At 59.9% G+C, this 57,061-nt stretch carries 51 protein-coding genes and 6 tRNA genes (2 of these 57 cut by a window edge); 15 read left to right on the top strand and 42 right to left on the bottom strand.

Annotated features, from left to right (window positions below; translation table 11 throughout):
• Positions 1-593: the 5' portion of a DUF2975 domain-containing protein gene (locus tag AC1DON_RS15765; RefSeq protein WP_476935761.1), read on the bottom strand. It extends 13 nt beyond the left edge of the window; the window shows 593 of its 606 coding nt (coding positions 1-593); its start codon is at positions 591-593; its stop codon lies beyond the left edge, outside the window.
• Between the two features lie 187 nt (positions 594-780).
• Here AC1DON_RS15765 and AC1DON_RS15760 point away from each other — a divergent pair, with 187 nt between their 5' ends.
• A complete protein-coding gene (locus AC1DON_RS15760; protein ID WP_476935760.1) occupies positions 781-1,455 on the top strand; it encodes a helix-turn-helix domain-containing protein in 675 nt (224 codons plus the stop codon).
• A gap of 40 nt (positions 1,456-1,495) precedes the next feature.
• Here AC1DON_RS15760 and AC1DON_RS15755 read toward each other — a convergent pair whose 3' ends face one another.
• Entirely contained in the window at positions 1,496-2,614 is a 1,119-nt protein-coding gene (locus tag AC1DON_RS15755) for an epoxide hydrolase family protein (protein ID WP_476935759.1), read from the bottom strand.
• Positions 2,615-3,020: 406 nt separating this feature from the next.
• On the opposite strand from AC1DON_RS15755, the gene AC1DON_RS15750 reads away from it, so the two are divergent.
• Both AC1DON_RS15750 and AC1DON_RS15745 read left to right on the top strand, forming a co-directional pair.
• Positions 3,021-3,662, top strand: a complete 642-nt coding sequence (locus AC1DON_RS15750) for a glutathione S-transferase family protein (protein ID WP_476935758.1) — start codon at positions 3,021-3,023, stop codon at positions 3,660-3,662.
• Positions 3,663-3,909: 247 nt separating this feature from the next.
• A complete protein-coding gene (locus tag AC1DON_RS15745; RefSeq protein ID WP_476935757.1) occupies positions 3,910-4,170 on the top strand; it encodes a hypothetical protein in 261 nt (86 codons plus the stop codon).
• A 54-nt stretch (positions 4,171-4,224) separates the two neighbouring features.
• On the opposite strand, the gene AC1DON_RS15740 is transcribed toward AC1DON_RS15745, so the two are convergent.
• Genes AC1DON_RS15740 through AC1DON_RS15720 form a run of 5 tightly spaced genes read right to left on the bottom strand, consistent with a single transcriptional unit; the run spans position 4,225 to position 8,341 of the window.
• Complete coding sequence (locus AC1DON_RS15740; protein WP_476935756.1) at positions 4,225-5,037, bottom strand: MBL fold metallo-hydrolase; 813 nt, start codon at positions 5,035-5,037, stop codon at positions 4,225-4,227.
• Positions 5,034-5,840, bottom strand: a complete 807-nt coding sequence (locus AC1DON_RS15735; RefSeq protein ID WP_476935755.1) for a TatD family hydrolase — start codon at positions 5,838-5,840, stop codon at positions 5,034-5,036. Before AC1DON_RS15735 ends, AC1DON_RS15740 begins: the two co-directional genes overlap by 4 nt.
• 18 nt (positions 5,841-5,858) lie before the next feature.
• Positions 5,859-6,857: a DNA polymerase III subunit delta' gene (locus AC1DON_RS15730; protein ID WP_476935754.1), complete on the bottom strand. Its 999-nt coding sequence runs from the start codon at positions 6,855-6,857 to the stop codon at positions 5,859-5,861.
• A 1-nt stretch (position 6,858) separates the two neighbouring features.
• Positions 6,859-7,530 (bottom strand): dTMP kinase, encoded by a 672-nt coding sequence (tmk, locus tag AC1DON_RS15725; RefSeq protein ID WP_476935753.1) that lies wholly within the window; start codon positions 7,528-7,530, stop codon positions 6,859-6,861.
• Positions 7,531-7,576: 46 nt separating this feature from the next.
• A complete protein-coding gene (locus AC1DON_RS15720) occupies positions 7,577-8,341 on the bottom strand; it encodes a septal ring lytic transglycosylase RlpA family protein (protein WP_476935752.1) in 765 nt (254 codons plus the stop codon).
• Between the two features lie 177 nt (positions 8,342-8,518).
• On the opposite strand from AC1DON_RS15720, the gene AC1DON_RS15715 reads away from it, so the two are divergent.
• The 5 genes from AC1DON_RS15715 to AC1DON_RS15695 all read left to right on the top strand — a co-directional run bounded on the left by AC1DON_RS15715 (position 8,519) and on the right by AC1DON_RS15695 (position 13,958).
• A tRNA-Ser gene (locus AC1DON_RS15715) sits at positions 8,519-8,608 on the top strand.
• A 978-nt stretch (positions 8,609-9,586) separates the two neighbouring features.
• On the top strand, positions 9,587-10,471 hold the full coding sequence (locus AC1DON_RS15710; RefSeq protein WP_476935751.1) for a class I SAM-dependent methyltransferase: 885 nt from the start codon (positions 9,587-9,589) through the stop codon (positions 10,469-10,471).
• 373 nt (positions 10,472-10,844) lie between these two features.
• Positions 10,845-12,230 carry a glycoside hydrolase 5 family protein gene (locus AC1DON_RS15705; protein ID WP_476935750.1) on the top strand — a complete coding sequence of 462 codons (1,386 nt, stop codon included), beginning with the start codon at positions 10,845-10,847 and terminating at the stop codon, positions 12,228-12,230.
• A 70-nt stretch (positions 12,231-12,300) separates the two neighbouring features.
• Positions 12,301-12,540, top strand: coding sequence for a sulfurtransferase TusA family protein (locus AC1DON_RS15700; protein ID WP_476935749.1), 240 nt, complete (start codon positions 12,301-12,303; stop codon positions 12,538-12,540).
• Between the two features lie 89 nt (positions 12,541-12,629).
• On the top strand, positions 12,630-13,958 hold the full coding sequence (locus AC1DON_RS15695; protein WP_476935748.1) for a diguanylate cyclase domain-containing protein: 1,329 nt from the start codon (positions 12,630-12,632) through the stop codon (positions 13,956-13,958).
• Here AC1DON_RS15695 and AC1DON_RS15690 read toward each other — a convergent pair.
• The 3 genes from AC1DON_RS15690 to AC1DON_RS15680 are packed head-to-tail and all read right to left on the bottom strand — an operon-like array spanning position 13,955 to position 18,214.
• Entirely contained in the window at positions 13,955-14,437 is a 483-nt protein-coding gene (locus tag AC1DON_RS15690) for a GNAT family N-acetyltransferase (protein ID WP_476935747.1), read from the bottom strand. The genes AC1DON_RS15695 and AC1DON_RS15690 overlap by 4 nt on opposite strands.
• A complete protein-coding gene (gene mfd, locus AC1DON_RS15685; RefSeq protein ID WP_476935746.1) occupies positions 14,437-17,922 on the bottom strand; it encodes a transcription-repair coupling factor in 3,486 nt (1,161 codons plus the stop codon). Before mfd ends, AC1DON_RS15690 begins: the two co-directional genes overlap by 1 nt.
• Positions 17,923-17,929: 7 nt before the next feature.
• On the bottom strand, positions 17,930-18,214 hold the full coding sequence (locus AC1DON_RS15680; RefSeq protein ID WP_476935745.1) for an FAD assembly factor SdhE: 285 nt from the start codon (positions 18,212-18,214) through the stop codon (positions 17,930-17,932).
• A 77-nt stretch (positions 18,215-18,291) separates the two neighbouring features.
• Here AC1DON_RS15680 and recG point away from each other — a divergent pair, with 77 nt between their 5' ends.
• The gene (gene recG / locus AC1DON_RS15675) at positions 18,292-20,355 is read left to right on the top strand and encodes an ATP-dependent DNA helicase RecG (protein WP_476935744.1); all 2,064 of its coding nucleotides are present in this window, start codon (positions 18,292-18,294) and stop codon (positions 20,353-20,355) included.
• Positions 20,356-20,359: 4 nt separating this feature from the next.
• Here the strand turns inward: recG and AC1DON_RS15670 are convergent, their stop codons facing one another.
• Genes AC1DON_RS15670 through AC1DON_RS15660 form a run of 3 tightly spaced genes read right to left on the bottom strand, consistent with a single transcriptional unit; the run spans position 20,360 to position 22,513 of the window.
• Positions 20,360-20,791 (bottom strand): hypothetical protein, encoded by a 432-nt coding sequence (locus tag AC1DON_RS15670; protein ID WP_476935743.1) that lies wholly within the window; start codon positions 20,789-20,791, stop codon positions 20,360-20,362.
• Positions 20,792-20,837: 46 nt separating this feature from the next.
• The gene (locus AC1DON_RS15665; protein ID WP_476935742.1) at positions 20,838-21,746 is read right to left on the bottom strand and encodes a lysophospholipid acyltransferase family protein; all 909 of its coding nucleotides are present in this window, start codon (positions 21,744-21,746) and stop codon (positions 20,838-20,840) included.
• Positions 21,746-22,513: a glycosyltransferase family 2 protein gene (locus AC1DON_RS15660; RefSeq protein WP_476935741.1), complete on the bottom strand. Its 768-nt coding sequence runs from the start codon at positions 22,511-22,513 to the stop codon at positions 21,746-21,748. Before AC1DON_RS15660 ends, AC1DON_RS15665 begins: the two co-directional genes overlap by 1 nt.
• Before the next feature lie 134 nt (positions 22,514-22,647).
• On the opposite strand from AC1DON_RS15660, the gene AC1DON_RS15655 reads away from it, so the two are divergent.
• Together AC1DON_RS15655 and AC1DON_RS15650 are read left to right on the top strand one after the other, a co-directional pair.
• The gene (locus tag AC1DON_RS15655; protein WP_476935740.1) at positions 22,648-24,063 is read left to right on the top strand and encodes a cryptochrome/photolyase family protein; all 1,416 of its coding nucleotides are present in this window, start codon (positions 22,648-22,650) and stop codon (positions 24,061-24,063) included.
• Positions 24,047-24,883: a sulfurtransferase gene (locus AC1DON_RS15650; RefSeq protein WP_476935739.1), complete on the top strand. Its 837-nt coding sequence runs from the start codon at positions 24,047-24,049 to the stop codon at positions 24,881-24,883. The genes AC1DON_RS15655 and AC1DON_RS15650 overlap by 17 nt, the downstream gene beginning before the upstream one ends.
• A gap of 17 nt (positions 24,884-24,900) precedes the next feature.
• On the opposite strand, the gene AC1DON_RS15645 is transcribed toward AC1DON_RS15650, so the two are convergent.
• The 10 genes from AC1DON_RS15645 to AC1DON_RS15600 form a co-directional block, all read right to left on the bottom strand.
• Positions 24,901-24,977: transfer RNA gene (locus AC1DON_RS15645), tRNA-Arg, on the bottom strand.
• Between the two features lie 7 nt (positions 24,978-24,984).
• A complete protein-coding gene (locus AC1DON_RS15640; RefSeq protein WP_476935738.1) occupies positions 24,985-25,290 on the bottom strand; it encodes an ETC complex I subunit in 306 nt (101 codons plus the stop codon).
• Between the two features lie 276 nt (positions 25,291-25,566).
• Positions 25,567-25,643 (bottom strand) — tRNA-Pro (locus tag AC1DON_RS15635).
• A gap of 26 nt (positions 25,644-25,669) precedes the next feature.
• A tRNA-Pro gene (locus AC1DON_RS15630) sits at positions 25,670-25,746 on the bottom strand.
• 108 nt (positions 25,747-25,854) lie between these two features.
• The gene (locus AC1DON_RS15625; RefSeq protein ID WP_476935737.1) at positions 25,855-26,367 is read right to left on the bottom strand and encodes a DUF192 domain-containing protein; all 513 of its coding nucleotides are present in this window, start codon (positions 26,365-26,367) and stop codon (positions 25,855-25,857) included.
• A 148-nt stretch (positions 26,368-26,515) separates the two neighbouring features.
• Positions 26,516-27,088 carry a cold-shock protein gene (locus AC1DON_RS15620; protein WP_476935736.1) on the bottom strand — a complete coding sequence of 191 codons (573 nt, stop codon included), beginning with the start codon at positions 27,086-27,088 and terminating at the stop codon, positions 26,516-26,518.
• A 272-nt stretch (positions 27,089-27,360) separates the two neighbouring features.
• A tRNA-Glu gene (locus AC1DON_RS15615) sits at positions 27,361-27,435 on the bottom strand.
• A gap of 89 nt (positions 27,436-27,524) precedes the next feature.
• Positions 27,525-29,363: a single-stranded-DNA-specific exonuclease RecJ gene (gene recJ, locus AC1DON_RS15610; protein WP_476935735.1), complete on the bottom strand. Its 1,839-nt coding sequence runs from the start codon at positions 29,361-29,363 to the stop codon at positions 27,525-27,527.
• A 26-nt stretch (positions 29,364-29,389) separates the two neighbouring features.
• Positions 29,390-30,370 carry a class II fructose-bisphosphatase gene (gene glpX, locus AC1DON_RS15605; RefSeq protein WP_476935734.1) on the bottom strand — a complete coding sequence of 327 codons (981 nt, stop codon included), beginning with the start codon at positions 30,368-30,370 and terminating at the stop codon, positions 29,390-29,392.
• Between the two features lie 337 nt (positions 30,371-30,707).
• Positions 30,708-31,094 carry an FtsB/FtsL family cell division protein gene (locus tag AC1DON_RS15600; protein WP_476935733.1) on the bottom strand — a complete coding sequence of 129 codons (387 nt, stop codon included), beginning with the start codon at positions 31,092-31,094 and terminating at the stop codon, positions 30,708-30,710.
• Between the two features lie 144 nt (positions 31,095-31,238).
• Here AC1DON_RS15600 and phaC point away from each other — a divergent pair, with 144 nt between their 5' ends.
• A complete protein-coding gene (gene phaC, locus AC1DON_RS15595) occupies positions 31,239-33,359 on the top strand; it encodes a class I poly(R)-hydroxyalkanoic acid synthase (protein ID WP_476935732.1) in 2,121 nt (706 codons plus the stop codon).
• Positions 33,360-33,822: 463 nt separating this feature from the next.
• Here the strand turns inward: phaC and AC1DON_RS15590 are convergent, their stop codons facing one another.
• The 19 genes from AC1DON_RS15590 to ndhC form a co-directional block, all read right to left on the bottom strand.
• A complete protein-coding gene (locus tag AC1DON_RS15590; protein WP_476935731.1) occupies positions 33,823-35,487 on the bottom strand; it encodes a ribonuclease J in 1,665 nt (554 codons plus the stop codon).
• A gap of 2 nt (positions 35,488-35,489) precedes the next feature.
• Positions 35,490-36,263 (bottom strand): type III pantothenate kinase, encoded by a 774-nt coding sequence (locus AC1DON_RS15585; protein ID WP_476935730.1) that lies wholly within the window; start codon positions 36,261-36,263, stop codon positions 35,490-35,492.
• Between the two features lie 29 nt (positions 36,264-36,292).
• Positions 36,293-37,045 carry a biotin--[acetyl-CoA-carboxylase] ligase gene (locus AC1DON_RS15580; RefSeq protein WP_476935729.1) on the bottom strand — a complete coding sequence of 251 codons (753 nt, stop codon included), beginning with the start codon at positions 37,043-37,045 and terminating at the stop codon, positions 36,293-36,295.
• A gap of 20 nt (positions 37,046-37,065) precedes the next feature.
• On the bottom strand, positions 37,066-38,493 hold the full coding sequence (nuoN, locus tag AC1DON_RS15575; protein ID WP_476935728.1) for an NADH-quinone oxidoreductase subunit NuoN: 1,428 nt from the start codon (positions 38,491-38,493) through the stop codon (positions 37,066-37,068).
• A gap of 9 nt (positions 38,494-38,502) precedes the next feature.
• Positions 38,503-40,017: an NADH-quinone oxidoreductase subunit M gene (locus AC1DON_RS15570; protein ID WP_476935727.1), complete on the bottom strand. Its 1,515-nt coding sequence runs from the start codon at positions 40,015-40,017 to the stop codon at positions 38,503-38,505.
• 18 nt (positions 40,018-40,035) lie between these two features.
• Positions 40,036-42,099, bottom strand: a complete 2,064-nt coding sequence (nuoL, locus tag AC1DON_RS15565; RefSeq protein ID WP_476935872.1) for an NADH-quinone oxidoreductase subunit L — start codon at positions 42,097-42,099, stop codon at positions 40,036-40,038.
• 62 nt (positions 42,100-42,161) lie between these two features.
• Positions 42,162-42,476, bottom strand: a complete 315-nt coding sequence (gene nuoK, locus AC1DON_RS15560; RefSeq protein WP_192620195.1) for an NADH-quinone oxidoreductase subunit NuoK — start codon at positions 42,474-42,476, stop codon at positions 42,162-42,164.
• On the bottom strand, positions 42,473-43,087 hold the full coding sequence (locus tag AC1DON_RS15555) for an NADH-quinone oxidoreductase subunit J (protein WP_476935726.1): 615 nt from the start codon (positions 43,085-43,087) through the stop codon (positions 42,473-42,475). Before AC1DON_RS15555 ends, nuoK begins: the two co-directional genes overlap by 4 nt.
• Before the next feature lie 12 nt (positions 43,088-43,099).
• Positions 43,100-43,591, bottom strand: a complete 492-nt coding sequence (gene nuoI, locus AC1DON_RS15550; protein ID WP_476935725.1) for an NADH-quinone oxidoreductase subunit NuoI — start codon at positions 43,589-43,591, stop codon at positions 43,100-43,102.
• Positions 43,588-44,646, bottom strand: a complete 1,059-nt coding sequence (nuoH, locus tag AC1DON_RS15545; protein WP_476935724.1) for an NADH-quinone oxidoreductase subunit NuoH — start codon at positions 44,644-44,646, stop codon at positions 43,588-43,590. The genes nuoI and nuoH overlap by 4 nt, the downstream gene beginning before the upstream one ends.
• A 12-nt stretch (positions 44,647-44,658) precedes the next feature.
• A complete protein-coding gene (gene nuoG, locus AC1DON_RS15540; protein WP_476935723.1) occupies positions 44,659-46,719 on the bottom strand; it encodes an NADH-quinone oxidoreductase subunit NuoG in 2,061 nt (686 codons plus the stop codon).
• Positions 46,720-46,788: 69 nt separating this feature from the next.
• Positions 46,789-47,223 (bottom strand): TM2 domain-containing protein, encoded by a 435-nt coding sequence (locus tag AC1DON_RS15535; RefSeq protein WP_476935722.1) that lies wholly within the window; start codon positions 47,221-47,223, stop codon positions 46,789-46,791.
• Between the two features lie 12 nt (positions 47,224-47,235).
• On the bottom strand, positions 47,236-48,549 hold the full coding sequence (nuoF, locus tag AC1DON_RS15530; RefSeq protein ID WP_476935721.1) for an NADH-quinone oxidoreductase subunit NuoF: 1,314 nt from the start codon (positions 48,547-48,549) through the stop codon (positions 47,236-47,238).
• The gene (gene nuoE / locus AC1DON_RS15525) at positions 48,549-49,214 is read right to left on the bottom strand and encodes an NADH-quinone oxidoreductase subunit NuoE (protein WP_476935720.1); all 666 of its coding nucleotides are present in this window, start codon (positions 49,212-49,214) and stop codon (positions 48,549-48,551) included. The genes nuoF and nuoE overlap by 1 nt, the downstream gene beginning before the upstream one ends.
• Before the next feature lie 91 nt (positions 49,215-49,305).
• Positions 49,306-49,665 carry a hypothetical protein gene (locus tag AC1DON_RS15520; protein ID WP_476935719.1) on the bottom strand — a complete coding sequence of 120 codons (360 nt, stop codon included), beginning with the start codon at positions 49,663-49,665 and terminating at the stop codon, positions 49,306-49,308.
• On the bottom strand, positions 49,662-50,876 hold the full coding sequence (locus tag AC1DON_RS15515) for an NADH-quinone oxidoreductase subunit D (RefSeq protein ID WP_476935718.1): 1,215 nt from the start codon (positions 50,874-50,876) through the stop codon (positions 49,662-49,664). The genes AC1DON_RS15520 and AC1DON_RS15515 overlap by 4 nt, the downstream gene beginning before the upstream one ends.
• 52 nt (positions 50,877-50,928) lie before the next feature.
• Positions 50,929-51,534 (bottom strand): NADH-quinone oxidoreductase subunit C, encoded by a 606-nt coding sequence (locus AC1DON_RS15510; RefSeq protein ID WP_476935717.1) that lies wholly within the window; start codon positions 51,532-51,534, stop codon positions 50,929-50,931.
• Between the two features lie 13 nt (positions 51,535-51,547).
• Positions 51,548-52,129: a NuoB/complex I 20 kDa subunit family protein gene (locus tag AC1DON_RS15505; protein ID WP_476935716.1), complete on the bottom strand. Its 582-nt coding sequence runs from the start codon at positions 52,127-52,129 to the stop codon at positions 51,548-51,550.
• Positions 52,099-52,488 (bottom strand): NADH-quinone oxidoreductase subunit A, encoded by a 390-nt coding sequence (ndhC, locus tag AC1DON_RS15500; RefSeq protein WP_192620207.1) that lies wholly within the window; start codon positions 52,486-52,488, stop codon positions 52,099-52,101. The genes AC1DON_RS15505 and ndhC overlap by 31 nt, the downstream gene beginning before the upstream one ends.
• 336 nt (positions 52,489-52,824) lie before the next feature.
• Here ndhC and AC1DON_RS15495 point away from each other — a divergent pair.
• The 3 genes from AC1DON_RS15495 to AC1DON_RS15485 all read left to right on the top strand — a co-directional run.
• Positions 52,825-52,901: transfer RNA gene (locus AC1DON_RS15495), tRNA-Asp, on the top strand.
• Between the two features lie 386 nt (positions 52,902-53,287).
• Positions 53,288-56,530 (top strand): autotransporter domain-containing protein, encoded by a 3,243-nt coding sequence (locus tag AC1DON_RS15490; protein ID WP_476935715.1) that lies wholly within the window; start codon positions 53,288-53,290, stop codon positions 56,528-56,530.
• Between the two features lie 90 nt (positions 56,531-56,620).
• Positions 56,621-57,061, top strand: the 5' end (the start) of a protein-coding gene (locus AC1DON_RS15485) for an endonuclease/exonuclease/phosphatase family protein (RefSeq protein WP_476935714.1). The gene runs 462 nt beyond the window's last position; the window shows 441 of its 903 coding nt (coding positions 1-441); it begins with the start codon at positions 56,621-56,623; the stop codon falls past the right edge of the window.

Here is a 57,061-nt window from a genome sequence, read left to right as displayed (position 1 = left end):
TCCAGATCCCAGCTCATGGAAATACCCTGCCGAAAAACGCGAGCGAGGACGAACAGCACCAGGGTCAGCAACCAGCCGCCGGGGTTGATGCCCGAACCGTGCAGAGCTTGCGCATAGGTATGGTCCTGGCCGTGCATCAGCGCTGCCGCCCACACCCAAAGCCCGCCAGTCTTCAACGCCAGAAGATTTGCCACGATACTCAGCCATCCCATTACCTCCAGACGGCGCGCATTTTCCGGCACAAAGGGATTGCCCTCGGCGACGCTGCTTACAAGCCGCCGCAGTTGCGCCAGGAAGGCAAAACCGAGGATTGCCATGGCGGCGACCGCCAACAAGTTCATCGACATGAGAAAGGGCATACTGCCGGCATCCACATACTTAATGCCGGTCATCGCGGCCGCCATTTGATCTTTTATCAGCCAGACAAGCAGGGACGTGCCCGCTGATACCACGGCCATAATAGCCAAACCGACCATGCAAAGGAGCGAAACAAAATGGGTTCCGATCAGAAGCGGGTCCCGCAGACGGGAGGCCACGGTCGAAATCGGCTGAAATAAAGCATTCGCAAACGACGCATTGTGATGAGATGACATTGTTGACTCCGTGAATTCATCCTTATCGATAAACGATAATGCGATGTCGCGATTTATTGTCAAACGATAATATCGATAAACGATAAATTTCCGGAAGCAGGCGCATTGCGACTGGTTGAAGACTGCCGCAAATGATAGTGCGTGTGGGGGCAAGGCGGCGCAACATTTTCCGACGGAGCAGGCGGTCATGGTTCAGAAGCATACGCGCCGCCAGTCACTCCATCCCTGGATCGATACGGTCTGGCAGACCATCTGTCTAAACGACGGGATATACAGGGCTACGCCGGACGGTTCCTGGGATTTGATCCGCAGTGTGGCGCCGGGCGGGAAATCCTTCGTGTTTCTGAGTGGCCAGGCAACGGAGCCGGTCGAGGTGCCGTATCTGGAAGGTGAATCCTCGGTCGTTATTTCCTTCGCCGCCCATGTCTATCTGGCGGGTGACAAGGAGGTGCGAACCGGCGCGGCTATCCGTCCGTTGGAAGTCACGGCCGAACGATTTTTACTGGATGGCATCGACTTGCCGCTGCCAACGTTTCAGAACGCCGAGAGCCTTGTCGACGCAATGATCAGGGCAGGGCTCCTCCTGTCCGATGACACAGTCGCGAAGGCCTTTACTGCAAAGCCCAGGGCTGCCTCCAGGCGTTCGGTGCAGCTGCATTTCAAGAATACCACGGGGATTACGCAAAAAGACTTTCAGCTGATCCGGAGGGCCCAGGAAGCCGTGCGGCGTCTGAAAGACGGTGAAAACGCCGCCGCGGTGGCCATCGATCTCGGCTACACCGATCAGCCGCACATGATCAAATCGATAAAGAAGATAATGGGGGCATTGCCATCAAATCTCGAAGCCGTTCACAAGATCTGACGCCGGCGATGTACGCGTCCGGCGTCAGGTCCTATTTCAGTTATCTCGCGATGAGCATGGCAAAGGTCTTGATATCATTGACGTAAAAGGTCGGGTCTTCCCAGGCCGCGAAATGGCCTGCCTTTGTCATGTCATGAAACTGCACCACGTTTCCGCCAGTCTGGCGATCCGCCCATTCGCGGGGCAGGCGCACACCGCCTGGGATCGGCGCTTCCGTTGCCACCGCGACCGGAACCCTGGTATTTTGCCCCTTGATGGTCGGTGGCTGCATGGCATTCTGGTTGTAATTACGGAAGGATGAGCCTGCCGTTTCCGTCAACCAGTAGATCATGATGTTGGTCAAAAGGGCATCACGGCCAAATCGGGCGTCTGCCTCATCGCCCAACCCCATTCCAGCCATGAAGCTCATGATCCATGCCGCCAGTCCGACCGGCGAGTCATTCATCGCGAAGGCGAGGCTTTGCGGCTTTGTGCTCTGGACGAGGTTGAACGCGCCATGGGCAAAGAACCACTGCTGAATGGCGCCCGCATAGGTTTGCTCCGGCTCGCTCAGGACACTAAAATCCGTCGTATGGTCCGGGTAGCCTACGTCGGTTACATGGTACCCGAGAAGCTTGTACGGATGACGTTGCGACAAAGACATGGAGATGACCGATCCGCCGTCGCCGCCCGCAGCGATGAAGCGGTCGTAACCCAAGATGTCACTCATAAGATTGGCGAAAATATCCGCCACCTTGTCTACGGGGAGGGCTGTCTTGCCGGAGAAGCCAAAGCCCGGGATCGACGGCACGACGACGTTAAATTCCTCCGCCAGGGCGTCCACGACCTTATGATACCGGTAAAAGCTGTCCGGCCAACCGTGGATCAAAAGAATTGCCGGTGCGTCCGTCTTCTTCGACGTTTTATGGACGAAGTGCAGGTCAATGCCTTCGATTTCGACCTTGTAGTTCGGCAGGGCGTTCAGGCTGGCCTCGGCTTTCCGCCAGTCATAATCATTGAGCCAGTAGTCGGTCAGCCGCTTCATATAATCCAGGTTTGTGCCGGTCATCCATCCTGCATCGGCAGGTTCATCCGGCCAGCGCGTATGCTGCAGACGCAGCTTGAGATCGGCGAGCTGTTCGTCGGAAATGGCGATTTTAAAGGGTGTGGGCTTGGTCATGGCGATGGGCTCCTGTGCAAGGGTGCGGCGAGACAAGGCGCTACCGAGAAGGCCGGCTGCGAAGAGGTTTTTGGCAAAATCGCGACGGTTCATTTTCGTAGCTCCGCGTGTGTTCAACGGGGCCAAATTACCGGGACAGGGGCGTCGGAGATTGTAATTTTGCGCAAATCATCAGCGGCTGATCTCGCCGTCGATCGTCATTGGTCAGTGCGTTTGGGAGCTTTGTGGTGCCAGCAGGGGCCGGGGTCGCCTACTGACTCTTCTTGGTCAGGTCCACACTGATATCGTGATGTTAATGTAACTTGTCAGCTGAGAATGCCGGCCTGAAGTCCGCTGCCGTACTGCGCCGGGGACATGCCGAGTCGATGGGATATTGATAATTGGGTGACAGATTGGAGAAGAGCCGTTGACTGTATTATATTACTCCCGCAATCCTAACCCACGGCTCGCTCTGGCCGTCGCCCGGCATTTGCAAGTACCTGTTCAGTTTGAATTTGCGGCGCCGTTTTCTGCCGAACACGCTGAAAAATTCAAGGCGCTTAATCCAACACAACGCATTCCAATTTTGGTTGAGAACGGGCATTCGCTGTGGGAGACGGACGCTATTGCATGTCGTCTGTCGATACTGGCCGAGTCGAATTTCTGGAGACTGGACGCCGATTTGCCCGACATGATCCGTTGGATCAGCTGGGGCAAGCCAAGTTTTGTCCATGGCTGCGATATGGTTCATTACGAACTGGGGACTAAGCAACGCTACCACCATGGCCCAGTCGATCCGATAGAAATCCAAAAGGGCCTTGCGCTGTTCCATAGCAGTGCGAAACAGCTCGACGCACATTTGCAGGGTAGAGACTTCCTGCTGAAAAGCGGGCTCAGCTATGCAGATTTTCGTATGGCGACATTTCTGCCCTTTAACGATGTGGCTAAACTGCCGCTGGCCGAATACCCCAATATCAGCAAATGGAATGAGCGTCTGGAGTCAATGGATGCGTGGGCCGATCCCTTTGAAGGGCTGAATACGCCATTGCTGCCACCATTGCCACAGTAGGCGGGCCGTAGGTGCTATGGCGCTGACATTTGTATTTTGCGGCTCCATATATTCATCGTATAATAAATATTATGGGAAATAAAATGACCGTTGTGGCGCATTTCCCACGGATAACCGTAATCCGGGCCATCTTATGGCTTCCTTACCGGCACAACACCGGTATCGAACTTAAGACTTATGAGCGTCGCGATACCGTCAGTCTCACAGCCGCACATACCGGCTATCGTGAGTTCAAGGAAATTGCGTCATGGCTACAACTTCCGCCGCCATCTTCAAACCGTCGACCGACAGCTTCGGCCATCTGACACTGCACGCCACCATCCTTGGTGACGGCATCATTTCGCCGGAAGATCACAAGGCGCGCATCAACGGTCTGAGCCTGTTGGCCTTTGTGCTGGTGCTGATTACGGCGATCCTGACACTGTATACGGTCGACAAGACGATGTTCGCGCACCACGATCGCGCCATTGCTCCGACCTATGCTGGCATTCCGGTCGATACTAATTGAGCCTGAATCTGGCGTCTCGCGTGTTAACCTTTGGCTGCGTTTTGTCGTTAAGACTTATAGCGTCACTTCAACGGTCAACTGGTCATAGGCCGGCTCGACATTGGCCGGCAAAACCGCTTTTAACGCATCGTAGTCGAGATCCTGATGCAGATTGGTTAGGATGGCGTGGTCGGGTTTGACCCGTGCGATCCATTCCAGGCTTTTCTCCAGGTGCGAATGGGTCGGATGCGGCGTATAGCGCAATGCATCTACGATCCAGAGCTTAAGACCTGACAATGCTTCGAAGCTTTCTTCGGGAATGTCTGAAACGTCGCTGCTGTAGGCGACATCACCCAACCGGTAGCCGACGCTGCGAATCGGGCCATGCTGCTGATCGAAGGTCCGGACCGGAATGGTCCCCCCCTCACCTGCAACGCCCCATCTTGTTCCGTGTGGCGGGATGAGGTGGTCTGTGTATACCGGTGGATAGCCTTGATTTCCGCGAAAAGCATAACGAAATCTGGACATTAAGGTATCGTGCGTCGCCTGGTCCATATAGCCGTCTATCGGCGTTTCGCGGTGAAAGATAAAAGCCCGCAAATCATCGATACCGTGGGTTTGGTCGGCATGGTCGTGCGTCCACAGAACGGCATCGACCTTTGGAATGGCGGCGGCGATTACCTGGTGGTGCAGATCTGGTGACGTGTCGATTATGACACTGGTCAGCTTGTCCCGCATAGCGTCGTCGTAGGCCGACACCCAGGCCGAGCACCTGTTACGGCGGTTTTTGGGGTTTTGCGGATCGCATGCTCCCCAATAGCCGTCAACGCGCGGCACACCGGTTGAACATCCAGACCCCAGTATGGTGACACGCAGTTTCTGCGTCATCGTGCGTAGGCCTCCGGCCGGTCGATGCGGTCGAACAGTTTGAAGAAGGCGTCGTGCGTCGTGTTGCGCGTATAGTCGCGGCCCCAACCCCGAATTTCCGCTAACTTATCATAGACATGCGACACGAAGGCCGGCTCATTGCGCCGGCCGCGCATCGGAATTGGCGCCAGATAAGGACAGTCCGTTTCGACAATGATCTTGTCGATCGGCATGTCCTTGATGATGTCGCGGACGTCCTGGGCCGCTTTGAAGGTCGCGATGCCGGATACGGAAAACCATGCGCCCAAAGCCGCCGCACGTCTGGCCAGTTCTGGTCCTGAGGTATAGCAGTGCAGCAGCAGCTTGAAGGCGCCTTTTGCGTGCTCTTCCTCGAGGATCTGCGCCATCAGGTCATCGGCTTCGCGCGTATGTACGACGAGCGGCAAGCCACTTTCGCGCGCGGCAGCGACGTGGACACGGAAGACGGCCGCCTGGACGTCGCGCGGGCTGTAATCGTAGTGAAAATCGAGGCCGCATTCGCCGATGCCGACGACTTTTGGCTTTTCCGCCAGGGCCAACAGGTCCGCAACGGTCAGTTCGGGGTTCTCCTTGGCCTCGTGCGGATGCGTGCCAGCCGTGGCCCAGATGTCGGCATTTTGCTCAGCGATGGCATAGACGGCATCGAAGTTCGACACGCGATCACAGATGTTGACCATCAGCCCGACGCCCGCTTCCCGGGCCCGGGCAATGGTTTCCGCGCGGTCTTCGTCGAACTGTGGTGCGTGCAGATTGACGTGGGAATCAATATATAGGCAATCAACCATATAGGCTCACATATAATCTTAGCTTATGCGTGACAAGTCACTGTAAATTGACCAAAAATAGTCTCCGCGATCAAGATTGACGGATTCGATTTCGGCAACGCTATTGCTGAGCCGTGACCACAGTTGCGCAAAGGATTGGCCAATTTGTGGCGTCTCGGCGCTGAGCGCGCGATCCTGGATGCGGTCGCTCAAGCAGGCGATAAAAGTCGCGAAACGACGCGCGCCGTCCGACTTGGCCGACGACGATTTGAATTGGGCGGCCATGGCCATCAGCGTGGCGCGATCGGGTTTTTGCGGCGACAGAAGCTGTCCGGCGAAGGCGTCGAGCTCCAGAGCCCCTTCGTCTACAAGGCCCAGCGCCCTGCCCGGCGCACCGTGCGCCAACCGGACCAGCCGGCCAAGATGCTCGTCTTCGACGTCCATGCGGCTCTGGACAAAGCCCCGGACGGTGGAGTCGGTCCAGGTGGCGAAGTTGAGCCGCCGGCAGCGGGAACGGATGGTTGCCAGCAGTTTTCCCGGCGAATGTGAAATCAGGAAGATGACGCCCTTATGAGGTGGCTCTTCAAGAATTTTCAACAAAGCATTGGCTGAATTGATATTTAGGTCGTCAACGGAGTCAATGATGCAGACGCGATAGGGCGAACGCGACGGGGCCTTGGAAAAGAACTCGCCAATTTCGCGGACGGCGTCGACGCTGATATTCTTTTTGAGCTTGGTCTCGCCCATCTCGCGTTCCAGCACCAGAAGGTCCGGATGCGCCTGGGCGGTGACCAATCGGACGTCGGCATCTTCAGGCGACATGCCCAATGCGCCGAACTCTTCATCGCGCGTCTTGCCGAGCAGAAAACGTGCGCAACGAAAGGCAAAGCTGGCCTTGCCCAGACCTTGCGGGCCGCACAGCAGCCAGGCATGGTGCAGCCGGTTGCGGTCGTAGGCGGAAATGAACGCGGCATCCTGGGCATCGATCTGTTCGAGCGCAAACGTGTCCCTTGGCTGTGTCAGGACCGCGTCAGCCATCTCAGTGTCCTCGGAGTTCGTCGAAGACGCCGCTGACCGTGTCCCAGACCTGGTCACGGATGATCTCGATGGTCTGGTCGGCATTGATGATCCGGTAGCGTTCGGGGATGGCGACGGCGCGGTGGAGAAAGCCTTCGCGCAGGCGTTCATGGAAGGCCAGGCCCTTGGATTCGAAGCGGTTTTCCTTGTCGGCGCGTGAGGCAGCACGTGCAAGGCCGGCCTCGACAGGCATGTCCATGACGATAACCAGGTCGGGCTGAGTCTCGGCGACGACAGCGGAATCGATCTGTTCGATGATGTAGGGCGCGACACCGCCGCCGGCGCCCTGATAGGCTCGCGACGAGTCGGCAAAGCGATCGCAGACCACCCAGGCGCCGCGCGCCAGCGCCGGCCGGATGACCTTTTCCAGGTGATCCGAGCGTGAGGCGTACATCATCAGAAGCTCACTCATGGGCGACCAGCGCCCGGCATCGCCTTGCACCAGCAGGTCTCGCAAGGCTTCGGCGCCTTCGGAACCACCCGGTTCGCGCGTTTGAACGACTTCGAGGCCAAGGTCGCGCAGGCGCTGAACCAGCGCCTTGACCTGCGTGGACTTGCCCGCGCCCTCACCGCCTTCGAAGGCGATGAAGCGGCCGCGTACGGCATTCAGGGATGTGTCGGATTGCGTGCTCACAGGGGCGCAGATAGACCGGGTTGCGCCGCAATCTCAAGACAATTTTTCAGTTGTCGCGCCTGAGGACGCTGTCGCCGAACCCGGCGCTGATCGCCCGCTGGCGTCCTGTTTCGGCCTTGGCGGCGCCGGAAAACGGTCCGAGGTAGACAATATAGAGGCCGTCCCGTTCGCGGATATGTGCCCCGTCGAGCCTGTCATGCGCGGCTTCGGCGTTGTCGCGCTGGGAAAAGGCGCCGATCTGGACGATGTAGCTCATGTTGTCGTCGGACACGCGCGCCGGTCCGCCATAGGCCTTCGCGGCGCCGGTTGGATCGGCGGGACCCAGAAAAGTGACGCGGACCCGCGCCGTGCCGTTATTGTAGGTACCCAAGGCTCTTGCGGCTTCGCGTGACAGGTCGATGACGCGGCCGTCGACGAATGGCCCGCGGTCGTTGACGCGAACTCGCACCTTGCGGCCGGTGTCGAGATTGGTGACTTCGGCAATGCTGGGCAGCGGCAGGGTTTTGTGGGCGGCAGCCAATTGGTCGGTGTCGAAATGCTCGCCATTGGCCGTTGTGGCCGATGGGGATTCGTAGGCGTACCATGACGCCAGGCCGGTTTCCGACCAGCCGACCTTCGGGATTTCCGGCTGATAGGTCTTGCCGCGCACTGTGTAGGGCCTGAGGTTTGCCGGCTTGTAGCGTCCGTCGCGATCGACTGACGGCCCGGCGATACTGCCGCTCGGTCGTGTTGTGCCGCATGCGCTCAGGACCATGAGCGATACGACGCTCAGGGTTACTATGTTGAGAGGCTTGGCGAGGCGTGGCGGCATTGGAACTCGGGAGTGGAACGCTGGTTCAAGGATGGCAGCAAGTCGGAAATTGATGGTTAATGATGTCAAAACCTCGTCTCCCCCTCACTTTGTGAGATTGGAAGTTTCCGACATGCAAAAACCACTTGGCAGCCTTGGCGGTGCGCGTTACAAGCCCGCTCTCTTGCTTGCCAAGATGGACAGATGGCCGAGTGGTTTAAGGCAGCGGTCTTGAAAACCGCCGTAGGTGGAAGCCTACCGTGAGTTCGAATCTCACTCTGTCCGCCACTTCATATCAAAGCCCCACAGAGTGGGGTTTTGATATGAAGTGCTGAGTGTGGACTCGAACTCACGGAATAAAGCGAGTCCGGTGCGAGCCGAAAGGCCGCACGATGCCGAAGGCACCCGAAGGGCAAGCATCGTTAAGCAGCGAAGCGTAGCCAATCTCACTCTGTCCGCCACCTTTCCCAAGTCCTTGCTCTGTATTCGTTCTCTGGATCGCGGAAATCATGGAGCTGAGGTACCACCGTCTCACGAAATACGCGTGCTTTAGCTACCGGAAGTGCTTCAAGCGCGCAAGCTCGTGGGCGCGGGCTTCAGAGCTGGTTCCGGTTGGAAAGCCCTTGCCTGTAGCCCTATTGGAATTTGAAGACGGCTACCGAAACGCATGCCCCCAATGCGGAGTGGCAATGCGGTTTGTCGGCCAGGCGTTCAAGGCGCCCAAACACAAGGATATACGTAGTTGGGAGCGACTGAGGGCCTTCTATATCAATAGCCGTGACCGAAGGTTAGATGCGACAGTACTCCGCATGAAGCATGATCACCTCTGGTACATGGTTTAACGTCCCGACCGTCTCACCTAACATCGTCTGAACTTCGGGACTATGCGGGCTATCTGCTACGTACGATTGCTGACATTAAAAAAGACGGCGTCTGCCGTCCTTTTTTAATGTGATATCGCTCCGGCGATAAACCCGGCGAATTCAAAAAGCGCATAGCCGCCGACGGCCAGAAGCGCGACGACCAGGAGCACCAACCCCATTTTTGTGTCGTCACTCAGACTTCGGCGGTCGCCAACGGGTTCATTTCTGTGAGATAGGCGCACGATTATCTCCTCATGCGGGCCCTCCGAACCAGGTCCATTCTATCAGGCCGCGCATAATCTTGGCATGTCCGCCGATTGCTGCTGCCATAAGCTGCGTGTAAGCCTTGTTATGCGAGTGCGCCGGCCATAGAACGATGGCAAAGCCCGCGAAGGAGGAAACAATGGCGGATACCGTAGATCATGTGTCGGACACGGCGTTTTGGGTCGCCCATTACCGCGCTGTAGAGACGCGCCGACGCGATGCCCTCTTCCGTGATCCCTTGGCCGAAAAGCTTTCCGGTGAGCGCGGCCGTCGGGTGGCCAAACACATGGGTGCTCAACGCGCCATGCAATGGACGATGTCGGTCCGGACCCTGGTCATCGATGCGCTTATCCTGGATGCGATAAAAGGCGGGGTCGATCTGGTACTCAATCTTGGCGCCGGTCTGGACGCCCGCCCCTACCGCCTAGATCTGCCGGCGGACTTCCAATGGATCGAAGCCGACTTCGTCCATATGATCGATTACAAGACCAAGACACTGGCGGATGAAAAGCCGGTCTGCCGACTTGAGCGCATCGCTTGCGATTTGTCGGACGACGCCGAACGCCGCAATCTGCTGGCTGACGTCAATGCGCGCGGCCGGAAGATCCTGGTCCTGACCGAAGGCGTTATTCCTTACCTGAGCAATGACGCAGTCGGCAGTCTGGCGAAAGATCTTGATGCGCAAGATAATATCGCCTTCTGGATCGCCGACTATTCGTCACCCCTATTCCAGACGGTTTCGGTGCGTAGCGGCATTCGCAAGCGCCTGGCACACAGCGCGCCCTTCCTGTTCGATCCAGGGCCGGAAGCGGATTCCTGGCAGCGCTTCTTTGCCGAAAAACATTGGCAGATCAAAGATATGCGCTTCATTGGTGAAGAAGGCCGCAAAGTGGGGCGCGACCTCCCCGCCGGCCCGATAGGCCGCTTTTTCATGCAATTTGCAGCAGAAGAGCGCCTGAGGCCCTATCGCCGCATGAACGGTTACGCCCTGCTGGAAAAGGGCGAAAGCGTCGTCGCCCTCTAGTTAACCTCTCCTTAGCCAATTGATGTGACTCTTTGAAATCGCTTGCAGATTCGAAGAGAGCTTAAACGCGTCATTTGATCTGTTTCTTAAAGGTTCTACACCTGTAGGACCATATTCCGGCGTGTCCGCGGCGGACGCACCAACAAGGCGTCGCAATGGCAAGGTATAGCCATTCTGGTATTGCGAGCGCGAATGCAGATTGTCCCGGTTTTTCATAGACATACCCGGTAAGACTTCATGTGGTATGACTTGGTATGTCCAAACAATTTTGATTAATCTGACGATTAAATATTTCGTATTTTATTATTCTGGACTACAAAATTGGCTTATGCCGGAATGCCGGCCAAGAAGAATTCAGCAGGAAGGACATCACATGACGTCAGTTTCACGCCGGGGCCTGCTGGCCTCTGCCCTCGCTTTGACCGCCGTGTCTGCTACAGGCGTAGCAGACGCCAAGGCGCGCAAATCCAAGACAAAGGCCAAGGCCAAAAAGCCCGCCTCTGACTTCGTCACCGTCGAAGGCACTGTCTTCAAGCTGCGCGGCCAAACCTATCGCTATGTCGGCGCCAACATCTGGTACGGCGCCTATCTGGGCTCAACGGCGGCCTTTGGCGATCGCGCGCGCCTGGGCAAGGAATTGGACGACATGAAGGCGCTGGGGATCGACAACCTGCGCGTCCTGGCCCTGTCGGAGCTGTCACCGCTCAACAATTCGCTCGATCCGGCGACGCTCAACAAGCCAGGCGATTATAATGACGACCTGCTCACCGGTCTCGACTATCTACTGGCCGAGATGAAGAAGCGCGACATGCGCACGGTCCTGTACCTTACCAACTTCTGGGAATGGTCCGGCGGCATGACGACGCTGCAGTACTATGTCAATGGCGGCCACTACATCAACGCCGGCGATCCCGCCCATCCGTGGCCGGAATTCGCCAACGAATCTTCGAAATTCTATCACAGCCAGGCCGCCAAGGACGTCTACTACGCCAACGTCAAAAAGATCGTCACGCGGACCAACTCCATCACTGGCAAGCCTTACGCCGATGATCCGACCGTCATGGCCTGGCAGTTGTCGAACGAACCACGTCCGGGCGGTTCAGAAGCCTCGGTCGCCGCCAACGAACAGGCCTATTACGGCTGGATCAAGGACACGGCGACCCTGATCCGTTCGCTCGACAAGAATCACCTGGTGTCATTAGGCCATGAAGGCCTGATGGGCGCGAACAACCAGGCGCATATCGTTGAAAAGGCTCATGAACATATCGACTATTTGACGGCGCATATCTGGCCGCAGAACTGGTCGTGGGTTGACGGCAAGAACCTGGCCGGCACCTTCGATGGTGGCGCGGAAAAGGTGCAGACCTATATCAATGCCCACATCAAGATGGCGCAGAAGCTGGGCAAGCCGGTGGTGTTCGAAGAGTTCGGCTTCCCGCGCGACGACACGGCCTATGAGCCCGGCACGCCGACCGTCTACAAGGACAAGTTCTACGCCATGATCTACAAGGCCGTGGAAGACGCCATCAGCCACGACACGCCGGTCGCTGGCTCGAACTTCTGGGCCTGGGGCGGCGCAGGCCGCGCCCTGCATAAGGACTACAAGATGCTGCGGGGCGAAACGGCTTATGTCGGCGACCCGCCGCACGAGCCGCAAGGCTGGTACAGCGTATTTAACACCGACACCTCGACACAGGCGCTCATCAAGGCGCATGCCGAGAAGCTGAAGACCCTGAAACCGGCGAAAAAGGCCGCCTGATAAAACAGGGATTGCGATTTTGGGCCGTTGTGCGAGATATCCGCTCGTACAACGGCCCAAAGCTTTTCTGATGCCTGAAACCGAAACCGTCATTGATGCGCGTGGCCATCGCTGTCCCGTGCCGACACTGAAACTGCGTCGCGCCATGGAAACGTTTGGACGCGTCACGCTGATGGCCGATGATCCGATGGCCCAGATCGATGTTCCGCACTTCTGCACGCAAAATGGCCTTGTCCTCGATGGGCAGGAAGTCCGCGATAATTATTGGGTTTTTCGCGTCAGCCGCGTCGAGGACGCTGGAAACTCATGAGATATGAGTGAGTCTGTTTACTGTTGCGCCTTAAGACTGGTATCCAGTCGTGGAACACGTGAGTCGATGTCTTCGGGAGTGCTAAACGCGTGAGTATCAATCCCCGTCTCTTGCTGCTGGGCCAGACCGATGGCTGGATGCAGGGCATGAGCGATGAGCTCGACCGGCTGGGATTGCAGACGCTGAGCGCGCGCCATCCTGACGCGGCCTACGCTGCATTGTCCGACCTGCCTATTGAAGCGGTCATGGTCGACGAAGCTAGCGAAAAAGCCACGCCCTATCTGCTCGACAAGCTGCGCGCCGCCGCCTGGCCGCGCCGTGTCCCGCTGATCATGGCGCGCGAGGACGACGGTTTTCAGGTGCCCGAAGGCTGGGACATGGCCTTTACACGTGCTGCGCATCCGCAACAGATTCTGCTGACGGTCGAGCACATGGTGCGCGCCTGCGTGGCCGAGGAAGAATATGACACGCGTTGCGAGACCTTCGATATTCCGTTGGAACAAGCTGACCGGCTGATGGAGGATCAGGCGCCGCTGAGCCTGCTGTCGATAGGCCAGCCGCACCCGGAATATCTGGCCCTGACCCACGAACTGCGCCGTCAGGGCGCAGAAACGATCGCGGCCCTGTCAAGCTATAGCGCCTTCGATTACCTGCACGACAAGAGCTTTGACGCCGTGCTGCTGTGGAGTGGCGAACAACCCTCCGAAGCGCTGTCGGTGGCGTCGGGCATGCGGCGTAACACGCGGCTTTATCACACGCCGGTGCTGCTGCGCCTCAACGACGCCGTCGAACTCGATCTTGGCGATGCCTATCTGCGCGGTGTCAACGACATCGCCAACGCCCGGGCCGGTGTTCAGGAAATCGCCGACCGGCTGATGCGGCTGGCCCGCAGCCACCGCCGCCAGTTGACGATCCGCAAGACGCTTGAGTCCATGCGGCGCAATCCGGAGATCGACAAGGCGACCGGGCTGTTCGGCCGCGACCTGTTCGCGTCGCACCTGGCGCGTTTGTCCAAGGCCGCCGACGCTCGCAATCGCCCCTTGAGCATCTGCGTACTCAAGATCGCCGATACGCCCGAAGTCGTCCGCGCTCGCGCCAAGAAGCTGCTCGACAATGCCGTGCCGCAGATCGGCTCGATGATCGCGCGTTTGGTTCGTGCTGAAGATACCGGCGGCCGGCTGTCGAACGATGTGTTCGCCCTGGCCCTGCCGGCGACGCCCCTGCCCGCCGCGCGCAATGTCGCCGAACGCATCGCGGCCGTTATCGGTTGCACGGCCTTCGATTCCGGCCAGGGCAAGGCGCCCTATGTCGTCGAATTTGAAGTCGGCGTCGCTGAGATGCTGGAAGGCGAACCGGCGGCGGTGGCACTGACCCGGGCGGCGGAAGCTGTCGGTGTGCGTGGGCGCCAGGCTGTCTAGAGTTCGCTGAACGCCGGAGCGTGGACGATCACGCCCTCACTGACCGGCAGCGTACCGCCCATCGCCAGAACCATCAGATGCGGGCCTGCATAGGGCGACGTGAACTGAGACGCTGCCTCGACCTTGAAGCCAAAGCGCGAATAATAGGCCGGATCACCCAGAACGAAGATGGCTTCGGCGCCGAGTAGCCGCGCTCGGGCTATCGCCGTGCGCATAAGTGTCCCACCGACACGCTGCCCCTGATAGGCCGGATGCACGGCAAAAGGCGCCAGGGCCACGGCGGAAAATGGCGCCTGCATCTTCGACAACAGTACATGGCCGATAATCCTGCCATCGAGCACTGCCACAAGCGAGGCGGCAATATTGCCATCCGCCCGCAGGGTCTCGATCAGCCGTGCTTCATCTGCCTGTCCGAACGCCGCGGTCACGACATCGCCGATGGCGGTGGTGTCCTCGGGCTGTTCGGGACGGATATCCATCAGTTTTCCGCCGCCAGTCGCGCCAGTTCCTTGACGATCTTTTCCGCCGCAACCAGACGCTGGGCGGCATCGGGCCACTCACCGATGACCGACATCTTCTGGTCGGGACGCAGGCGCCAGTTCGGCTGACTCTGGGTGAACTTCACCAGTCCCAGCGGATTTACGAAGCTGTCATTGCGGAAGGTAACGACCGCGCCCTTGGGACCGACGTCGATCTTCGCGACATTCGCTTCCCGGCATAGCCCCTTGATTCCAACCACTTTCAGAAGCTGTTCGGCTTCTTGCGGGATCGGGCCGAAGCGGTCGATCAGTTCCGACGCCAGGGCTTCGCGATCGGCCAGCTTCTCGGCTTCCGAAACGCGGCGATACAGCGCCAGGCGAATATTCAGGTCCGGTATATAGGCCTCCGGGATCATGACGGCGGCGCCGGCATTGATCAGCGGCGACCAGCTGCGATTGTCGGTCAGGCTGTCCGAAGTCTTCGAACGCAACTCGGCGACGGCGTCTTCCAGCATTTGCTGATAGAGCTCGACGCCGATTTCGCGGATATGGCCCGACTGTTCGTGGCCCAGCAGGTTGCCGCCGCCGCGAATATCGAGGTCGTGACTGGCCAGTTGGAAGCCTGCGCCGAGATTATCGAGCGATTGCAATACCTTGAGGCGCTTTTCTGAAGCGAGGCTCAGTGTCCGGTGCGCCGGTGTCGTCAGATACGCATAGGCGCGCGATTTCGAGCGACCGACACGGCCACGGATCTGATAAAGCTGCGCCAGGCCGAACATGTCGGCGCGGTGGACGATCAAGGTATTGGCTGTTGGCACATCCAGGCCAGATTCGACGATGGTCGTCGACAGCAGCACATCGTATTGCCCGTCATAGAAGGCGCTCATGACGTCTTCCAGGGCCGTTGGCGACAACTGGCCGTGGCCGGTAATGAACTTGATTTCCGGTACCTGCACGCGCAGGAAATCGGCGACGTCCGGCAGGTCGCTCAGACGGGGCACGACGTAATAGGCCTGGCCGCCGCGATATTTCTCACGCAGCAAAGCTTCCCGCAAAGCCACCGGATCATAAGGCAGGACATAGGTGCGCACGGCGATGCGATCGACCGGCGGCGTCGCGATGATCGACATGTCGCGGATGCCTGACAGCGCCATTTGCAGGGTGCGCGGAATCGGCGTCGCCGACAGGGCCAGCATGTGAACGTCGGCGCGGAAGGTCTTCAGCTTTTCCTTGTGCTTGACGCCGAAGTGCTGCTCTTCGTCGACGATGACGAGACCCAGCTCCTTGAACGCCACCTGTTCGGACAGAAGCGCATGGGTGCCGATGACGATCTCGATCTCACCCTTCTTCAGGCCTTCGCGCGTCTCGTCGGCGTCCTTACGGGCGACCAGGCGTGACAGCTGGCGCACGCGCACCGGCCAGCCTTGGAAGCGCTGGGTGAAGGTCTTGAAGTGCTGGCGCGCCAGCAGCGTCGTCGGACAGACAATTGCCACCTGTTGGCCGGACATGGCGACGACAAAGGCCGCGCGCAACGCGACTTCGGTCTTGCCAAACCCGACATCGCCGCAGATGAGGCGGTCCATCGGCTGGCCCTTGCCGAGGTCTTCGAGGACATCGGTGATGGCGTGGAGCTGGTCGTCGGTCTCCTCGTACGGGAACTGGGCACAGAACTCGTCGTAAAGACCCGACGGCGGATCGATACGCGTGCCTTCACGCAAGGCGCGTGCGGCCGCGAGTTGAATGAGGCCATCGGCCATTTCGCGCAGGCGCTGCTTGGCCTTGGCCTTGCGCGACTGCCAGCTTGCCGAGCCCAGCTTATCCAACTGCGCGCTGTCGCTGTCGGCGCCATATCGCGTCAGCAGGTCGATATTTTCGACCGGCAGGTATAGCTTGGCGTCATTGGCGTATTGCAGGTCGAGACAGTCGTGCGGCGCGCCGGCAACGTCCAGGGTCTTCAGTCCGTCATAGCGGCCGATGCCGTGTTCGATGTGCACGACCAGGTCGCCGGGCGTAAGCGCCGAGGCTTCGGCCAGAAAGTTCTGTGCCCGCCGGCGTTTACGCGGCCGGGCTAACCTGTCGCCCAGTATGTCGGTCTCGGAAATGACCGCCATGGATTCGGTCTCAAACCCATGATCGAGTGGCAGGACAGCGCGCTGCACCGGTTTGGCCTTGGTACCGCCGACGCCGAAGCTTTGCGCATCTTCCCAGGAGGTCGCCAGGCGCATTTTGCCCATGCCGTGGTCGTCGAGCATCTGGCCCAGGCGCTCGGAAGAGCCTTCGCTCCATGAGGCGAACAGCACGCGCTTGCCTTGTTTGGACAAGGCCTTGGCGTGGTCGGTGACGGCGGTGAACAGGTTGGTCGAATCGAGCAGACGTTCCTGCGCGAAGTTGCGGCTGGGACGGCCGCCGAGATCGACAACGTTCTTGGCTTCGTGATCAAATGGCTCGAAGCGGCGCGTGCGATGATCGGCCAGGGCCGTTTTCCAGTCGGCTTCATCGAGATAGAGGCGCTTGGGCGGCAAGGCGCGATAGCCTCCACCGCCCTTCTCTTTCGAAGCTTCGGCGCGCAGTTCATAGGCGTCGTGGATCGTGGCTTCGCGCTCGGCGACGGCGTTGTCTGCCAAGGCGTCGAGCATGATCAGGGTGCGGTCGGGCAGATAGTCGAAAACGCTGTCGAGACGGTCGTAGAACAGCGGCAGCAGGTGCTCGATGCCCTGACGGCGTATGCCGGCCGACAACGCGGCATAGAGCGGGTCGTCGCCGGCGGCGCCGAAGGTCGCAAGATACTGCTGGCGGAAGCGCGAAATGCTGGCTTCGTCCATGCGGATTTCCGACACGGCGGTGAAGTCGAGCGAAGGGATCTGTTTCAGCGACCGCTGCGTCTCCGGATCGAAACTGCGAATGGATTCGAGGCTGTCGCCAAAGAAGTCAAGACGAACGGGCTCGTCGGACGACGACGAGAACACGTCGAGCAGACCGCCGCGTACCGCAAATTCACCGCGTTCCGATACGGTTGAGACACGCGTATAACCCTGGCCCTGGAAATAGGCTTCCAGCTTGGCGATGTCCTGGGTCTGGCCCGGCTTGAGTGACAAATAGCCTTCGCGCACAACGGCTTGTGGCGGAATCTTCTGGACAATCGCTGCAGCGGTGGTGAGCACCAGGACGGGCTTTTCGGGCTTTTTCGTCTTGTAACCGGCCAGGCGCGCCAGGGCGTACATGCGTTGCGCAACAATGCCCGGTGTCGGGCTCATGCGGTCGTAAGGCAAGCAGTCCCACGCCGGGAAAGGCAGAATTTCCAGTTCGGGTGCGAAGAATTTAAGCGCTTCGGTGACGGCGGTCATGCGGCCGAAATCGCGCGCGACAAAGACGCTGACGGCTTCGCGTTTCGCAAGATCGGCAGTCACCAGCGCGTCAAAGCCTTCAGGAACACCCGAAAGCGTCAATGCTGCATCGGAATCGGAAATATGGGAGAAAACGGTCATGCCGGGATTACAGTACGTGTTTGTAAGCTGTCTTGTAGAAGATATTGAGTCGCTTCATGATTTCCGACTGGTGGTCGGCAGGCGTCGGATCGCGCTCGATTATCCAGCCATATAGGTCCTGATCGGGCACTTCCAAGAGCACTTCGAACACATCCATGTCAGCGTCTGACATGGTCGGCAGGGCTTCGTCGGCGAAATTGCCCAGGATGATGTCGGCCTCCTTGAAGCCGCGGCGCCACGCACGGAAAGACAGCTTGCGGCGTCTGGCTTCGCGGGCCTCGGTCTCATCCATGGAAGTTGTCCTCAAACTATATCGGAAACAATGCCGACCGGGCTTCTCATAAACCATTTTTGGTGCTTGATAAGCCCATGCGTCCGGAAATTTTATTCCCCTATTTTGCCGGTGTCGGCACCGTCAAAGGTGTCGGCCCAAAGATTGCGCCGATCCTGGCGCAACACGCCGGCGAACACGTGCGCGATCTGGTGTTTTTGCTGCCCTCGGGCGTTATCCGCAGGCCTTTGACGACGACCGCGTCGGCGCGCGTCGGCGAGGTCCAGACGATTGAAGTCACCATGGCTGGCTTTCGCAGCGCGCCCAAGGGGCCGCAGCGCATCGATACGTTTGATGACTTTGGGCGCCTCACCCTTGTCTACTTCCATTCCATTCGTGGGTTCGAGAAGCAGCACCCGATCGGCGAGCGCCGCTATGTCAGCGGCAAGGTCGAGGCTTTCAGCGGCAATCTGCAGATGGCCCACCCCGACTATATCGTCGATGAGGCGCGAAAAGAAGAAATCCCGCTATGCGAACCCGTCTATCCGGCGACATTGGACCTGTCGTCACGCACGGTCCGAAAGCTGATTCAGACGGCAATAGCGGGCGTTCCGGAGCTTCCGGAATGGATCAATATTGGATTACGAAACAAGCAGTTGTGGCCGACCTTTCATGAAGCATTGGAGGCAAGTCATACTCCGCAAAGCGAGCTGGATCTGTCGCCCGACGCCCTGCCCCGTCAACGCCTTGCCTATGACGAAGCGTTGGCACACCAGTTGGCACTTAAGGCGCGCAAGTCCTATCGCCAGGCCCAGCCAGCGCGTGTCGTCGATGCGCGTGCGTGGTCCGATCGCGCGCTGAAGACGCTTCCGTTCGCGCTGACGGGCGCCCAGGAACGCGCGATCGAGGATGTTCGCGGCGATCTGCGCTCCGGACACCGCATGAACCGCCTGATTCAGGGCGATGTTGGCGCCGGCAAGACTCTGGTGGCGCTGATCGCGATGATCGACATGGCCGAGGCAGGCTTCCAGAGTGTCATGATGGCGCCGACGGAGATCCTGGCGCGGCAGCATTATGAAAAATCCAAGGAAATTCTGGATGGTCTCGGCATTTCTTCAGTGATCATGACCGGGCGTGACCGGCCGAAAGATCGCGCCGCCAAGCGCGCCGTTGTCGAATCGGGTGAAGCGGCCGTTGTTTTCGGCACCCATGCCGTCTTCCAGGAAGGCGTCAACTTTCACGCCCTGCAACTGGCTGTCATCGACGAGCAGCATCGCTTCGGGGTCAGCCAGCGTCAGAAGCTGTTCTCCAAGGGCGACGCCGTCCATTACCTGTCGATGTCTGCAACGCCCATTCCGCGGACGCTCGCCCTCACCCAATATGGTGAAGCCGATCTCAGCATCCTCGATGAGAAGCCCGCCGGCCGCCAACCGATCCAGACCGCGGTCCTGCCGCGCCAGCGCCTGCCCGACGTCATCGCGCGTTTGCAGACGGCCTTGGCGACCGGGAGCCAGGCCTATTGGATTTGTCCATTGGTCGAAGAGACCGAGGCGTCGGACCTGATCGCCGTCGAAGCGCGCCACCGCGAACTACAGGAAGCGCTGAAAATCGAAATCGGCCTGGTCCACGGTCGCATGCCGTCCGAAGACAAGGACGCGATCGTCAGCCGCTTTGCCAAGGGCGAGGTTCGCATCTTGTGCGCCACGACGGTCGTTGAAGTCGGCATCGACGTGCCCAATGCCTCGATCATCATTATCGAACAGGCCGAGCGCTTTGGGCTGGCGCAACTGCACCAGCTGCGTGGCCGAGTCGGACGCGGGCGTGAAAAGAGCGCCTGCATTCTTTTGTATGATACTCCGCTCGGCAATACGGCCAAGGCGCGGCTTGAGCTGCTGCGCGACACCGAAGATGGCTTCCGCATTGCCGAGATGGACTGGAAGCTGCGCGGCGAAGGCGACATTCTGGGGGCGCGGCAATCGGGCTTTCCGGCCTATCGCTTTGTCGATCCGGTGGCGCATTCGAACCTGATCGCGCTCGCGGCCAGCGATGCCATGTATATCCTGCAGCAGGGCGACGCTATCCCTGAGCCCCGCCGTAAGGCGATCGAAGTGCTGAAGCAGCTCTTCGACTGGCGGCCGGACGTCGCCGACAAGCAGGACTAGGATTTTAGCCTGTGGCGCGGTTTAAAGTACCCGCGATACGCCAAATAAGAGCCGACAGTACGTGCGGAGCGTAGGGCTCGCCGGAAGGCTTGGCGTCGATGGCTTTGACTTGCCTTGTTTCCGTTAAGATGGCGAAGAGGGTTTTGCCTCCCTCTCTCTGGGTCTTTACCTGTGGCGTTGTAGTTTCACGGTTCAGGATAAACTTGGCAGCGGTCATCAGCGCCCCGCCGGCAACCATCGTGTACCAATCAAAGCTAGGCCTGCCGTAGATAGATTTAGACGAGCTTGCTGAACGTATGATCAATTCAAGACGGTCTGAGTTGTTGACTAGCCTGATTTCGACGGACGTATCCGTATAGACGTTAACCGTGGAAGCGCGAAGCTCCAGGTCAATTTTTGTCCAAAAATCATCGCCTGGGCTGGTCGATTTATCCATCTAAGACAACACTCTTTGCTATCGGCCAAAGTTGGTACTTCGGACGCTAGTTTTTATACAGCGCATTCGGCCAGCGCTTGTGCACCCAGAAATATTCTTCCGGATTGTCGCGCACGGCCTGTTCGATAAAGTTGGTGATCCTGCAGACGGTCGTTTCGATATCCTGCGCCTTGTGACCGGTTTGATCGACCTCGATCGGATCGTGGACCGTCACCTTGAAGCGCGCCTTGTGCAGACGACGGATAGTCAGCGGTTGAAGCACGGTGCCAAAGCGCTGCGCCAGTCGCGTCGGCCCGGGCGCTGTATCGGCGACATGACCGAAGAACGGTGTCGGCACACCGCGATTGAACTTCTGGTCGTTCATCAGCCCGACCGACTTGCCTTCGTTGAGCGCGATCAGGAGTTCCTTGGCGCCGTCGCTGCCCTTTGGCGCGAACATGGATACGCCATAGGCTTCGCGGCCGGCCTTGAAGCGCTCATCGACATAGGGGTTGTTGGCGGCGCGGTAGGTGATCATGTAGTTGACACCAGCCGACAGGATGGCGGCATTCATCACCTCCCAGTTGGAGATGTGGCCCGAGATAAAGATGACCGGCTTGCCGCTGCTGGCTATGGCATGCAGCTTTTCGGCGCCTTCGACCTCGACGCGGCTCGGGTCCTTGACAATGCGGTCCATGACGGGGAATTCGCCGGCCATGGTCCGGCCGGTCAGTTCCCACTGCTTGTTGATCAGGCGCTTGCGCGCCGTCGCGTCCATATCGGGAAAGGCGAGCTGTAAGTTGCGCTCGACCGTCTTCTGCATCGGCGTCAGTGGCCCGAGGGCCTTGAACAGCCAGCCGCCCAGGTCCGATGCCGTATCGACCGGCAGCATACGAATAAAGCCGACATAGAGGTCGTAGAACAGGGCTTCGAAGCGCCACGCGACGTCCTGCCAGAAGCGGGATTTTTCGGCCATCACCCCTGCCCCTTCTTTTGGGCGTTCAGGAATTTGAACAAGCGGTTGAAGCGCGCTTCGGCGTTCAGGTGAGCGCTGTAGAGGCCTTCGAGGCCGCCGGTGAAATGGCGGCGCGCAATGAAATAGCGCAGGAAGACCATGGGATATTCGAACGGCACGCGCATCCACAGCTGCCAGGCTGGCTTCTTCATGACCTTTGTCTGCAGGTCGGCATAAGAGGCCAGCTTCTCGCGGATATGTTCAAAGCTGCGGGCCGAAAAGTGCGCCACGCTGCCCTCAAGCTGGCCGACCTTTTCGTCGCGGGTGTCGACCGTGTCATGGACGGCGCTTTCGCGAAAACGGACGACGCGGCGGTCATAGAGGCGGACATAGTTGTGGAAGTCGGCCCACAGACGCGGCTTCGATTGCCCTGGGTAGACGTTGCGGATGCGCATGCGGTAGGCATTCAGCGACGGGCCACTCTTCGTCAGAGCGACGATTTCGTCGCGCAGTTCGGGCGTCACATACTCGTCGGCGTCGAGGTTCAGAATCCAGTCGTTTTTCGCCATGTCTTCGGCATAACGCTTCTGCGGACCGTAGCCCGGCCAGTCGTGATGGATGACCCGGGCGCCCAGACCTTCGGCGACCTTGACCGTATCGTCGGTGGATCCGCTGTCGATGACGACCACCTCATCGACCCAATCGATAACCAGCCGAATGCACTCACCGATGCGGTCGGCCTCGTTCTTGGCAATGATGGTGCAACTGATAGGCACAGGTGTCGTCATGGCTGTCTTGTGCCCAACCCTGTCAGGTCAGACAAGGTCCAAACGCAACAAATTTTCGTATTGTTCCTTACGCCGGAACCGTGCTGCCGTCGCGGATATCCTTGTGATTCACCCCATTTGCTGCATTGCTATTCATGACCGAACCATATGTTGATTCCGAAACACCCGTCATTTTGTGGTTCCGCCGCGATCTGCGCCTGAAAGACCATCCCGGCGTCCTGTCGGCGCTGCATTCCGGTCGGCCGATTGTGCCGGTCTATATCGACGACGATGCCATATATACTCGGCCTTTGGGCGCGGCGTCGAAATGGTGGTTGCATCGATCTCTTAAAGCTTTAGGCGAGGCTTTGGAGGCACATTCTTCAAGATTGATAATTTTGTCCGGAGATGCGCGAGGCCAACTGATTGACCTCATCGACAAGATCAAAGCAAAAACAGTGATTTGCTCGCATATTTTTGAACCTACGACGCAGGATTTTGACCACAAACTCGAAAAGGTGTTGTCGGCCCAACACGTTGATTTTGAGCGTCACAATACGACGCTTTTGGCACCGCTGGGTGCGGTGAAGACCAAGTCGGGCACGCCGTTCAAGGTCTTTACGCCCTATTATCGCGCCCTAGTCGATGGCGGCTTTTGCGAACCCCATGAACCTGACACGGCAACGATGCGAAAATGGCCGGCACCCGAACACTGGCCACGCGGCGTCAGTCTCGATTCGCTGAGACTTGATGAGACGCGAACGAAATCCGGTCACGACTGGGCGAAGGGCTTCGACCGGTTCACGCCCGGCGAAGAGGCAGCGCATGAGGCCTTGTCGCGGTTCATCGACCAGGACATGGCGACCTATGAAGACGACCGCGACCGCCCGGCGAAGGATGCGACCTCTCACCTGTCGCCCCATCTGCGCTTCGGCGAGATTAGTCCGCAACGCGTCCTGTCTGAAGCCTACGAGGCGGTAGGGCGTAAACGGTCGCTTCGCGGGGGCGCGGACAAGTTCCGCGCCGAACTGGCGTGGCGGGACTTTTGCCACCAACTGCTCGATCAGCATCCGCAGATGCATACCGTCAATATGCGCCGGCAGTTCGACGCCTTCGAATGGCAGGATGATGAGGCGGGTTTCAAGGCGTGGTGCCGGGGTGAAACCGGCTATCCGCTGGTCGATGCCGGCATGCGCGAGTTGTGGCAGACCGGCTATATGCATAACCGCGTACGCATGGTCACCGCCTCTTTCCTAATCAAACATCTGCTGATCGACTGGCGGCGTGGAGAACAATGGTTCTGGGACTGTCTGGTCGACGCCGACCCGGCCAATAATCCTGGCAACTGGCAGTGGGTCGCCGGCAGCGGCGCGGACGCATCGCCCTTCTATCGTGTGTTCAATCCGACCGCCCAAGCGGAGAGATTCGACCCTGCGGGAATCTATTGTTCGCGCTATAAGGGCCGCGCGCGCAAACCCATCGTCGATCATGAATTTGGCCGGCAGCGCGCGCTCGACACTTATGGCCGCATCCGCGGCACGCAAAGGACAGACCATGACGAACCAGATTGAACCGCAGTGCCTGAGCAAGCTGATCGACAAAGGTGCGGTCAAGGTCGTTGACGGCAGCTGGGCGCTCGACGGCACGGACATGCACGCCCTCTATCTGACGGATCATATCCTGGGTGCGGTCTTCTTCGATATCGAAGCGGTCAGCGATCACACGACAGGCCTGCCCCACACCGCGCCGTCGCCGGAAGCCTTTGCAACCGCTGTCGGCGCGCTGGGCATTTCGGCTGAGGACCATGTCGTTGTCTATGACCGCCAGGGTCTGTTTTCGGCGGCGCGTGTCTGGTGGACCTTCAAGCTGATGGGCCACGATAAGATCCAGGTCCTGCGCGGCGGCTTACCCGCCTGGCAGATATTGCACATGCCCGTGACGGCTGAAGTTCCCACGCGCGTTGCCACGACCTATGTGCCGCAGGCGAAACCGGAAATCATGATCGCGCTCAATGAATTGCGTCAGACTCTTGAGGTCGACGGCGGACCAGTGGTGCTGGATGCGCGTTCGAAAGCGCGCTTTGACGGTACCGCGCCGGAACCGCGCGCCGGCTTGCGGTCGGGTCATATGCCGGGGGCGCTCAGTCTGCCTTTTTCCGACTTGATCCGTGATGGCGCTCTAAAGCCGCGCGAAGAACTCGAGGCGATTTTCTGTAATCTGGGTATTGCCGACGGCCATACCGTGGTGACGAGCTGCGGATCCGGCGTCACGGCAGCGATCATCACCCTGGCCCTGACCGAGGTCGGTCATGCATCGTCGCGGCTTTACGATGGATCGTGGGCGGAATGGGGCCAGGAAACGCTGGATACGCCGGTGGTGAAGGCGGGATAATTGCGTCGCGCATGGATTGGCGACTCCGACAGGGCTCGAACCTGTAACCGTCCGCTTAGAAGGCGGATGCTCTATCCAGTTGAGCTACGGAGCCTAGAAATCTAGTGCGTCCAGGATTGTCTGCGGCCGTAGGCGAAGTTGTCGGCATAGGCCTTGATGATCTTCGGCGGGGCTTCCGGTTCGATCAGGCGGAAGGGAATGCCGTTGTGTTCGGCATAGGCCATGGCCTGGTCCTTGGATTCGAAGTTCAGGCGAATTTGCGCCTTCATGTCCGCCGACGAAGACCAGCCCATCAGCGGGTCCGGCGTGCGCGCCGAGCGCGGCTCGAATTCCAGCACCCAGTCATTCGTCTTGGCGCGGCCCGATTGCATGGCGGTCTTGGCGGGTTTGAAAATACGCGCGAACATCCTGATCTCCTGCGGGCCTGACTCAGTTGGCACCAGCTCAATGTCTGTTACTACAAAGGCCGCGCGTGGCAAAGGGATTTTGCAGTGGGGAGTGGTAGGATTGAGCGCCTTTGAGAAGGAAGAAAGGAAGGCGACGGAGACGGGCGAGAGGATAGGCTCCGCTGCGCTCCGCCGAATTCGCCTTTGCGAAAGCAAAGGCTTATTACGAACCGGGGTGTTCGACCGATCGTCCGCAAACATTTAAAAAGGCGGCCCGCAAGGGGCCGCCTTTTTAAATGGTCGGGGCGAGAGGATTCGAACCTCCGGCCTTCTGCTCCCGAAGCAGACGCGCTACCAGGCTGCGCTACGCCCCGACTTTATCTAAATCTCGGTTCCGGAATGGTCGGGGCGAGAGGATTCGAACCTCCGACCTGCTGCACCCAAAACAGCTGCGCTACCAGGCTGCGCTACACCCCGCCAAATCCGGAGAACCGAGAGGCGCGCTTCATGCCACTTTCATTACGGCATAGCAAGCCCCCCGAATGCGAAAGGCATGCGAAAAGCCGCTATTTTGCTTAAGTGCCTCTATGGCTTGTGGAAAAACGGGTGTTCGACAACATCCCCCGGTTTTAGGCCCAGCTGGTCGCTCAGGCCGGCGCGGACTTCCAGCACGCCGGTGGCCAGTCCGTAGGACGGAAGCGGCGTGGTATCGAGCGGCTTGGCGTTCTTCTGGATGGAAACGATGTGGCCGTCCTGGCCGATATAGATGATGTCGAGCGCCGACACGGTGTTCTGCATCCAGAAAGCGCGTTCCGCGACGTTCTGGAATTCGAACAGCATGCCGTAATCGTCCTTCAGGCCGGTACGGCACATCAGCCCCTGCTCGCGCTCCTTGAAGCTGTCGGCGATTTCGACTTTAAAATGTGTCGTGCCTTTCGCGCTGCGGACGCTCAAGGCCTCAGACTTTGAATAGGGTGTCAGGTTCATGGTCGCACAGAGCGATGCCACCGAATCAGGCACGGCGGCTGCCGAAAACGATCCGCTCGCGGCAAACCCCAGCGCCAGGGCGCCGGCCGCCAACACCATCGACTTCATCATGCCAACCTCCAACCCAAATTCTTACGTGTCGCGTCGTGCAGGTGAAGTCTTATCGCCGCCACCGGCGTTTTCAAGACGAATCTGCAGGCAAAAATAAAGCGCGGACAGCAAAGCCGTCCGCGCTTTATTTTAACCAGTTCGCCAACCCTCAGACCAGGGCACGCGGGTGGACTTCTGTGACCACCAGCCCCTTGGGGCCTTCGCCAAAACGGACCATGATGGTGTCGCCCTGTTGGACGTCCTCAAGGCCGTAACGGCGCAGGGTTTCGATATGAATGAAAATGTCGGTCGGGTCGGAACCGCGAACCACAAATCCATAGCCTTTGGTGCGGTTGAACCACTTGATGGTCGCCGCTTCCAGGTCGCCAACGCGCACGCTCTCATTAAGATTGCGGGTCGCACGCGGCGCATGGTCACTACGATCCGCTCGCGCGGTTGCCGGAACTTCGGAGGCCTGGTCGATATGGTCAATATTAATGACCTGCCAACCCTTGGCCCGTTTTGCGATATTACATGTGATCCGCGCGCCCTCCTGCGCAGTGTCACGTCCAATGTCTCGCAGGCTTGAAATGTGAAGCAAAACATCCCGCATACTTGTCTGCGAGACATCCTGAGGGACGATAAAGCCATAGCCCTTGGCCGCATCGAACCACTTCACGTGTCCTGAAATCGTAATCAGATCTTCCGCATCGCTCTTATTGCTATAATCGAACAAACTCATAATTCCTCACCACGTCAACAAGTACGCCCTCTAAGTGATCAATGAGATCACATTATCATAACACGGATATCTCAATTTGGGAGAGCAAAATAGAGATAAATTCGCATTTGTCGCGAATTTTACGGCAAAATCACCGTTTTTGCGAGCACATTCGACAGGTTCGCAAAAATGAGATCGATAACAGTTTAGAAATGTGTGGATTAAAAGATTGACGTTACGTCAAATCCGCCCGTTCTGGCATGCCTTTTGAGCGATAAACGGGGAGATCTTGATGGCAGTCCCTAGGGGAGTCGAACCCCTCTCTTCAGGTTGAAAACCTGACGTCCTAACCGATAGACGAAGGGACCGCGTCAAGAGGTGCGCTAGTTAGCTTCTCTTTTTTTGCGTTGCAAGCCTATTTTCAAAAAAAATAAAAGCTATGCACAGGCAAGGCAATTTATCGCGTGGCGAGCGCTATATCATCAATCTCAAGTTGAACGCCTCGACGCCCCATATAGTCGTCGGCCTTGAGACGGCCGATAATGTGCACCAGACCCGATGGCCGAAGCAGGGCATCGCCGATCGCCGTGCCTTCGGCGCGCCAGACAATCGCTTTCAGCTTATGGCCGGACGCGTCGCCGATCTCGCAACGGACGTGGCCGCCCTTGAGCGCCTGGGCATAGCCGATGCGAACGTCTGCAAAGGCCAGGAGCGGCTCAGGATTGCCCTGCCCGTAGGGCGCCAGCAGGTCGAAGCGGTCGAACAGCGCGCGCGACGCGGCCTTTAGGCTCAGTATGCCGTCGACATCGACGGTTTCATTCAGGTCGTCCGCGCTGACATGGGCGCGGATATGGTCATTAATGAAGCGCCGCAGTTCCGGGATACGATCGCTTTCCACGCTCAGGCCAGCCGCCATGGCGTGGCCGCCGCCGGACAGAAGCACGCCCGATTCAAAGGCCGCACTGACCGCCTGGCCGAGATTGATGCCGGTCTGTGACCGGCCCGAGCCCTTGCCCATGCCGCTTACGGGGTCAATGCCGATAATAATGACCGGCTTGTGCCAGCGTTCGCGCAGGCGGCCGGCAACGATGCCGATGACACCCGGATGCCAGTCGGTCTTGGCGATAACGACGACCGGATCATCGGTTGGCCACAGGCCTTGCGTTTCGGCGGTGCGGATCGCTTCGTCGAGCACATGCGTCTCGACCTCACGCCGCAGCTTGTTCAACTCATCCAGTTCGGCGGCAAGACTGGTGGCTTCAGCCTCATCGTCGGTCGAAAGCAGGCGGACGCCTAAGTCCGAGCGCCCTACCCGCCCGCCGGCATTGATACGCGGGCCGATTACGAAGCCGGAGTGGAAGGTACTCATCAGGCTTTGCGAATCGCTGCCGCCGGCGACGTCCATCAACGCGCGTATGCCGGCGTTCTGGCGCTTCGACATGACTTTCAGCCCCTGTGATGCCAGGGCGCGGTTGAAGCCGGTCAGAGCCGTGACGTCGCAAATGGCTCCCAAAGCCGACAAGTCGAGCAACTGCATCAGGTCGGGGCGCGCACGTTCGGCAAATAGGCCGCGCTTTTCGGCTTCACGGTTCAATGCCGCCAATACGACAAAGACGACACCGGCCGCAGCCAGATTGCCCTGGTCGGATGTGCAGCCCGGCCGGTTGGGATTGACGACGGCGCGTGCCTTGGGCGGGTCTTCGCGCATCAGGTGGTGGTCGATCACGACGACGTCGAGGCCGATGGCTGCGGCGTGTTCCAGTGGCCGGTGCGCCATGGCGCCGCAGTCAACCGTGATGACGAGGTCGAAGCCCTGGGCCTTCAGTGAATCGAAGGCGGCGTTGGACGGGCCGTAGCCTTCGGTGACGCGGTCGGGCACGTAAACAAAGAGATCGTAGTCAAAGGCGCGGAACCAGCGGACCAACTGCGCCGCGCTGGTAGCGCCATCGACGTCATAGTCGGCGAAGACGCAGATCTTCGCATTGGCTTGCAAGGCATCGAGGATGGCTGTGACCGCCGCGTCCATGTCCATGAAGGCATTCGGATCGGGGAACAGGCTTTTCAGCGTCGGGCGCAGAAAGGTTTCCAGGCCATCCGCCGTCACGCCGCGCCCGGCGACGAAACGCGCCAGAGGCTCGACGAACTCGGGCTCGACAAGGTCCATAAGCGCCATGCGCTGGGTGATGTCGCGCAAGGCCGCTGGGGATACCCCTGCCCCGTCCAGCCGGTCGCGCCAGCCGCGTCCGGTGAGAGACCGGTCCACGCCCAAATAGGCCGTAATGGCGTCCCTGGGCATTTCTGTCGGAGCCTCGGCTTCGCGCATCACATCTGCAGCGGGCGGCGCATCGATAATTTGCGCACGGTGTGGGTCTTGGACATCATGACAAGGCTTTCAGTGGTCATGAAGGTAGCGCCCGAAAGGGTCGTTTCCTTATGAACACCGCGCAGCAAGGCACCGTGCGTTACGCCAGTGGCAATAAAGACAGCATCACCGCTGACCAGGTCGTTGAGATCGTATTTGCGGTCGAAATCGGTCAGGCCCAACATCTCGGCGCGGCGACGTTCACTGTCATTGCGGAACATTAGCCGACCCTGAAACTGGCCGCCGACGCATTTCAACGCGGCGCAGGCCAGTACGCCTTCCGGGGCGCCGCCAGCCCCTATATATATGTCGATGCCTGTTTCGGGCTGGGCGGTGTGGATGACGCCCGCGACGTCGCCGTCGGTGATCAGGTGCACGCGCGCGCCGGCCTGGCGCAGCGAGGTGATAATGCGATCGTGGCGCGGGCGGTCGAGCACGCAGGCGACGATTTCGGAAACATCGACGCCCTTGGCTTTCGCCAGCGCGCGAACGTTTTCTTCGGGTGAGGCATCGAGATCGACGATGCCCGGCGCATAGCCCGGACCGATGGCGATCTTGTCCATATAGGTGTCCGGCGCGTGCAGCAGCCCGCCGCGTGGCGCGAAGGCGATGACGGACAGGGCGTTGGCCATGGCTTTGGCGGCCAGGGTCGAGCCTTCCAGCGGATCGAGCGCGATGTCGATGGCCGGACCTTTGCCGGTGCCGACCTTTTCACCGATATAGAGCATGGGAGCTTCGTCGCGTTCGCCTTCGCCGATGACGATACGGCCGTCCATGTCGATAGTGTTCAGGATGGTGCGCATGGCATCGACAGCGGCCTGGTCGGCGGCTTTTTCATCGCCGCGACCGATCTGGCCAAAGCAGGCGATCGCCGCTTCTTCAGCGACGCGGACAATGTCCAGACTAAGGGCGAACTCTCTGGCGGCGTCGGCGTCCGGCATGGTTTTTCTATTCACTTCAAGCGTTTCGGGCATTATGCTTATCTAGGACCTTCTCAGTTTCCTCACATCCGCTGCGTCTTTTATATAGTGCGCAACGTGATGATTTCACCCGATCCTTGGAAGCCATACTTAGCTGAAAGTCGCTACGTACATTTCAGCACATTGCTCCAAACGGGCGCGCAACTGTTAGCAGAGTGTAAGGGCGCTGAATAGCGGATGCCGCAAATAACGCAATCTAGAGCGATATGCCAAAAAGTGTGCAGCGGTTTTTGGCTAAATATCGCGACAAAACAAAAACCTAGAGCATGATGGCGGTTCGACCTAAACGCATCATGCTCTAGTCTGCGACGGGTGGCGGTACGGCCTGGGCACGCAGCTTGGCGACAAAGGCCTGCAGTTGTTCGGGCGTCAGGATGTCGTCGACCGGTGTCGGCAAGCTGCTGGCGATTTCCTTGCGCGCCTGGCCAGCGATTGCTTCCGGCTCGTGCTTGTCCCAGACCAAGGCTGAGACTTCGGCATTGAGCTGGCGCTGCTTGGCTTTTTCGGCTTCGACGCGACGCTTGATGTCAGCGGCTGTCGGCACATCCGTCGGCGGTGCGGGGAATTCCGACCAGCGCGGCATGGTGTCGAGCCCGCGCGATGGCGCCGGCGTCGTCTCCTGGGCGAACACCACGGTCGGGGCGACGCAGCAAACGGCAGCGATGGAAATGAGGATGGCGCGCATGAAATTGGCTCCGCAGACTGGCGGTAAATTAGCGGGTTCAACCCAGGGAAAACAAGAAAAATATAATGTGTATTGATTTTCGCCGGTGAAGCGACTGGATTGCCGGCGAGAACCCCTTCCAAATCAATTGTTCGAAGAGGCCGAATGAGCAAGCCCCCCGCCAAACCTTCCGCTGCCAAAAAGACCGTTGCCCCGAGGCCAGCCGCCAAGGCAGCCGTGCCCGCCAAGGCGACTATCGCCAAGACTGCCCCTGCGAAATCCGCTGTGAAACCCGTTACTGCCAAGGAAAAAGCGGCTCCGGTCAAGGCTGTGGCGGCCGCAAAGCTGGCCACGCCCGCTTCGACCAGGGCTCCGGTCGTTAAGGCTGCCAGGTCTGCAGCTCTACCGAAGGCCAAACCGGCGCCTGCCGCGAAGCCCCAGCCGCAACCACAAGCTCAGGCAAAACCGGCCGAATCGGCCAGGCCGAAACCGCAGCCGGAAATGCCGCGCTTCGACAACGAAAACATGCGTCAGCTCGAAACCCTGTCGGTCAATTTGGCGAAGGCGGCGATGACTGCGCAAAGCGCCCTGGCCAAGACGGTCTTCAAACAACCCGATACTGCCGCAGGCACCGCGCCCATGGATCCCTTCCAGGTCGCGCCGGCCATGACCGAAATCATGAATTCGCTGGTCAAGGAGCCGAACAAGCTTCTCGAAGCGCAAAGCGAATTGATGACCGGCTATTTTCAGCTCTGGGGCGACATGTCGCGCAAGATGCTGATGGGCGGTGCAGCGCCTGCGGCTGCCAAGCCGGATAAGCGATTCGCTGATCCGCGTTGGGAACAGAACCTGATGTTCGATATGATGAAGCAGTCCTACCTGCTGTCTTCAAACTGGATCAACAAGCTGATCTCGTCGGCCGAGGGCGTCGATCCCAAGGTCAAGCGCCGCGCTGAGTTCTTCACCAAGCTTTTGACCGACGCCATGTCGCCGTCAAACTTCCTGATGTCCAATCCGGCCGCCTTGCAGACCCTGATGGATACCAATGGCGAAAGCCTGGTCAAGGGGATGGAAAAGTTCGCCGAGGACATCGAGCGTGGTGACGGCAAGCTGATGATCAGCCAGGCCGATTACAGCCGCTTCAAGGTCGGCGAAAATGTTGCCACAACGCCCGGCAAGGTCGTCTATCGCGGCCCCTTCTTCGAGCTGCTGCAATATGCGCCGACGACCGAGACGGTGCGCGAAACGCCGCTGCTCATCTTCCCGCCGTGGATCAACAAGTTCTATATCCTTGATCTGCAAGCGAAAAACTCGCTGATCCGCTGGCTGACCGACCAGGGCTTTACCGTCTTCCTCACGGCCTGGGTCAATCCGGACGTGTCGATGAAGGACAAGACCTTCGAAGACTATATGTTCGGTGGCATTATTGATGCCGTTGAACGGGTCAAGGAACAGACGGGCGCCAAGACGGTCAATACGGTCGGTTACTGCATCGGCGGGACGCTGCTGGGGTGCGCTCTCGCCTACATGGCCGAAAAGAACGATAAATCAATAGGTTCAGCGACATTCTTCACCGCACAACACGACTTTACCGAGGCGGGTGACCTGCTTTTGTTCACCAGTGAGTCCTGGCTGAAGGAGCTTGAGCGTCAGATGGACGCCGCCGGTGGCGTGCTCCCCGGCTCGGCCATGGCCGACACCTTCAATTCGTTGCGCGCCAACGACCTGATCTGGTCCTTCTTCGTCAATAACTACCTTATGGGCAAGGACCTGGCGCCGTTCGACCTGCTGTGCTGGAATTCCGACCAGACGCGGATGCCGAAGGCGCTGCACATGTTCTATCTGCGCAAGTTCTACGGCGAAAACGCCCTGAGCGAAGGCAATCTTACGCTCGGTGGCGTCAATATCGATCTGAAGAAGGTGACCATCCCGATCTACGAGCAAGCCGGCCGCGAAGACCATATCGCGCCGCCCGCCTCAGTGTACAAGGGCTCCAAGCTGTTCGGTGGTCCGGTGACCTATGTGCTGGCAGGGTCCGGCCACATCGCCGGGGTCGTCAATCCGCCGGCGGCGCAGAAGTATATGCACTGGCTCAATGACGGCCATCCCGACACCTTTGACCAGTGGCTGGCCGATGCCGAGCAGCATCCTGGCTCGTGGTGGCCACACTGGGCGGAGTGGCTGCATCAGCGGTCGGGCAAGATGGTTCCGGCGCGCGACCCGGCCAAGGGCACATTGACCCCGATCATGGATGCGCCGGGTTCTTACGTGTTGGTGAAGTCGTAAAAATTCATCAGATTCAATGAATTGAAGCGCCGGCCTGTGCCGGCGCTTCTTTTCCGGCGAACGCCTAAAACATCAATCAATATTGAAATTTACTGTGGAGGCCTTGGTTTCTTCAATATCTACAGTGATGTAGGGTTTTCGGTATAGCTAACGATTGAGGTTAACTTCACAACCCAAAATAAGCATAATCAATATTGATTTTAAGACACTTAGACGCAACTGTTTCGCCCCTTACGCGAAGGGGCGATTTCGCCTGCGAATAGATGTTTTTAGCAAGCAAGGTTCCCCCTTCCGTCAGCGTCGCTTCGCTCGCTGCCACCTTCCCCGTAAACGGGGAAGGAAAAGGATAATCGATATTTATGGCCCCCTTCCTTCCCCGTTTACGGGGAAGGTGGCATTTGCGGAGCAAATGACGGAAGGGGGATTTGTAAGATCAACAGATGCGATCTAAACGCATCATGCCCTAAAGCCGAAGGATGATGGTTTCGACAATTGGACGGCGGTCCCAGATGTTCTGAGCAGCCTTCTTGACGACGCGCGCGACGGTGATTTCGACAGCTTCGTCTTCGTCACGGGCTTCGGACGGCATGCCCCTCACCGCCTTTTCAACGATCTCGCACATCTTTTCGAGCTGATCGGAAATCGTGTCTTCGTTCTCGAACGCCAGGCCCAGACCCCGGACATCGACGATCGAGGCCAGGCGATTCTTGGCATCGAGCGCAAAGGCGACGAAGATCATGCCGTTGTGCGAGGCGTGACGGCGTTCGCGCAAGGCATCGGAAGCTTCCGGCACCAGGATGCCGCCATCGACGAACAGACGACCCGACGGCACTTCATCGATAATGGCCGGGCGGCCCGGCGCCAGGCGCACCATGTCGCCATTGCGCGGCGTCACCTGTTGCTTGACGCCCAGTTCGGCAGCAAGAGCAGCGTGCTTGAGCAGATGGCGGCGCTCACCGTGGGTCGGCACGGCAATCTGCGGGCGCACCCAGCCGTACATGTCCTTCAGTTCTTCGCGGCATGGGTGGCCGGACACGTGAATGCCCGGGTGATCGCGTTCGGTGTGGATCTCAACGCCCAGGTCTGACAGGCGGTTCTGCAACGAGCGGATGCCGATCTCATTGCCGGGAATGACGCGCGACGAGAACACGCAGGCATCGCCCTGGCTGAGCTTGACCTGCGGATGGTTGCCGTCGGCGATGCGCGACAGGGCCGCGCGTGGTTCGCCTTGCGATCCGGTGCACAGGTAGAGAATCTGGTTTGGCTTGAGACCAGCCGCCTCGCCTTCGCTGATCGGCTCGGGGATGCCATCCAGCAAACCGACATGGCGGGCTGCCGCGGTGATGCGGTGCATCGAGCGCCCGACCAGGCAGACGCTGCGTCCGCATTCCATCGCGGCGCGCATGACCGAATCGACGCGGGCGACATTCGAGGCGAAACAAGCGACAGCGACGCGCTTCTTGAGCGTCTTGATCAGCTTGATCAGTTCGTCGCGCACCCCGGCTTCGGAGCCGGCGCGGCCTTCGACGAAGACATTGGTCGAGTCGCACACCATGGCCAGCACGCCAGCGTCGCCCATGGCGGTGATGCCGGCGATGTCGGTCGGCTCACCGGTAATCGGCTCGTCGTCGATCTTCCAGTCGCCGGTGTGGAATATGGTGCCCAGCGGCGACTTGATCGCCAGGCCGTTCGGTTCGGCGATCGAGTGGGTCAGCGTGACATAGTCGATGTCGAAGGGCCCGATTTTCAGGTTGGCATTGAGCGGCACTTCGCGGATTTCGGCGTCATCGACACCGGCTTCGCGCAGCTTTTCGCGGACCAGGTAGGCGGTGAACGGCGTGGCGTAGATCGGCGCCTTGACCTTTTCCCATAGCCAGCCGATGGCGCCGATATGGTCTTCGTGGGCGTGGGTCAGTACGATACCCAGGATCGTTTCGCCCTGCAGGAATTCGGGATCCGGCACGATGACTTCGATGCCCGGCGTCGTCAGGTCGCCAAAGGTGACGCCGATATCGACGATAATCCATTGGCGGTCATGCGCCGGGCCGAACCCGTACAGGTTCAGATTCATGCCGATTTCGTTCGAGCCGCCGAGCGGCAGGAACACCAGTTCGTTGTTATTTTTCATTTTTATCTTTGTGAGAGCGTACGCTTGTAAATTTCCAGGAGACCCCGAAGGGTCAGATCATGGTCAAAATGATCGATCCTGTTCGTCGCCCCTTCGAACAGAGACGCCACCCCACCGGTGGCGATGACACACATCTTTTGGCCGTAGTCCGACTCAATAGCCCCCACCAGATATTCAATCAAGCCGACATAGCCCCAAAAGATGCCGGACTGCATCGCAGTGACCGTATCCTTGCCGATAATGCGGGCGGGTCTTTCGATGGCGACGCGCGGCAGCTTGGCGGCGGCCTGGTGCAGGGCCTGCATGGACAGGTTAATGCCAGGCGCGATCACGCCCCCTTCCCAGCCGCCATCGGCCGCAACCACGTCGAAGGTCGTGGCTGTGCCGGAGTCGATGATGATCAGCGGGCCATTGTATTTGATATGGCCGCCGACGGCATTGACCAGGCGGTCGGCGCCGGCTTCGGAGGGTTTGCCGATACGGACGTCGATACCCAAAAAGGTATTGTCGCCAACGACATAGGGCGTCTTGTGGAAGTAGCGTTTGACCAGGGTGCGCAGGTTGAACAGGGACTGCGGTACGACCGACGAGATGATGCAGTCATCGATCGCCTTGAAATCGAAGCCGTGCATGTTGAGCAATTGATAGAGCCAGACGGCGTATTCGTCGGCGGTGCGCGTCGTCTCGGTCGCGGTTCGCCACTGCGCGACCCAGGTTTCGCCGTCGTGCAGAGCGAACAGCGTATTGGTGTTGCCTTGTTCAATGGCCAGAAGCATGACGATTTTCCGAAATTGTTACGCGGACTTTAGGCCGGCGTGGCGGCGCTGTAGGTAATGTCGCCGCCGGTGATGGTGTAGACCTTGCCGTCTTCACCCACGATTTCGAGCGCGCCGTAGTCATCCAGCCCCTTGAGCCGGCCGACGGTTTTAACACCGTCATGTTCGACCGTCAGGACGCGATCGCGGCCATAGGCGCGTTCCAGCCAGGCGGCGGCCAGCTTGCTGAAATCCTTCTCACGCCACAAATTGATGACGCCGTCGAGATGGCCATTCAGCTTATGCAGCAGGGCCACGGCGTCCATGCTTTTGGCCTGCGGACTGATCTCGCGCAAGGAGACAGTCAGATAATCTTCGAAGATCGGCGCGGCCGCCAGATTGATGCCGATGCCGATAACAACGCCCAGGCGGTTGGGATCGGGCGTGGTTTCGGTCTGGACGATGATGCCGCACAGCTTGCGACCACGGTGCAGGACGTCGTTCGGCCACTTGATGCGCATCGACTTGTCGGTATCCGCCACGATCGGCCGCAGCATCTCATATACGGCCAGGGCCGTGACGAAGGAAAGCTGCGGTACGTGGCGGACATCGACCTCCATGACCTCGTAGCGGGAGGCCATGAAATTGCCCTTGGTGCCGACCCAGGTCTTGCCGTGACGGCCTATACCCTTGGTCTGCTCCTTGGCCAGGATCCAGCCGGGCTCGGTTGGTCCCAGGCGCACGCGCGCCAGGGCCAGGTTCTGGGTTGACGGCAGGCTGTCGAAGACTTCGAACTTCGCCATTAGTGTGCCGTCATCCTCTCTTAGCTGCCGAAACCGATGGCAGCATGCTGGGCGACGTCATAGGCCAGCCACAGGAAGACGGCTACGCCCGGGAAGGCGAAGGCCGCAGCTGCGTAAGCGATCCACTTGGCTTCGGCCGGGGCCGCGTCGAGATCCGACGGCGGGGCGTCGAACCACATCAGCTTCAGGATGCGCAGATAGTAGAAGGCAGCGATGACCGAGGCGACCAGGCCGGCGGCGGCAAAGGCCCACAGCCCGTTCTGGATGGCGGCGCCGAACACGAAGTACTTGCTCCAGAAGCCCGACAGAGGCGGCATGCCCAGGACCGACAGCGACAGGATGGTGATCGAGATGGTCAGCGGCATGTTCAGCTTGGCAAGGCCCGCCAGTTGGTCAATACGGCTGACGGGCTCGCCGTTGCGCTTGAGCGCCATCTGCGCCGAGAACAGGCCCAGTGTGTCGATCATGTACATGACGAAGAACAGCAGCAGGGCCGAGATACCCGTTCCGCCGCCGGCAATGGCCAGCAGCGCATAGCCCATATTGGCGATCGACGAATAGGCCAGCAGGCGCTTGAAGTCCTTTTGCATCAGGCCGCCGAGGCCGCCGACGACGAAGGACAAGACCGACAGGGCCAGTATGACCTGCTGCCAGGAATGCTCCGAGCCTTCAAAGCCGGTCTGCAGGACGCGGGCCAGCAGGACCATGGCGGCGAACTTGGGGGCGCCGGCGGCAAAGGCCACGACCGGCGTCGGTGCGCCTTCGTAGACGTCGGGCGTCCACATATGGAAGGGCGCGGCCGACACCTTGAAGGCCAGGCCCGAGATCAGGAAGACCAGGCCGAAGATCAGGCCAACGCCGGGGTTGGCGACCGTATAGTGGGCAATTTCGACGAAGTTCATCGAGCCCGAGAAGCCATAGATCAGCGAGGCGCCGTAGAGCAGCAGGCCCGACGACAGCGCGCCCAGCACAAAGTACTTCAGGCCGGCTTCGGACGAGCGCGCGTCGTCACGGCGGAAGGCCGCCAGGACGTAGAGCGCCAGGGATTGCAGTTCGATGCCGATATACAGCGCGATCAGGTCTCCGGCCGACACCATGACGCTCATACCCAGCGTGGCGAGCAGGATCAGGATCGGGAATTCGAAACGGCGGTTGTTCAGCCGGTCGAAATAGCCCTGCCCCAGCACGATGATGAACAGGCCGGCGATGTAGATGGCGACCTTGGCGAAGACGGCGACGCCATCCATGACCAGCGAGCCGTTATAGGCCTTGCCGAGGCCGGAGAAGGCTGCGGCGAATGCTGCCGCAATCAGGGCGACACCGCACAAGGCGCTGACCGAGGTCATGCCCTTGTCGCCACGGAAGGCACCGAACACGAGGATAAGGACAGAGCTGATCCCGAGGATCAGTTCTGGCGTCGAAAGCTGGAGAGACAGGTTCAAATCCATCTTAGGTCCTCATCCGCCGGTAGCGGCGCGGTAACCGGCAACGAGCGCGTCGATGCTGGTCGTCGTAAAGTCGAAAACAAAGGCCGGATAGATGCCGAGCGCGATCGTGCCGGCGATCAGCGGCACGAACAGGGCGATTTCGCGCGCCGTCAGGTCCGGATACTTCTTGAGCTCGTCATTGGTGACCACGCCGAACATGACGCGCTTGTACAGCACCAAGGCGTAGACGGCCGAGAAGATGACGCCCGAGGCCGACACGAAGGCCACCCAGGTGCCCCACTTGTAGGCGCCGGTCATGGTGGTGATTTCACCGATGAAGCCCGACGTGCCCGGCAGGCCGACATTGGCCATGGTGAACAGCAGGAAGACAAAGGCAAAGTGCGGCATCAGCTTGGTCAGGCCGCCGTAGAAGGCGATCTCACGGGTGTGCCAGCGATCGTAGACGACGCCGACGCACAGGAAGAGCGCGCCCGAGATCAGGCCGTGGCTGATCATCTGGAAGACGGCGCCCTGGATACCGATGGCGTTGCCGGCAAAGATACCCATGGTCACAAAGCCCATGTGGGCGACCGATGAATAGGCGATCAGCTTCTTGATGTCGGTCTGGCGGAAGGCGATCAGCGAGGTGACGACGACGGCGATGACCGACAGGGCCATGACGAACGGCGCGAACATAGCCGAAGCGTCCGGGAACAGCGGCAGGTTGAAACGCAGGAAGCCGTAGCCGCCAAGCTTCAGCAGGATGCCGGCCAGCATGACAGAGCCAGCTGTTGGCGCCTGGACGTGGGCGTCGGGCAGCCAGGTGTGGACCGGCCACATCGGCATCTTGACGGCGAACGAAGCGAAGAAGGCGAACCACAGGACGCCCTGGACCTCGATCGGCAGCGGCGACGCGGCCAGTTTCGCGGTCATTTCCGGGATCGAGGCCGTGCCGAGCGTCGTGACCAGGTACAGCATGGCCGCCAGCATCAGGACGGAGCCCAGCAGGGTATAGAGGAAGAACTTGTAGGCCGCGTAGACGCGATCCTTGCCGCCCCAGATGCCGATGATCAGGAACATCGGAACCAGGCCGCCTTCGAAGAAAATGTAGAAGACGAACAGGTCGAGCGAAGTGAACACGCCGATGACCAGGGTCTCGAGCATCAGGAAGGCGACCATATATTCGGTGATGCGAACCTTGATCGCGTCCCACGACGCCGCGATGCAGATCGGCATCAGGAAGGTCGTCAGCAGGACGAACAGGATCGAGATGCCGTCGACGCCCATATGGTAGGAGATCGGTCCAAACCATTTATATTGTTCGACAAACTGGTAATCCGTCTTCGACTGATCGAAAGCCAGGACCAGAAGCATGCTGAGCGCCAGCGTGATCAGCGTGGTCCACAGGCTGATCCACTTGGCGTTTCGCGCGATGACCTCACTGTCGTCCTTGCGCGCCATGGCGCGCATGACCAGGATGACGATCGCGCCGAACAACGGCAGGAAGGTCGTGAGGCTGAGGATGTTTGGAATGGCAGGTAGCATTGTTTCCGTCATCTCCCCTTAATGCGCCATTCCGAACACAACCCAGGTCAGGAGACCTGCGATGCCGAGGAACATGAAGAAGGCGTAGTGATATACGTAGCCGGTCTGGGTCTTGACCAGCTTCTTGGCCGACGCCAGTGCCGTCCAGGCCGCGCCGTTCGGACCCAGGCCGTCGATGATCTTGACGTCGAGGATCTTCCAGAAGACGTCGCCCAGCCAACGGGTGAGCTTGACGAAGATGAAGTCGTAGATCTCGTCAAAGTACCACTTGTTGTACAGGAAGGCGTGGATCGGACCGTCGTTCGAAGCCATTTTCTTGGGCAGGTTGGGACGCGCCATGTAGAAGTACCAGGCCAGTGCCATGCCAAGCAGGGTCACGACCAGCGGCGCCAGCTTCACCCATACCTCTTCGATATGGTGAGCTTCGTGCATGACGTGGTTGGTCGGCGCCGTGAAGATGGCGTGGCCCCAGAAGTCGTGGGCGTGCTCACCGATAAAGTACGGCGCGAAGACGAAGCCGGCGGCGACCGCACCGATCGCCAGCACGATCAACGGGATCAGCATGACCAGCGGGCTTTCATGCGGCGTGTGCGCATGGCCGTGGCCATGGTCATCGTGAGCGTGCGTATCGTGGGCATGATCGTCATGACCGTGCGCGTCGTGCGCATGATGGTCGTCGTGCCCGTGTTCCCAGTGCTTCTTGCCCCAGAAGGTCATGGCGACCAGGCGCCAGCTGTAGAACGAGGTCAGAAGTGCGGCCAGGATGCCCATCCAGAAGGCGAACATGCCTTGCGGGGTGTTGTGCATGACCCAGGCGCTTTCGATGATCGCGTCCTTCGAGAAGAAGCCGGCGAAACCGATTTCGGTGTACGGAATGCCGAGGCCGGTGATGGCGATGGTGCCGATGGTCATGACCGCATAGGTGACCGGCAGGTACTTGGCCAGGCCGCCCATTTTGCGCATGTCCTGTTCGTGGTGCATGCCGTGGATCACCGAACCGGCGCCCAGAAACAGCAGCGCCTTGAAGAAGGCGTGCGTGAACAGGTGGAACATGGCCGCCTGATAGGCGCCGACGCCGGCGGCGAAGAACATGTAACCCAGCTGCGAACAGGTCGAATAGGCGATGACGCGCTTGATGTCGTTCTGCGTGAAGCCGATCGACGCCGCGAAGATGGCGGTGATGGCGCCGATATAGGCAACGATCATCTTGGCCTGCGGGGCGTATTCGAACAGAGGCGACAGCAGGCAGACCATGTAGACGCCGGCGGTGACCATGGTGGCAGCGTGGATCAGGGCCGACACAGGCGTCGGGCCTTCCATGGCGTCCGGCAGCCAGGTGTGCAGGAAGAACTGCGCCGACTTGCCCATGGCGCCGATAAACAGCAGGAAGGCCGCCAGATCGAGCGCCGAGAAGGTCTGGCCGAGGAATTCCCAGCCCTTGCCCTGATACGAAGCGATCAGCGGGAATAGCTCAGCGAAGTTGATCGTGCCGAACTGCCAGAAGACCGTCATGATACCCAAGGCAAAGCCGAAGTCGCCGACACGGTTGACGACGAAGGCCTTGATGGCGGCCGAAGACGCGCTGTCCTTGTGAAACCAGAAGCCGATCAGGAGGTACGAGGCCAGGCCCACCCCTTCCCAGCCGAAGAACAGCTGCATGAAGTCGGCGGCGGTGACCAGGGCCAGCATGGCGAAGGTGAACAGCGACAGATAGGCGAAGAAGCGCGGGCGCGAGTCGTCCTCGGCCATGTAGCCCCAGCTGTAGAGGTGGACCAGCGACGAGACGCTGGTGACCACGATCAGCATGGTCGACGACAGGGCGTCGATGCGGATCGACCAGGCCGAGTGGAAGTCGGCGATATTGATGAACGGCAAAAGGGCGACGGTAAAGTCGGCCTGTCCGCCCCAGGTGTGGGCGACGAAGTTGGTCCAGGCCAGCAGGCACGACAGGAACAACAGGCCGGTCGTAACCGCCTGCGAAGGGATGTTGCCGATGCGGCGGCCGAAGAAGCCGGCAATGGCCGCGCCGACGATGGGCGCGAACACGGCAACGGTAACAAGCGTGGCCGCGCCCGACGACAGCGCACCAACCGGTGCGGCCGCGTGAGCGATTTCGGCGACGGCGTGAGTGGAGAGCACGACGATTATCCTTTCATCATGCTGGCGTCATCGACGGCGATGTCGCCGCGATTACGGAAGAAGGTCACGAGGATGGCCAGGCCGACGGCGGCTTCGGCCGCGGCGACGGTCAGGACGAACATGGCCATGATCTGGCCCTGGACGTTATGCAGGTAGCTGGAGAAGGCCACGAAGTTGATGTTCACGGCCAGCAGGATCAGTTCCACCGACATCAGGATGATGATGATGTTGCGGCGGTTGACGAAGATGCCAAAGACACCGATCGTGAACAGGATGGCCGAGACGGCCAGGAAGTGGGCTAAGCCAATATCTGGGGTCATTCCTGGATTCCTTCTCCGGACTTGGCGGGGATCACGGCGACCGCATCCTTGCGGCGGCGCGTGACCTGGGTGTGGATGTCCTGGCGTTTGACGTAGGTGCGGTGGCGCAGGGTCAGGACGATGGCGCCGATCATGGCGACCAGAAGAACGAAGCCCGCCATTTCGAACAGGTAGGCATAGGTGGTGTAGAGCTGTTCGCCGATCAGGCGGATATTGCTCTTCGTGGCCGTAAAGGCCTGAGGTGCGTTGCCGGCGGCCGCACCCTTGGAGGCGACGGCGATATTAACGAAAACCAGCTCGAGCAGAATGACGATCGCCAGGGCGCCGCCGAGCGGCAGGTAGGTCGCAAAACCCTTGCGCAGCTTGTTGAAGTCGACGTCGAGCATCATGACGACGAAGAGGAACAGAACCGCGACCGCGCCGACATAGACGACGATCAGCAGCATGGCCAGGAACTCGGCGCCCAGCAGGACGAACAGGCCCGCCGCCGAGAAGAAGGACAGGATGAGGAACAGGACGCTGTGCACAGGGTTGCGCGCGGTCACCACCAGGAGACCGGAGACGCAGGTGCAGGCTGCCATCAGATAAAAAGCAATTGCCATCAAGCTCATAGCTTACATTCCTCAGCGATACGGGGCGTCGAGTTCGAGCGATCTGGCGATTTCCCGCTCCCAGCGGTCGCCATTGGCCAGAAGCCGTTGCTTGTCGTAGAGCAGTTCTTCGCGGGTATCGGTTGCGAATTCAAAGTTAGGGCCTTCGACGATGGCGTCGACCGGACAGGCTTCCTGGCACAGGCCGCAATAGATGCACTTGACCATGTCGATGTCGTAGCGCGTCGTGCGGCGCGAACCATCGGCGCGCGGCTCGGCTTCGATGGTGATGGCCTGGGCCGGGCAGATCGCTTCGCACAGCTTGCAGGCGATGCAGCGCTCTTCGCCATTCGCGTAACGGCGCAGGGCGTGCTCACCGCGGAAGCGCGGACTGATCGGTCCTTTTTCAAAAGGATAGTTGATCGTCGCCTTGTGGCGGAACATGTACTTTATGGCCAGGCCCGTCGCCCCGATGAAGTCGAGGAGCAGCGCGCCCTTGATGCCGGAGATGATGCGGGAGATCATATTGTGCCTCCAAAAACGCGGTAAGCAGCGACAAGCACGACGGCGCCGAGCGACGCCGGCAGGAAGACTTTCCAGCCGAGACGCATCAGTTGGTCGTAGCGGTAACGGGGGACGATGGCCTTGGCGATGGCGAACATGACGAACCAGAAGACCACCTTGCCGATGAAGGTCAGCAGGTAGACGAGCGTCAGCAGCCAGTCGGGCATGCCCAGTCCATCAAGCGGCACGGGGAAGTACCAGCCGCCGAAGAACAGGATGGTGATCATGGCGCACATCAGGACGATGTTGGCGTACTCACCGATCATGAACAGAAGGTACGGCGTCGACGAATATTCGACCTGATAGCCGGCAACCAGTTCGGATTCGGCTTCGGGCAGATCGAACGGCGGACGGTTGGTTTCGGCCAGGGCCGAGATATAGAACATGACCATGATCGGGATCATGATGATGGCCAAAGGCAGGTAGCCGCCGCCGAAGACGTTCCAGTTCCAGATGCCGCCGGCCTGGTGATTGACGATATCCGACAGGTTCATCGAACCGCAGATCAGGATGACCGTGACGATGATGAAGCCGATTGAGACTTCGTAGGACACCATCTGCGCCGCCGAGCGCAGCGCGCCCAGGAACGGATACTTGGAGTTGGACGCCCAGCCACCCATGATGATGCCGTAGACACCCAGCGACGAAATGCCGAGCAGGTAGAGGATGCCGACATTGATATTGGCGACGACCCAGCCGGGCGCGAACGGGATGATCGCCCAGGCGGCAAATGCCAGGACGAACGAGATCAACGGCGCCAGCAGGAAGACAAATTTATCCGCGCCGGCCGGGATGATGACTTCCTTGAGAACGAACTTCAGGAAGTCGGCAAAGGACTGCATCAGGCCGAAGGGACCAACGACATTCGGACCCTTGCGCATCTGCACGCCGGCCCAGACCTTACGGTCGCCCCACAGCAGGAAGGCCAGCGACACCATCACGCCGACGATGACCGCGAGCGTCTGCCCTACGGTAATGATCGTCCAGCCAACGGGAGAACCCCAGAAACTTTCCATAGTCGCTTACCTCTATTCCGCCGCAGCCGGCACGTTGCCGCGCCGCGACGCCGAACATTCCGCCATGGCGACGGAGGCCCGGGCAATCGGGTTGGTCATGTAGAAGTCCGTCACCGGCGACGTGAAGACGCGGTCGCGGATGTCGCCCTTGGCCCCGAGGCCGCGGACGTCGAATACCCTGGTGGCGGGCCTTACGTCGATTCGGCCGAACACCGGATGGTCGGTGATCAGTTTCTCACGCAATTGCGACAGGCTGTCGTACGGCAGGGTCTTGCCGATGCGTTCCGACAGGGCGCGGATGATGGCCCAGTCTTCCTTCGCCTGGCCCTTCGGGAAGACGCAGCGTTCGGCGATCTGAACGCGGCCTTCGAGATTGGTGTAGATGCCCGACTTTTCGGTATAGGCAGCGCCCGGCAGGATGATGTCGGCGGCGGAAGCGCCGGCGTCGCCGTGGCTGCCGATATAGACGACGAAGGTCTTGCCCAGATCCTTGGGGTTGAACTCGTCAGCGCCGAGCAGGAACAGGAGGTCGACCCCTCCCCGGATCATGGCCGAAGCGTCGAGCGCCTCACCGACCGGCACGAAGCCGAGGTCGAGACCGGCGACGCGCGAAGCGGCCGTATGAACGATATTGAAGCCGTTCCAGCCGTCCTTGATGGCGCCGCAAGTGTCGGCGATCTCAGCGATTTCGCGCAGGATTGCCCCGCCGTCTTCGCCGTTGAGTGCGCCGGGACCCACCAGGATGGCTGGCTTTTTGGCAGTGCGCAGGGTTTCGCGGAAGGCGTGCTTCTTGAAATCCTTGACGGCCTTGGGGCCAACGCCGACGTGGGTGTAGTCGTAGGTCAGGTCCGTCGCGTCACCGATGACGCCGATCTCGACGCCGCCCTTCAGCCACGACTTGCGGATTCGGGCATTGATCAGCGACGCTTCGTGGCGCAGGTCGGTGCCGACCAGCAGGATGGCGTCGGCCTCTTCGATGCCGGCGATGCCGGTGTTGAACAGCCAGGATTCGCGGGGTGTGCCTTGCGTGAATGGCCCCACTCTAGCCCCGTCCTGGCGGCAGTCGAGATTGGTGACACCCAGGCTATAGAACAGGTCGCGGGCGGCCTTCATGGTTTCGGCGTCGCTGAGGTCACCGGCGATGACACCCGTCTTTGCGGCATCGGTCGTCTTGACCTTGGCGGCGACGGCATCGAGCGCCTCGTTCCATGACACGGCGACCAGCTTGCCGTTCTTGCGAACGAACGGCTGGTCCAGGCGGCGGCGCGACAGGCCATCGACGGCGTAGCGCGACTTGTCCGTCAGCCACTCTTCGTTGATGTCTTCCTTCAGGCGCGGCAGCGCGCGCAGGACGGCCGGACCGCGATTGTCGATGCGGATATGCGCACCCAGCGCATCATGCACGTCGATCGTTTCGGTCTTGGTCAGTTCCCACGGGCGGTAGTTGAACGACCACGGACGGTGCGTCAAAGCCCCGACCGGGCACAGATCGTTGACGTTGCCCGACAGTTCCGACGACACGGCCTGTTCGAGATAGGAGGTGATTTCGGCGTTCTCACCGCGCGAGATCATGCCCATTTCGGTGACGCCGGCGACTTCGGTCGTGAAACGGACGCAGCGCGTGCACTGGATGCAGCGCGTCATGAAGGTCTTGATCGTTGGCCCGAGGTATTTTTCCTCAACCGCGCGCTTGTTCTCTTCGTAGCGCGAGCCAGCCTTGCCATAGGCCACCGACTGGTCCTGCAGGTCGCATTCGCCACCCTGGTCGCAGATCGGGCAATCGAGCGGGTGATTGATGAGCAGGAACTCCATCACCCCTTCGCGCGCCTTCTTGACCATCGGCGTATTGGTGAAGATTTCCTGGCCCTCGGCGGCCGGCAGGGCGCAACTGGCCTGCGGCTTCGGCGGTCCGGGCTTTACCTCGACGAGGCACATGCGACAGTTGCCGGCGATCGACAGGCGCTCATGATAGCAGAAGCGCGGGATTTCCTCGCCCGCCAGCTCCGCAACCTGAAGCACGGTCATGCCGGGGTCGAACTCGACCTCCACACCATTGACTTTTGCCTTGGCCATGCCGTTATACCTCAACTTGCTCGGATAGTACGCGGATACAATTGCGATTTTTGCGGTTCAATCCAGTCGTCAGAACCATGACTTCTTCCCCGCCACATAGTCCTCGTAGAAGCTTTGATCGGACTTCACGAGATAGATGATCAGTTCGATGAAACTGATGAATGCAACAACGGCACCGGGGATGATGATGACCCAACCGACGGTCCCGCAAATCAGCATGGTGATCCCGGCGCCGGTTTTGCCGAGATAGAATTTGTGGATGCCGCACCAGCCGAAGAAGAAGCACAGCAGCGCTGCGACCCACTTGTTCTTTTCCCCGATCCCGCTGGCGATGACGTAGACGCTGGAGGCCATGCCGTCGCTGCCTTCGAAATCGACCGTCGCGCCGTTCGGCACATAGGTGCTGTCACCGCCGAGGTCCGACGCGCTGAACGTATAGCGCTGGCCATCGTCGCCGCTGATCAGGCCCGTGGAACCGTTGAAGGAAAGAACCTTGCCGCGCATCGCCCCTGCCCTCTATTCCGCCGCAACCGAATGGCCGGCGTAATTGCTCTTGCCGGAACGATACTGGGCGATCCGCGCCTCGATTTCCGGACGGAAATGGCGGATCAGGCCCTGGATCGGCCAGGCAGCCGCGTCGCCAAGCGCACAGATGGTATGGCCTTCGACCTGGGTGGTGACTTCAAGCAGGGTGTCGATTTCCGAAGGATCGGCATCGCCCTTGACCATGCGCTCCATGACGCGCCACATCCAGCCGGTGCCTTCGCGGCACGGCGTGCACTGGCCGCAGCTTTCGTGCTTGTAGAAGTAGCTGAGACGGGCAATGGCGCGGATCAGGTCGGTCGACTTGTCCATGACGATGACCGCCGCGGTCCCCAGGCCCGAGCGCAGGTTTCGCAGGCTGTCGAAATCCATCGGCAGGTTTTCGCACTGCTCGGCCGGGATCATCGGCACCGAAGACCCACCCGGAATGACGGCCTTGAGGTTGCCCCAGCCGCCGCGAATGCCGCCGCAGTGATCCTCGATCAGCTGGCGGAACGGGATCGACATGGCCTCTTCAACATTGCACGGCTTTTCGACGTGGCCGGAGACACAGAACAGCTTGGTGCCTGCGTTGTTCGGCGCGCCGAAACCGGCGAACCAGGCTGCACCTCGGCGCAGGATGGTGCCGACGACAGCGATCGATTCGACGTTGTTGACGGTCGTCGGGCAGCCATAGAGGCCCGAACCGGCCGGGAACGGCGGCTTCAGGCGCGGCTGGCCCTTCTTGCCTTCCAGCGATTCCAGCAAGGCGGTTTCTTCGCCGCAGATATAGGCGCCGGCGCCATGATGGATATAGACGTCGAAGTCCCAGCCATGGATGTTGTTCTTGCCGATCAGCCTGGCCTCATAGGCCTGCTTGACGGCGGCTTCCATGCGCTCGCGCTCCAGGACGTATTCGCCGCGCAGATAGATGTAGCAGGCCTTGGCCTGCATCGAATAGGAGGCAATCAGGCAGCCTTCGATCAGCAGGTGCGGATCGTGGCGCATGATTTCCCGGTCCTTGCAGGTGCCGGGTTCCGATTCGTCGGCATTGACCACCAGGAAGTGCGGACGGTCCTTGACCTCCTTGGGCATGAAGCTCCACTTCATGCCGGTCGAGAAGCCGGCGCCGCCCCGGCCGCGCAGGCCGGAATTCTTGACGTTGGTAATGATCCACTCGCGGCCGCAGGACAGGATGTCCTTGGTCGAGTTCCACGCGCCGCGCTGCTTCGCGCCCTCCAGGCCCCAGTCATGGAAACCGTAGAGGTTGGTGAAGATGCGGTCCTTGTCTTCGAGAATGCCGACCATCAGGCTTGCGCCTCCGCCGTGGGTGCGTTGGGAATCTTGACGGGTTTGGCCGCCGAGCCGTCGTACAGGCTGGCCGTGTTCAGCGTCGTGGCGCCGCCCAGCGGCTCCGACGTGTGGCGGCCATTGTACGGACCCGGATTGGGCGCCTTGCCCGCTGCGAAATCGTCGATGATCTGGGCCAGGTTTTCCGGCGTCAGGTCTTCGTAATAGTAGTCGTTGATCTGGGCCATCGGGGCATTGCAGCACGCACCCAGGCATTCGACTTCCTGCCAGGTGAATTTGCCGTCGGCCGACAGCTTGTCCTTGGCACCGATCTTGTCCTTGCAGACCTTGAGCAGCGCATCAGACCCGCGCAGCATGCACGGCGTCGTGCCGCACACCTGGATCAGGGCCGCCGAACCGACCGGCTCGAGCATGAACATGGTGTAGAAGGTCGCGACTTCGAAGACGCGGATCTGCGCCATCTGGAGCAGCTTGGCGATCGCGGTAATGGCGGGCTCACTGACCCAGCCTTCCTGCTTCTGGACCAGCCACAGGATCGGGATGACCGCGCTTTGGCGGCGCGATTCCGGATACTTGGCAATCCACCAGTTGGCCTTTTCCAGCGTCTCGGCTGAAAAGGCGAAACTGGCAGGCTGTTCCTTGGCTAGACGACGAACACCCATCAGGCGCCTCTCACAATACACATGTCTGCGGAAGGGGCTTTACACCGCTCGCCGCGAAAAAACAGGGAAAAAACAATCGATCCACCAGTCATCATGACCCCATTGCCTCGAAGCGCGCCGTACGGGCGGCGCGGACACGGTTCTGTGCCGCGGTCACGAAAGACATGCGGCGCATGACGACCAGGCCAATCAGGGCCACGCCGATCATGATGTAGTTGACGGTCATATCAACGCTGACCGGCGGCTGGAGCATCGTATAGATGCGGAAGCCGAGCACGGCGATGAAGGCCGGCAGCGCCGGCAGGAAGGTATAGATGACCAGGTCGCGGATATAGCCCGCCGCGCCACCGCCATGATACGGCCAGTTCGGGCGCGAAATGTAGATGGTCAACGCCAGGACGCCGAATACGACGCCGATCAGCGCAAACGCCATAAGTTGTTCGGTCGTCATCTGTCGACCTCCCCGAACACGATGTCGAGCGAGCCCAGGATGGCCGAAACGTCAGCCAGCAGGTGACCGCGGTTCATCCAGTCCATCGCCTGAAGGTGGGCAAAGCCCGGCGCGCGGATCTTGCAGCGATAGGGCTTGTTGGTGCCGTCAGAGACCAGATAGACGCCGAATTCGCCCTTGGGCGCTTCAACAGCGGCATAGACCTCGCCTTCGGGCGTCTTGAAGCCTTCGGTGTACAGTTTGAAGTGATGGATCAGGGCTTCCATCGAGTTCTTCATGTCGGCGCGGCGCGGTGGCGTCACCTTGTGGTCGGTCGACAGGACCGGACCCGGCGTGACCTTCAGCTTTTCAATGCACTGTTCCATGATGCGCACCGACTGCTTCATCTCTTCGATGCGGCACAGGTAACGGTCCCAGCAGTCGCCGTTCTTGCCGACGACGATGTCAAAGTCGAACTCGTCATAGCATTCATAGGGCTGCGAGCGGCGCAGATCCCACGGCACGTCCGAGCCGCGCAGCATGACGCCGGTGAAGCCCCAGTCATAGGCCTCGTCCTTGGACACCACGCCGATATCGACATTGCGTTGCTTGAAGATGCGGTTTTCGGTGACCAGCGCCTCGATGTCGGCCAGTGCCTTGGGGTAGTAGCGGCACCAGGCTTCGATGTCGTTGATCAGTTCCGGCGTCAGGTCCTGGTGGACTCCGCCTGGGCGGAAATAGTTGGCGTGCAGGCGCGCACCCGACGCGCGCTCATAGAAGACCATCAGCTTTTCACGCTCTTCGAAACCCCACAAGGGTGGGGTCAGGGCGCCGACGTCCATGGCCTGGGTCGTCACGTTGAGCAGGTGGTTCAGAATGCGGCCGATTTCGCAGAACAGGACGCGGATATACTGGGCGCGCTTGGGCACCTGAACGTCGAGCAGCTTCTCGATCGCCATACAGAAAGCGTGTTCCTGGTTCATCGGCGCCACGTAGTCGAGGCGGTCGAAGTACGGAATGTTCTGCAGATAGGTGCGGCTCTCCATCAGCTTTTCGGTGCCGCGATGCAGCAGGCCGATATGCGGATCGACGCGCTCGACGATTTCACCGTCGAGATCGAGCACGAGGCGCAGAACGCCGTGGGCGGCCGGGTGCTGGGGACCGAAGTTGATCGTGAATTTACGATCATCTTCGCCTTTCGGCTGCACTTGCGTTGTCAGATCATCCGCCATGGACAAAACCTTTACCCATCAAACTCTTGTTATCGCTAAAGCAAGTAATGCCTTAAGCGGTCTTGGCCTTTTCATCACCCGGCAGGATGTATTCGGCACCCTCCCACGGCGACAGAAAGTCGAACTTGCGATATTCCTGAATCAGCTTGACGGGCTCATAGACCACCCGCTTTTGCTCTTCGTCGTAACGGACCTCGACATAGCCCGTCATCGGGAAGTCCTTGCGCAGAGGATGCCCCTGGAAGCCATAGTCGGTCAGGAGGCGGCGCAGGTCGGGATGGTTCGAGAACATCATGCCGTACATGTCGAAGGCTTCGCGCTCGTACCAATCGGCGTTCGGATAGACTTCGCGCACTGACGGCACCGGCACGGCCTCGTCGGTCGTCACCTTGATGCGAATGCGGATGTTCTGGGTCATCGACAGCAGGTGGTAGACGACGTCGAAACGGCGCTCGCGCTTCGGATAGTCGACACCGGTCAGGTCGATCAACTGATGAAAGCGATAGGGCTCGCGCTTCAGCTTGGCCAGGATATCGACAATGCGCTCGCGCTCGACCGTCAGGGTCAGCTCGCCGTATTGGAGACGGGTTTCTAGAATCGCTTCCTTGAACTCGGCTTGGGCGCGTTCCGCCAGGGCCTGCAACTTTTCAATGGACATGTGCGTTGCTCCCTTAGCGACGGATGCCGCCGGTGCGGCGGATCTTCTTCTGGAGTTGCAGCAGGCCGTACAGCAGGGCCTCCGCCGACGGCGGGCACCCCGGCACGTAGACGTCGACCGGAACAACGCGGTCGCAGCCGCGCACGACGCTATAGCTATAGTGATAATAGCCGCCGCCGTTCGCACACGATCCCATCGACAGGACGTAGCGCGGATCGGGCATCTGGTCGTAGACCTTACGCAGGGCCGGCGCCATCTTGTTGGTCAGGGTGCCGGCGACGATCATCAGGTCCGACTGGCGCGGGCTGGCGCGCGGCGCCATGCCGAAGCGTTCCATGTCGTAACGCGGCATCGAGGCCTGCATCATTTCGACGGCGCAGCACGCCAGGCCGAAGGTCATCCACATCAGCGAACCGGTGCGCGCCCAGGTAATAACGTCATCGGCCGAAGCGACCAGGAAACCTTTTTCATTGAGCTCGGCTGAGACCTGCTCAAAGAACTTGTCGTGGACGTCGGGATTATAGCCTTCGACCGTCGAACGGCCCGCCTGCCCTGCTGGTAAAATCACTCCCATTCCAGGGCTCCCTTTTTCCACACATATACATAGCCAAGCGCCAGCTCGACGAGAAAGACAATCATCGTCCAGAAGGCGTACTGCATCGAAGACATGTCCATGTCGAACAGCGTCACGGCCCACGGAAACAGGAAGGCGGCTTCGATGTCGAACACGATGAACAGGATCGACACCAGGTAGAAGCGCACATCGAACTTCTGGCGCGCGCTGTCGAAAGCATTGAAGCCGCATTCATAGGCCGAAAGCTTTTCGGTATCCGGCGCCTTGGGCGCCAGAACCAGCGCGGCGATGATGAAGCCGAGGCCAAGCGCCGTGGCGATGCCGAAGAATATGATGACCGGCAGATAGTTCAGCAGGAATTTCGTAAACTCAGCATCCATTCGACACCTCAACAATACCGCACATAAGCGCGCGACCACGCGGACATTAACTGCGTCCACGGACTCAATCGACCTGCTATTAGACCAGTTGGTTCCCGGCTTCAAACCTTTGCAGTGCGAAATTTTCAAGTTTTCCGCCGGTATCGCCGTTTTTCGGCCATCATGCGACGAAATCGCCCAGCCCTTGTGGTGCATATGAAAATCACTCGCAATAAAAACGCAAAACCGGAAATTACTCACAGGTTTGGCGACAACGCGCTTGACAGTCAGGCCGCCCCCCCATATTAAGCCGATCTCTCGACGGCGGACACGCTTTCGCAATCGAGACAAGGGAATGCGGGTGTAGCTCAGTTGGTTAGAGTGTCGGCCTGTCACGCCGAAGGTCGCGGGTTCGAGCCCCGTCACTCGCGCCACCCCTGCCGAAAGGCAATCGGGTGGCTCCGCATTTCCCTCCTCTTTTTTTCTTACATTGAAAAAGCCAAATCGCCTTTACGGGCGAAATGGGCTTTGTGGGAAATGTGGCTTCGCGACAGCGCGGACAGCCGGCGGACATAATTACGCCCTCTTTATTTTCGAATTCTGGCAGCCTTGCGGGTGGGGTAATCGCGCGCCGTGCCGCGCGCTTTGCGCGCGGGCTTTTCCGTTGGCGAAAATAAGGCTAAGGAAGACCGCAGCAAATTATGGACAACCGGCCCGCAAGGCCGCACAACACCTGTGAAATGGGCGACCGCCGTCGCCGAACCGATGAAAACCGAAGTTAAGCACCGCACGTTACGCACTCAGGGAAGCTTTTAAGACCATGCGCAAACACCAACTTCTGTCCGCCACGGCTATGGGCCTTATCCTGACGGGCCTCGTCGCCGGACAGGCCTTGGCCGCAACGACGATTTCGACCGCCACCACCGCCCCGGTCAATACGACGACGGCTGGCGACCTGACGGTTGATTCGAACGGCAAGATCACCCTGACCTCGGGCACGGCCATCACGGTCAATTCCAACAACACTGTCAGCCTGACCGGCGCCATCGACATGGCCAAGTCGGCCGACAATTCGACGGCGATTCTCATCGATGGCGGCCGGACCTCATCGCTGACGATCGGCGGCGCCATCACGGTCACTGACGACTACACGGCGACCGACACCAAGAATACCGGCGATGGCGTCCTTGACGGTCCGTTCGCGCAAGGCACAGGCCGCTATGGTGTGCGTTCCACCGGCGCCACGCCCTTCGTCGGCAATGTCACCATTACCAGCGCCAGCGCCATCAAGGTCGAAGGCAACAACTCCTACGGCGTGCGTTTTGAGAACAAGATTGACGGCGCTTTCAAGAGCGACGGCGCCCTGGCCCTGGAAGGCGACAACAATGTCGGTATCGCGCTGGATAATGGCGCGACCGGCAACGTGACCTTAAGCGGCAGCATCGGTGCGCACGGCAAGGACACAAGCGCTGCGACCCTGAACGGCGATTTCGCCGGCAATGTTATTATCGACGGCACCTACTCGTCGTCCGGCTATGCGACGGCTACGCCCTCCAGCCTGACCGCTGCGCAAATGATCGCCGTGTTGGCGACCCCTGAAGACATGTACCAGAGCGGCGCGACCGTCAGCCTGGCCGGCAACTACGCCAAGGGTGTGCGCATCGGCGCCGCGCAGGGCGATACCGATACGGCGATCGCCGATGAGGACGGCGACGGCCAGACCGATACCGAACAAAACACGGCAGCCATCACCAACTATGGCTCGGCCCCTGCCCTGCGCATCGGCTCGGCGACTGCCGCGACGACCTTGAGCGGCGTCACCTACGCCACCGGCGCCATTTCGCCGCCGACCGTAAATTACGGCCTGCTGATTCGCGGTGGCATCACCGGCTCTGGTGTCTATTCCGGCATCAACGCTACGGGGGTGCAACTGGGCGGCCTGGGGCAGGCTGTGACCATCGCCAACGGCATCGGCGTATACGGCACGTCGGGTGTGATCGCCGCGAGCTCGGCCGGCGGTAATGCGACCGGCCTTCTGGTCGGCTCAGGCCTCAGCACGCCGCGTCTGGACATCAATAAGGGCACCATCCGCGCCGCGATCGCGACGGTCACGACGTCGACAACCAGCGGCACCACCACGACCTACAGCACGGTCGGCGCGGGCACGACGGCGCGCGCCATCGACATCGCCGCGGGCGCCAGCCTGCCCATCATCGATATCGCCGCAGGTTCGACGGTTTCAGCATCAGCCACGGGCTCGACGGCCAACGCAACGGCTATCCGCGACCAGTCGAATACGCTGACTACGCTCAACAACAAGAACGTCCTGTCCGGCACAATCACGGCCAGCGACGACAACGGCGACGGCGTTGCTGATACGCTGGTCAATCGCGGCATCGCGGTCGATACACACACCAACACGGTCGGCCTGGCGCTGACCATGACAGACACGGCCCCGACCGATTCCGACGCTGACAAGGCGATTGCCGCGCCCTATATCCTTGGCGACATCCTGCTGGGGTCGGGTAACGACGTTGTCACCCAGAACGGCGGCACGATCTCCGGCAATATCGATTTTGGCGCTGGCGCCAATAGTTATACGATGACCGGCGCGGCAATATACGCAGGCAAGCTGAACGGTACAGGGTCGGTGGCGCTTGATATCGGCGGAACATCTGTCGCGGTTCTGGCTGCTGGCTCGAAGCTCAACCTCACCAGCCTGCATCTCGGTGACAAGGCATCGCTCAGCCTGACTTTGGACGCTGACACACCGACCGTTCCTATTTTTGCCTCTTCGGGTCCCGTCGTATTCGACAACGGCGCGACGCTCACTATCGGCGTCAACAAGGTCGTGCTGGAGGAAAAGACCTTCACGGTGCTGACGGCCTCGAATATCAATATGGGCACAATAACCAATCTGGATGGCCGCACGCCCTACGTCTATCACACGGATCTGACGACCGACACGGCCAAGACGACGCTTTCGGCCAAGTTCCGTCTCAAGAATCAGGCTGAGGCCGGCTTCACCGATAATGAATATGCCGCGTTCGTCCCGGTAATGAAGGCGGTTGAAAAGGATTCCGGTGCGACCACGGCGATCATGTTGACCCGGACCAAGGCCGAATTCGATCCTATCTATAACCAGTATCTGCCGGACTATTCGGGCGAGACAGCCATCACCCTGGCTGAGGGCCACGAATCGATCACGCACGGGCTGGGCAACCTGACCGTTATTCCGAACAATGAAGGCGGCCAGTACTGGCTGCAGGAATACGGCTTCCATAATGAGCGCGAACGCGGCGATACGGCCGGCTTCGAATCGACCGGCTTCAGTTTCGCCGGCGGCCGTGAAACCGCCATGGGCGACAAGTCGATGGTTGGTGTCTACCTGTCCTACACCTCGACGACGCCGATCGACACCTTCGCGATCGGCAACGAGGACCTGGTCGCATCCGACCTGACCCTCGGCGGTTACTGGCGGATGCGCAACGGCGGCTTCAAGAGCTGGGCGCATTTCGGTGCCGGCTTCGCCCAGTTCGAATCGACCCGTCAGTTGCTGACCAACTACGTGACTCACGCCGCGGAATCGGACTGGAGCGGCTTTTCGTACAGCGCTGGTTTCGGCGCCTCGGTCGACTACCGTGCCGGCTTCTTCAACGTCACGCCGCAGGTCACCGCCGACTTCTACGGCTTGAACGAACAGGAACGCTCCGAAGCGGGCGGTGGCGACTCCTTCAACCTGGACGTTGCCAGCCGCGATTCGAAGATTTCCAGCGCCAAGGCGCTCGTGAACGTCAGCTATACGCGCTGGTTTATCCGTCCGGAGCTGTGGCTGGGCTGGAAGCAGAGCATCGCCGGCGACATTGGCGACACAGTGGCCAACTTCAAGGGCGGCACGGCTTTCACGCTTAACGGCGGTGAAATCACCGGCGGCGGCCCGGTGGCCGGCTTCCGTCTGTCGACCGACAATGAATACAGCTACTTCGCGCTTGAAGGTAACTTCCAGGATATGGAAGCTTACAAGAGCTACAGCCTGTCGCTGCGCACGCGCTTCCAGTTCTAAGGACGCGCCAGCCGGCACGATACAGTTCAAACCGCCAGTCTTTTCAGAAGGCTGGCGGTTTTTGCTTATTCGGGATGTGATGGGGGAATTATGGAAAAGACCGCGCGTTATCTCATCGCTTTTGGGCTGATTGTTGGGCTCACCATCAGCCTTGCCGCGTTCGTCGGCGGATGGCCGGGCGACATGATCGCACCGTTCCGCATGCAGTTCCTGGTTCTGGCCATCGTCGCACTGGTCGCCGCGCTGCTGCTGAAACGGCGCTGGCTGATCGGCCTGGCGGCGGTTGTCGTGGCGGTGAACCTCTGCCCCATAGCCTACAGGGTACTTAACCGGCCTGTCCTGCCCGCCGAAGCACCGGGCAAGCCCGTCAGCCTGGTGTTCTCAAACGTCCTGACCGGTAATCCTCAGCACGCCAAGGTTATCTCGCTGGTCGAGACCGAGGCGCCCGACATCTTCGCCGCCGCCGAGACCTCGCCGGAATGGATCGCTGCGCTTGAGGCACTGTCGGACCGCTATCCTTATCGTTATGGA

The sequence above is a fragment of the Asticcacaulis sp. P4_H10 genome, assembly GCF_056400965.1.
The sequence above is the reverse complement of the archived record's forward strand: the minus strand, read 5'-3'. Positions and strand labels throughout refer to the sequence as shown.

Coding starts and splice junctions, on each gene's coding strand:
- AC1DON_RS15760 (WP_476935760.1), top strand. CDS start 781: ATGGTTCAGAAGCATACGCGCCGCCAGTCACTCCATCCCTGGATCGAT.
- AC1DON_RS15755 (WP_476935759.1), bottom strand. CDS start 2,614: ATGACCAAGCCCACACCCTTTAAAATCGCCATTTCCGACGAACAGCTC.
- AC1DON_RS15745 (WP_476935757.1), top strand. CDS start 3,910: ATGGCTACAACTTCCGCCGCCATCTTCAAACCGTCGACCGACAGCTTC.
- AC1DON_RS15740 (WP_476935756.1), bottom strand. CDS start 5,037: ATGACGCAGAAACTGCGTGTCACCATACTGGGGTCTGGATGTTCAACC.
- AC1DON_RS15735 (WP_476935755.1), bottom strand. CDS start 5,840: ATGGTTGATTGCCTATATATTGATTCCCACGTCAATCTGCACGCACCA.
- AC1DON_RS15730 (WP_476935754.1), bottom strand. CDS start 6,857: ATGGCTGACGCGGTCCTGACACAGCCAAGGGACACGTTTGCGCTCGAA.
- AC1DON_RS15720 (WP_476935752.1), bottom strand. CDS start 8,341: ATGCCGCCACGCCTCGCCAAGCCTCTCAACATAGTAACCCTGAGCGTC.
- AC1DON_RS15710 (WP_476935751.1), top strand. CDS start 9,587: ATGGCGGATACCGTAGATCATGTGTCGGACACGGCGTTTTGGGTCGCC.
- AC1DON_RS15705 (WP_476935750.1), top strand. CDS start 10,845: ATGACGTCAGTTTCACGCCGGGGCCTGCTGGCCTCTGCCCTCGCTTTG.
- AC1DON_RS15700 (WP_476935749.1), top strand. CDS start 12,301: ATGCCTGAAACCGAAACCGTCATTGATGCGCGTGGCCATCGCTGTCCC.
- AC1DON_RS15690 (WP_476935747.1), bottom strand. CDS start 14,437: ATGGATATCCGTCCCGAACAGCCCGAGGACACCACCGCCATCGGCGAT.
- mfd (WP_476935746.1), bottom strand. CDS start 17,922: ATGACCGTTTTCTCCCATATTTCCGATTCCGATGCAGCATTGACGCTT.
- AC1DON_RS15680 (WP_476935745.1), bottom strand. CDS start 18,214: ATGGATGAGACCGAGGCCCGCGAAGCCAGACGCCGCAAGCTGTCTTTC.
- recG (WP_476935744.1), top strand. CDS start 18,292: ATGCGTCCGGAAATTTTATTCCCCTATTTTGCCGGTGTCGGCACCGTC.
- AC1DON_RS15670 (WP_476935743.1), bottom strand. CDS start 20,791: ATGGATAAATCGACCAGCCCAGGCGATGATTTTTGGACAAAAATTGAC.
- AC1DON_RS15665 (WP_476935742.1), bottom strand. CDS start 21,746: ATGGCCGAAAAATCCCGCTTCTGGCAGGACGTCGCGTGGCGCTTCGAA.
- AC1DON_RS15660 (WP_476935741.1), bottom strand. CDS start 22,513: ATGACGACACCTGTGCCTATCAGTTGCACCATCATTGCCAAGAACGAG.
- AC1DON_RS15655 (WP_476935740.1), top strand. CDS start 22,648: ATGACCGAACCATATGTTGATTCCGAAACACCCGTCATTTTGTGGTTC.
- AC1DON_RS15650 (WP_476935739.1), top strand. CDS start 24,047: ATGACGAACCAGATTGAACCGCAGTGCCTGAGCAAGCTGATCGACAAA.
- AC1DON_RS15640 (WP_476935738.1), bottom strand. CDS start 25,290: ATGTTCGCGCGTATTTTCAAACCCGCCAAGACCGCCATGCAATCGGGC.
- AC1DON_RS15625 (WP_476935737.1), bottom strand. CDS start 26,367: ATGATGAAGTCGATGGTGTTGGCGGCCGGCGCCCTGGCGCTGGGGTTT.
- AC1DON_RS15620 (WP_476935736.1), bottom strand. CDS start 27,088: ATGAGTTTGTTCGATTATAGCAATAAGAGCGATGCGGAAGATCTGATT.
- recJ (WP_476935735.1), bottom strand. CDS start 29,363: ATGCCCAGGGACGCCATTACGGCCTATTTGGGCGTGGACCGGTCTCTC.
- glpX (WP_476935734.1), bottom strand. CDS start 30,370: ATGCCGGACGCCGACGCCGCCAGAGAGTTCGCCCTTAGTCTGGACATT.
- AC1DON_RS15600 (WP_476935733.1), bottom strand. CDS start 31,094: ATGCGCGCCATCCTCATTTCCATCGCTGCCGTTTGCTGCGTCGCCCCG.
- phaC (WP_476935732.1), top strand. CDS start 31,239: ATGAGCAAGCCCCCCGCCAAACCTTCCGCTGCCAAAAAGACCGTTGCC.
- AC1DON_RS15590 (WP_476935731.1), bottom strand. CDS start 35,487: ATGAAAAATAACAACGAACTGGTGTTCCTGCCGCTCGGCGGCTCGAAC.
- AC1DON_RS15585 (WP_476935730.1), bottom strand. CDS start 36,263: ATGCTTCTGGCCATTGAACAAGGCAACACCAATACGCTGTTCGCTCTG.
- AC1DON_RS15580 (WP_476935729.1), bottom strand. CDS start 37,045: ATGGCGAAGTTCGAAGTCTTCGACAGCCTGCCGTCAACCCAGAACCTG.
- nuoN (WP_476935728.1), bottom strand. CDS start 38,493: ATGGATTTGAACCTGTCTCTCCAGCTTTCGACGCCAGAACTGATCCTC.
- AC1DON_RS15570 (WP_476935727.1), bottom strand. CDS start 40,017: ATGCTACCTGCCATTCCAAACATCCTCAGCCTCACGACCTTCCTGCCG.
- nuoK (WP_192620195.1), bottom strand. CDS start 42,476: ATGACCCCAGATATTGGCTTAGCCCACTTCCTGGCCGTCTCGGCCATC.
- AC1DON_RS15555 (WP_476935726.1), bottom strand. CDS start 43,087: ATGAGCTTGATGGCAATTGCTTTTTATCTGATGGCAGCCTGCACCTGC.
- nuoI (WP_476935725.1), bottom strand. CDS start 43,591: ATGATCTCCCGCATCATCTCCGGCATCAAGGGCGCGCTGCTCCTCGAC.
- nuoH (WP_476935724.1), bottom strand. CDS start 44,646: ATGGAAAGTTTCTGGGGTTCTCCCGTTGGCTGGACGATCATTACCGTA.
- nuoG (WP_476935723.1), bottom strand. CDS start 46,719: ATGGCCAAGGCAAAAGTCAATGGTGTGGAGGTCGAGTTCGACCCCGGC.
- AC1DON_RS15535 (WP_476935722.1), bottom strand. CDS start 47,223: ATGCGCGGCAAGGTTCTTTCCTTCAACGGTTCCACGGGCCTGATCAGC.
- nuoF (WP_476935721.1), bottom strand. CDS start 48,549: ATGGTCGGCATTCTCGAAGACAAGGACCGCATCTTCACCAACCTCTAC.
- nuoE (WP_476935720.1), bottom strand. CDS start 49,214: ATGGGTGTTCGTCGTCTAGCCAAGGAACAGCCTGCCAGTTTCGCCTTT.
- AC1DON_RS15520 (WP_476935719.1), bottom strand. CDS start 49,665: ATGACGACCGAACAACTTATGGCGTTTGCGCTGATCGGCGTCGTATTC.
- AC1DON_RS15515 (WP_476935718.1), bottom strand. CDS start 50,876: ATGGCGGATGATCTGACAACGCAAGTGCAGCCGAAAGGCGAAGATGAT.
- AC1DON_RS15510 (WP_476935717.1), bottom strand. CDS start 51,534: ATGTCCATTGAAAAGTTGCAGGCCCTGGCGGAACGCGCCCAAGCCGAG.
- ndhC (WP_192620207.1), bottom strand. CDS start 52,488: ATGGATGCTGAGTTTACGAAATTCCTGCTGAACTATCTGCCGGTCATC.
- AC1DON_RS15490 (WP_476935715.1), top strand. CDS start 53,288: ATGCGCAAACACCAACTTCTGTCCGCCACGGCTATGGGCCTTATCCTG.